General features: G+C 70.1%; 58 protein-coding genes (1 of these 58 cut by a window edge). 17 read left to right on the forward strand and 41 right to left on the reverse strand.

The genetic code is table 11. The features are described 5' to 3' along the window. Both ACFW0G_RS31855 and ACFW0G_RS31860 read right to left on the reverse strand, forming a co-directional pair. Positions 1-648, reverse strand: a 648-nt coding sequence (locus tag ACFW0G_RS31855; protein WP_378329144.1) for an Acg family FMN-binding oxidoreductase, incomplete at its 3' end; no start/stop codon positions are given. Positions 649-914: 266 nt separating this feature from the next. Continuing rightward, entirely contained in the window at positions 915-1,994 is a 1,080-nt protein-coding gene (locus tag ACFW0G_RS31860) for a PLP-dependent cysteine synthase family protein (RefSeq protein ID WP_378329145.1), read from the reverse strand. Between the two features lie 254 nt (positions 1,995-2,248). Here ACFW0G_RS31860 and ACFW0G_RS31865 point away from each other — a divergent pair, with 254 nt between their 5' ends. From ACFW0G_RS31865 to ACFW0G_RS31880, 4 genes are read left to right on the forward strand one after another with little or no spacing between them, the layout of a single operon-like run. Further along, positions 2,249-2,815, forward strand: a complete 567-nt coding sequence (locus ACFW0G_RS31865) for a GNAT family N-acetyltransferase (RefSeq protein ID WP_378329146.1) — start codon at positions 2,249-2,251, stop codon at positions 2,813-2,815. Beyond that, complete coding sequence (locus ACFW0G_RS31870) at positions 2,799-3,506, forward strand: TenA family transcriptional regulator (RefSeq protein WP_378329147.1); 708 nt, start codon at positions 2,799-2,801, stop codon at positions 3,504-3,506. The genes ACFW0G_RS31865 and ACFW0G_RS31870 overlap by 17 nt, the downstream gene beginning before the upstream one ends. Then, complete coding sequence (locus tag ACFW0G_RS31875; protein WP_378329148.1) at positions 3,503-4,729, forward strand: MFS transporter; 1,227 nt, start codon at positions 3,503-3,505, stop codon at positions 4,727-4,729. Before ACFW0G_RS31870 ends, ACFW0G_RS31875 begins: the two co-directional genes overlap by 4 nt. Positions 4,730-4,747: 18 nt before the next feature. Next, complete coding sequence (locus ACFW0G_RS31880; RefSeq protein ID WP_378329149.1) at positions 4,748-5,458, forward strand: aspartate/glutamate racemase family protein; 711 nt, start codon at positions 4,748-4,750, stop codon at positions 5,456-5,458. 186 nt (positions 5,459-5,644) lie between these two features. On the opposite strand, the gene ACFW0G_RS31885 is transcribed toward ACFW0G_RS31880, so the two are convergent. Beyond that, positions 5,645-6,847 carry an MFS transporter gene (locus ACFW0G_RS31885; protein ID WP_378329150.1) on the reverse strand — a complete coding sequence of 401 codons (1,203 nt, stop codon included), beginning with the start codon at positions 6,845-6,847 and terminating at the stop codon, positions 5,645-5,647. A 26-nt stretch (positions 6,848-6,873) separates the two neighbouring features. Then, positions 6,874-8,163, reverse strand: a complete 1,290-nt coding sequence (locus ACFW0G_RS31890) for an acetyl-CoA carboxylase biotin carboxylase subunit family protein (protein WP_378329151.1) — start codon at positions 8,161-8,163, stop codon at positions 6,874-6,876. 158 nt (positions 8,164-8,321) lie between these two features. Between ACFW0G_RS31890 and ahcY the strand changes: the two genes are divergently transcribed. Beyond that, positions 8,322-9,782, forward strand: a complete 1,461-nt coding sequence (gene ahcY, locus ACFW0G_RS31895) for an adenosylhomocysteinase (protein WP_378329152.1) — start codon at positions 8,322-8,324, stop codon at positions 9,780-9,782. A gap of 6 nt (positions 9,783-9,788) precedes the next feature. Here the strand turns inward: ahcY and ACFW0G_RS31900 are convergent, their stop codons facing one another. The 5 genes from ACFW0G_RS31900 to ACFW0G_RS31920 form a co-directional block, all read right to left on the reverse strand. Continuing rightward, a complete protein-coding gene (locus ACFW0G_RS31900) occupies positions 9,789-10,466 on the reverse strand; it encodes an RraA family protein (protein WP_378329153.1) in 678 nt (225 codons plus the stop codon). After that, on the reverse strand, positions 10,466-11,668 hold the full coding sequence (locus ACFW0G_RS31905) for a PLP-dependent aminotransferase family protein (protein WP_378329154.1): 1,203 nt from the start codon (positions 11,666-11,668) through the stop codon (positions 10,466-10,468). The genes ACFW0G_RS31900 and ACFW0G_RS31905 overlap by 1 nt, the downstream gene beginning before the upstream one ends. A gap of 2 nt (positions 11,669-11,670) precedes the next feature. Next, positions 11,671-13,233: a 4-hydroxyphenylacetate 3-hydroxylase N-terminal domain-containing protein gene (locus tag ACFW0G_RS31910; protein WP_378329155.1), complete on the reverse strand. Its 1,563-nt coding sequence runs from the start codon at positions 13,231-13,233 to the stop codon at positions 11,671-11,673. Then, on the reverse strand, positions 13,230-14,816 hold the full coding sequence (locus tag ACFW0G_RS31915) for an FAD/NAD(P)-binding protein (RefSeq protein WP_378329156.1): 1,587 nt from the start codon (positions 14,814-14,816) through the stop codon (positions 13,230-13,232). The genes ACFW0G_RS31910 and ACFW0G_RS31915 overlap by 4 nt, the downstream gene beginning before the upstream one ends. A gap of 98 nt (positions 14,817-14,914) precedes the next feature. Next, positions 14,915-15,343 carry a hypothetical protein gene (locus tag ACFW0G_RS31920; RefSeq protein WP_378329157.1) on the reverse strand — a complete coding sequence of 143 codons (429 nt, stop codon included), beginning with the start codon at positions 15,341-15,343 and terminating at the stop codon, positions 14,915-14,917. Here ACFW0G_RS31920 and ACFW0G_RS31925 point away from each other — a divergent pair. From ACFW0G_RS31925 to ACFW0G_RS31950, 6 genes are all read left to right on the forward strand, one after another. Further along, positions 15,308-16,720 (forward strand): aldehyde dehydrogenase, encoded by a 1,413-nt coding sequence (locus tag ACFW0G_RS31925; RefSeq protein ID WP_378329158.1) that lies wholly within the window; start codon positions 15,308-15,310, stop codon positions 16,718-16,720. The genes ACFW0G_RS31920 and ACFW0G_RS31925 overlap by 36 nt on opposite strands. Before the next feature lie 18 nt (positions 16,721-16,738). Beyond that, entirely contained in the window at positions 16,739-17,515 is a 777-nt protein-coding gene (locus ACFW0G_RS31930) for a 2-keto-4-pentenoate hydratase (protein WP_378329159.1), read from the forward strand. Positions 17,516-17,568: 53 nt separating this feature from the next. Beyond that, positions 17,569-18,318 (forward strand): 2-keto-4-pentenoate hydratase, encoded by a 750-nt coding sequence (locus ACFW0G_RS31935; protein ID WP_378329224.1) that lies wholly within the window; start codon positions 17,569-17,571, stop codon positions 18,316-18,318. Next, positions 18,318-18,530 (forward strand): 2-hydroxymuconate tautomerase, encoded by a 213-nt coding sequence (locus tag ACFW0G_RS31940; RefSeq protein ID WP_378329160.1) that lies wholly within the window; start codon positions 18,318-18,320, stop codon positions 18,528-18,530. The genes ACFW0G_RS31935 and ACFW0G_RS31940 overlap by 1 nt, the downstream gene beginning before the upstream one ends. Next, the gene (locus ACFW0G_RS31945; RefSeq protein ID WP_378329161.1) at positions 18,527-19,522 is read left to right on the forward strand and encodes a VOC family protein; all 996 of its coding nucleotides are present in this window, start codon (positions 18,527-18,529) and stop codon (positions 19,520-19,522) included. The genes ACFW0G_RS31940 and ACFW0G_RS31945 overlap by 4 nt, the downstream gene beginning before the upstream one ends. 128 nt (positions 19,523-19,650) lie before the next feature. Next, the gene (locus tag ACFW0G_RS31950) at positions 19,651-20,313 is read left to right on the forward strand and encodes a DUF4097 family beta strand repeat-containing protein (RefSeq protein WP_378329162.1); all 663 of its coding nucleotides are present in this window, start codon (positions 19,651-19,653) and stop codon (positions 20,311-20,313) included. Between the two features lie 412 nt (positions 20,314-20,725). Here ACFW0G_RS31950 and ACFW0G_RS31955 read toward each other — a convergent pair whose 3' ends face one another. Beyond that, positions 20,726-21,178: a hypothetical protein gene (locus ACFW0G_RS31955; protein WP_378329163.1), complete on the reverse strand. Its 453-nt coding sequence runs from the start codon at positions 21,176-21,178 to the stop codon at positions 20,726-20,728. A 534-nt stretch (positions 21,179-21,712) separates the two neighbouring features. On the opposite strand from ACFW0G_RS31955, the gene ACFW0G_RS31960 reads away from it, so the two are divergent. Then, positions 21,713-22,699 carry a helix-turn-helix transcriptional regulator gene (locus tag ACFW0G_RS31960; protein WP_378329164.1) on the forward strand — a complete coding sequence of 329 codons (987 nt, stop codon included), beginning with the start codon at positions 21,713-21,715 and terminating at the stop codon, positions 22,697-22,699. 35 nt (positions 22,700-22,734) lie between these two features. Here the strand turns inward: ACFW0G_RS31960 and ACFW0G_RS31965 are convergent, their stop codons facing one another. From ACFW0G_RS31965 to ACFW0G_RS31990, 6 genes are all read right to left on the reverse strand, one after another. Further along, a complete protein-coding gene (locus tag ACFW0G_RS31965; RefSeq protein WP_378329165.1) occupies positions 22,735-23,661 on the reverse strand; it encodes an alpha/beta hydrolase in 927 nt (308 codons plus the stop codon). A 124-nt stretch (positions 23,662-23,785) separates the two neighbouring features. Next, a complete protein-coding gene (locus tag ACFW0G_RS31970) occupies positions 23,786-25,360 on the reverse strand; it encodes an acetolactate synthase large subunit (RefSeq protein WP_378329166.1) in 1,575 nt (524 codons plus the stop codon). Positions 25,361-25,769: 409 nt separating this feature from the next. Next, positions 25,770-26,474, reverse strand: a complete 705-nt coding sequence (locus ACFW0G_RS31975; protein ID WP_378329167.1) for a DUF2306 domain-containing protein — start codon at positions 26,472-26,474, stop codon at positions 25,770-25,772. Between the two features lie 67 nt (positions 26,475-26,541). Beyond that, on the reverse strand, positions 26,542-27,138 hold the full coding sequence (locus ACFW0G_RS31980) for an ABC transporter permease (RefSeq protein WP_378329168.1): 597 nt from the start codon (positions 27,136-27,138) through the stop codon (positions 26,542-26,544). Beyond that, positions 27,135-27,782 carry a TetR/AcrR family transcriptional regulator gene (locus ACFW0G_RS31985; RefSeq protein ID WP_378329169.1) on the reverse strand — a complete coding sequence of 216 codons (648 nt, stop codon included), beginning with the start codon at positions 27,780-27,782 and terminating at the stop codon, positions 27,135-27,137. The genes ACFW0G_RS31980 and ACFW0G_RS31985 overlap by 4 nt, the downstream gene beginning before the upstream one ends. A gap of 11 nt (positions 27,783-27,793) precedes the next feature. After that, positions 27,794-28,831 carry a medium chain dehydrogenase/reductase family protein gene (locus ACFW0G_RS31990; protein ID WP_378329170.1) on the reverse strand — a complete coding sequence of 346 codons (1,038 nt, stop codon included), beginning with the start codon at positions 28,829-28,831 and terminating at the stop codon, positions 27,794-27,796. Between the two features lie 109 nt (positions 28,832-28,940). Between ACFW0G_RS31990 and ACFW0G_RS31995 the strand changes: the two genes are divergently transcribed. Then, positions 28,941-29,582 (forward strand): TetR/AcrR family transcriptional regulator, encoded by a 642-nt coding sequence (locus tag ACFW0G_RS31995; RefSeq protein WP_378329171.1) that lies wholly within the window; start codon positions 28,941-28,943, stop codon positions 29,580-29,582. Positions 29,583-29,637: 55 nt separating this feature from the next. Here ACFW0G_RS31995 and ACFW0G_RS32000 read toward each other — a convergent pair whose 3' ends face one another. Further along, positions 29,638-29,883 carry a hypothetical protein gene (locus ACFW0G_RS32000; protein ID WP_378329172.1) on the reverse strand — a complete coding sequence of 82 codons (246 nt, stop codon included), beginning with the start codon at positions 29,881-29,883 and terminating at the stop codon, positions 29,638-29,640. Positions 29,884-29,911: 28 nt separating this feature from the next. After that, on the reverse strand, positions 29,912-30,370 hold the full coding sequence (locus ACFW0G_RS32005; RefSeq protein WP_378329173.1) for a MarR family winged helix-turn-helix transcriptional regulator: 459 nt from the start codon (positions 30,368-30,370) through the stop codon (positions 29,912-29,914). 93 nt (positions 30,371-30,463) lie between these two features. Here ACFW0G_RS32005 and ACFW0G_RS32010 point away from each other — a divergent pair, with 93 nt between their 5' ends. Next, entirely contained in the window at positions 30,464-31,708 is a 1,245-nt protein-coding gene (locus tag ACFW0G_RS32010) for an alpha/beta hydrolase (RefSeq protein ID WP_378329174.1), read from the forward strand. A gap of 128 nt (positions 31,709-31,836) precedes the next feature. Here ACFW0G_RS32010 and ACFW0G_RS32015 read toward each other — a convergent pair whose 3' ends face one another. The 6 genes from ACFW0G_RS32015 to ACFW0G_RS32040 form a co-directional block, all read right to left on the reverse strand. Continuing rightward, positions 31,837-32,097: a Prokaryotic metallothionein gene (locus ACFW0G_RS32015; RefSeq protein ID WP_378329175.1), complete on the reverse strand. Its 261-nt coding sequence runs from the start codon at positions 32,095-32,097 to the stop codon at positions 31,837-31,839. Positions 32,098-32,186: 89 nt separating this feature from the next. Continuing rightward, on the reverse strand, positions 32,187-32,558 hold the full coding sequence (locus ACFW0G_RS32020) for a DUF488 domain-containing protein (RefSeq protein WP_378329176.1): 372 nt from the start codon (positions 32,556-32,558) through the stop codon (positions 32,187-32,189). A gap of 122 nt (positions 32,559-32,680) precedes the next feature. Next, positions 32,681-33,934 (reverse strand): beta-ketoacyl-[acyl-carrier-protein] synthase family protein, encoded by a 1,254-nt coding sequence (locus ACFW0G_RS32025; RefSeq protein WP_378329177.1) that lies wholly within the window; start codon positions 33,932-33,934, stop codon positions 32,681-32,683. Further along, positions 33,931-34,374 (reverse strand): cupin domain-containing protein, encoded by a 444-nt coding sequence (locus ACFW0G_RS32030; protein ID WP_378329178.1) that lies wholly within the window; start codon positions 34,372-34,374, stop codon positions 33,931-33,933. Before ACFW0G_RS32030 ends, ACFW0G_RS32025 begins: the two co-directional genes overlap by 4 nt. Beyond that, entirely contained in the window at positions 34,371-34,706 is a 336-nt protein-coding gene (locus tag ACFW0G_RS32035; protein WP_378329179.1) for a TcmI family type II polyketide cyclase, read from the reverse strand. Before ACFW0G_RS32035 ends, ACFW0G_RS32030 begins: the two co-directional genes overlap by 4 nt. 90 nt (positions 34,707-34,796) lie before the next feature. Then, entirely contained in the window at positions 34,797-35,480 is a 684-nt protein-coding gene (locus tag ACFW0G_RS32040; protein ID WP_378329180.1) for an SDR family NAD(P)-dependent oxidoreductase, read from the reverse strand. A 113-nt stretch (positions 35,481-35,593) separates the two neighbouring features. Between ACFW0G_RS32040 and ACFW0G_RS32045 the strand changes: the two genes are divergently transcribed. Next, positions 35,594-36,721, forward strand: coding sequence for a nucleotide disphospho-sugar-binding domain-containing protein (locus ACFW0G_RS32045; protein ID WP_378329181.1), 1,128 nt, complete (start codon positions 35,594-35,596; stop codon positions 36,719-36,721). 18 nt (positions 36,722-36,739) lie between these two features. On the opposite strand, the gene ACFW0G_RS32050 is transcribed toward ACFW0G_RS32045, so the two are convergent. Then, positions 36,740-39,820: a family 78 glycoside hydrolase catalytic domain gene (locus ACFW0G_RS32050; RefSeq protein WP_378329182.1), complete on the reverse strand. Its 3,081-nt coding sequence runs from the start codon at positions 39,818-39,820 to the stop codon at positions 36,740-36,742. 122 nt (positions 39,821-39,942) lie between these two features. On the opposite strand from ACFW0G_RS32050, the gene ACFW0G_RS32055 reads away from it, so the two are divergent. After that, positions 39,943-40,611, forward strand: a complete 669-nt coding sequence (locus ACFW0G_RS32055; protein ID WP_378329183.1) for a TetR/AcrR family transcriptional regulator — start codon at positions 39,943-39,945, stop codon at positions 40,609-40,611. Positions 40,612-40,720: 109 nt separating this feature from the next. Here the strand turns inward: ACFW0G_RS32055 and ACFW0G_RS32060 are convergent, their stop codons facing one another. The 3 genes from ACFW0G_RS32060 to ACFW0G_RS32070 form a co-directional block, all read right to left on the reverse strand. Then, entirely contained in the window at positions 40,721-41,206 is a 486-nt protein-coding gene (locus ACFW0G_RS32060) for an SRPBCC family protein (protein ID WP_378329184.1), read from the reverse strand. A gap of 147 nt (positions 41,207-41,353) precedes the next feature. Continuing rightward, the gene (locus ACFW0G_RS32065; protein ID WP_378329185.1) at positions 41,354-42,976 is read right to left on the reverse strand and encodes an FAD-dependent oxidoreductase; all 1,623 of its coding nucleotides are present in this window, start codon (positions 42,974-42,976) and stop codon (positions 41,354-41,356) included. Between the two features lie 387 nt (positions 42,977-43,363). Then, positions 43,364-44,548 carry a cytochrome P450 gene (locus tag ACFW0G_RS32070; protein ID WP_378329186.1) on the reverse strand — a complete coding sequence of 395 codons (1,185 nt, stop codon included), beginning with the start codon at positions 44,546-44,548 and terminating at the stop codon, positions 43,364-43,366. Between the two features lie 190 nt (positions 44,549-44,738). Here ACFW0G_RS32070 and asnB point away from each other — a divergent pair, with 190 nt between their 5' ends. Further along, positions 44,739-46,601 carry an asparagine synthase (glutamine-hydrolyzing) gene (gene asnB / locus ACFW0G_RS32075; protein WP_378329187.1) on the forward strand — a complete coding sequence of 621 codons (1,863 nt, stop codon included), beginning with the start codon at positions 44,739-44,741 and terminating at the stop codon, positions 46,599-46,601. 86 nt (positions 46,602-46,687) lie between these two features. Here asnB and ACFW0G_RS32080 read toward each other — a convergent pair whose 3' ends face one another. From ACFW0G_RS32080 to ACFW0G_RS32140, 13 genes are all read right to left on the reverse strand, one after another. Further along, a complete protein-coding gene (locus ACFW0G_RS32080) occupies positions 46,688-48,022 on the reverse strand; it encodes an acetyl/propionyl/methylcrotonyl-CoA carboxylase subunit alpha (RefSeq protein ID WP_378329225.1) in 1,335 nt (444 codons plus the stop codon). Positions 48,023-48,027: 5 nt separating this feature from the next. Further along, a complete protein-coding gene (locus ACFW0G_RS32085) occupies positions 48,028-48,333 on the reverse strand; it encodes an acetyl-CoA carboxylase biotin carboxyl carrier protein (protein ID WP_378329188.1) in 306 nt (101 codons plus the stop codon). 163 nt (positions 48,334-48,496) lie between these two features. Further along, complete coding sequence (accA, locus tag ACFW0G_RS32090) at positions 48,497-50,203, reverse strand: carboxyltransferase subunit alpha (RefSeq protein ID WP_378329189.1); 1,707 nt, start codon at positions 50,201-50,203, stop codon at positions 48,497-48,499. Further along, positions 50,172-50,393, reverse strand: a complete 222-nt coding sequence (locus tag ACFW0G_RS32095) for a hypothetical protein (protein WP_378329190.1) — start codon at positions 50,391-50,393, stop codon at positions 50,172-50,174. Before ACFW0G_RS32095 ends, accA begins: the two co-directional genes overlap by 32 nt. Beyond that, a complete protein-coding gene (locus ACFW0G_RS32100) occupies positions 50,390-50,704 on the reverse strand; it encodes an antibiotic biosynthesis monooxygenase family protein (protein WP_378329191.1) in 315 nt (104 codons plus the stop codon). The genes ACFW0G_RS32095 and ACFW0G_RS32100 overlap by 4 nt, the downstream gene beginning before the upstream one ends. After that, a complete protein-coding gene (locus ACFW0G_RS32105) occupies positions 50,701-51,048 on the reverse strand; it encodes an antibiotic biosynthesis monooxygenase family protein (protein ID WP_378329192.1) in 348 nt (115 codons plus the stop codon). Before ACFW0G_RS32105 ends, ACFW0G_RS32100 begins: the two co-directional genes overlap by 4 nt. Beyond that, the gene (locus ACFW0G_RS32110; RefSeq protein WP_378329193.1) at positions 51,048-51,800 is read right to left on the reverse strand and encodes an SDR family NAD(P)-dependent oxidoreductase; all 753 of its coding nucleotides are present in this window, start codon (positions 51,798-51,800) and stop codon (positions 51,048-51,050) included. Before ACFW0G_RS32110 ends, ACFW0G_RS32105 begins: the two co-directional genes overlap by 1 nt. 34 nt (positions 51,801-51,834) lie before the next feature. Next, positions 51,835-52,302 (reverse strand): anthrone oxygenase family protein, encoded by a 468-nt coding sequence (locus ACFW0G_RS32115; protein WP_378329194.1) that lies wholly within the window; start codon positions 52,300-52,302, stop codon positions 51,835-51,837. Between the two features lie 26 nt (positions 52,303-52,328). Next, complete coding sequence (locus tag ACFW0G_RS32120; protein ID WP_378329195.1) at positions 52,329-52,787, reverse strand: SRPBCC family protein; 459 nt, start codon at positions 52,785-52,787, stop codon at positions 52,329-52,331. Between the two features lies 1 nt (position 52,788). Continuing rightward, positions 52,789-53,049, reverse strand: a complete 261-nt coding sequence (locus ACFW0G_RS32125) for an acyl carrier protein (RefSeq protein ID WP_378329196.1) — start codon at positions 53,047-53,049, stop codon at positions 52,789-52,791. 42 nt (positions 53,050-53,091) lie between these two features. After that, the gene (locus ACFW0G_RS32130; RefSeq protein WP_378329197.1) at positions 53,092-54,333 is read right to left on the reverse strand and encodes a ketosynthase chain-length factor; all 1,242 of its coding nucleotides are present in this window, start codon (positions 54,331-54,333) and stop codon (positions 53,092-53,094) included. Between the two features lie 96 nt (positions 54,334-54,429). Further along, on the reverse strand, positions 54,430-54,882 hold the full coding sequence (locus ACFW0G_RS32135) for an anthrone oxygenase family protein (RefSeq protein WP_378329198.1): 453 nt from the start codon (positions 54,880-54,882) through the stop codon (positions 54,430-54,432). Continuing rightward, positions 54,879-55,273, reverse strand: the 3' portion of a protein-coding gene (locus tag ACFW0G_RS32140) for an NAD(P)-dependent oxidoreductase (protein WP_378329199.1). The gene runs 475 nt beyond the window's last position; 395 of the gene's 870 nt are visible here — the last part of the coding sequence; its start codon lies off the right edge, out of view — the gene reads right to left on this strand; it ends in the stop codon at positions 54,879-54,881. The genes ACFW0G_RS32135 and ACFW0G_RS32140 overlap by 4 nt, the downstream gene beginning before the upstream one ends.

The raw sequence follows: 55,273 nt of genomic DNA on the forward strand, positions 1-55,273 counted from the left end.
GAGGTGGGATTCCCGCAACGCGACCACGCCGTCGTGGTCGGGTGGCGGGCCCGCGGCCGAGAGCGGCACCCCGTCCGGGCTGGCGGCGTGACGACGCGTCCATCGGGCTGCTTCGGCCCGGAACGCGTCGTCGCCCGCCTGCAGGAACTCCGCGCGCCGCACGAGCGCGGTCAGACCCGCGTACTCGGCGTCCACGAAATGGAGGCCGGCGCCCTCACGGCTCGCCGCGCGGGCGAACGTGGCCCGTACACCTGCGGGTACCGTCCGGTCGAGGAACGGCCGACGATGGGTATGCCTGCGGAACACCGCGTCGGCGAGCGTCTGGTCCTCGACGGCGACGCGATGGTTTCCGTCGCGCGTCACCAACGCGAGCAGATCCGGTTCCGACTCGTCGGGCAGCACCTCGACCCGCGGTTCGACCCCCTGGCACCGCAGGGAAACAACGAGGTTCAGCAGCGCCGCACCGCAGGAAATCCTGGCTTCGTGCGCCTCCGGGTCGGCCACGGTCAGCACGCGGTCACGGTCCAGCCAGATCTCGATCCGGTCGCCATCGACCGCGAACCGCCACGGCTGGCTGTTGTGCGGCGAAGGTGCCCGGACCGCGGCCGCGAGCGCCTGATCGACCACAATGGACAGTGAGCGTGTCATCGCTGCTCCCCGGGCTCGTCGTCCCTCACCCGTTCAGCATCGCCTCCCACCGCGCCGTCCGATGCGGCCACCGGTCACCGGATCGCGGGACGTTGGTCCCTGCCCGCCCGGCACCAAGGGCACATCAGGAGGACCCGCGCTCGCGGCCGAGGCCGCGGTGGAAAGGATCCGCAGTTCCCATCCGCACTGGCCACTGTGGACGATCAGAGCGCCGGCAGGTCTCCCGGCTTCCCGCGGAGGTGGAAAGCCGTAGCTCGGCACGCCCGCTATGCGGCACGCTTCAGCTCGTCGCGGCCGTCCGGGCCACGCAGCGACGCCGCTGGGACGGCCGGATGCGCCGGGCGCCGCGCGAGTTCGATGAGGCGGTCGGGTTCGCGCAGTGTGACGTCGTCGAGCACCGCGGCGAGTCCGCGCTCGCGCAGCCAGTCGTCGTCGAAGGACTCGCCAAGATAGTTGGCGCCGTCGTCGGCCGCGACCGCGAGGATCCGGCTGCCCGGGTTGTGGTGGGCGTGGTGCAGCGCGGCGAACACCGCCGCTCCGGCTGACTCGCCGACGAGCACCCCTTCGCGACGCGCGAGTGCCCGGCTCGTGGCGATGCCCTCGTGGTCACCGACCAGATGGACCCGATCGACCACCGAAAGGTCGAGGTTGCCCGGTTTCCAGGCCAGCCCGAGCCCCCGCATCGCGTAGCCGCGGAAGGGGAACCCGAACGCCGCCGAGCCCGCGGCGTCCACCGCGATCGTCGTGAGACCCGGCAGTTTCCCTTTGAGCGTGCGGGAAAGCCCGCTGATGTGGCCGCCGGTGCTGACCGACGCCACCAGCGCGTCGAATTCGGGCAGATCATTCAGCACTTCGCCCGCGGTGTGCTCGGCATGAATACGCGGGTTGTCCGGATTGCGATATTGATCCGGCCAGAACACCTGGGGATCGCCGTCACGCAACTGCCGCACGCGCTGCAGCCGGCCACGCTGGTAACCGCCGCCTTCGTCGGGAGTGTCCACCAGCTCGATCTCGGCGCCGAGCGCTTTCGCGTAGCGGAGCACGGACACCGGCGTCTTGGGGTCGACCACCAGGATGACGCGGTATCCCTTCGCCGCACCGATGAGGGCGAGCGACTTGCCGAGATTGCCCGAAGTGGACTCGACGATCGTGTCACCGGGACGCAGCCTGCCGCTCGACTCGGCCTGCTCGATCATGAAATGCGCGGCCCTGTCCTTGATACTGCGGCCCGGATTGGCCGACTCGATCTTGACCAGTACCTGACCGCCGTTGTGCACGGTGAAGTTGCGCAACCGGATTATCGGCGTCCCGCCGATCAACCCCAGTACGTTATCGTGGATCGCCATTCAGCCATTCCTCCCCACCTCTTCCGTCCACGACGGCGGCTCGCGCGACCATGGTCGCACAGAACGACTTTTCCTCGCTTGCTCCGCTGAACCGGAGACCGCGACACCGCGGCCGTCGCCGGCTGGCCACGTGCGCACGACCGAAGTTGTCGATGCGCGGGGAACGCCGATAGCGTCGTTGCCCAGGACAAGATCCAGCGCGCCTGTCGCTCACCTCGATCAGGCCTTTCGGGCAGCGAACTGGGGGCTTCGCCGTGTATGAATGCGTATGGCTGAAAGCCGGATCCGACTCCGGTGTCGCCGAGGTCGTCCAGCTGATCGAAATCGTTTCGGCCGACGAGCCGTTCGTCGGCCTGCCCGCCGACCCGACGGCCGAGGCGTCCGCGGCCCTGCGGGCGAAACTGGCCGAGGGCATCACCTCCGGTCAGACACAGCTGCTGACCGTGCGCGCGGAGTCCGGTGAGGTCGTCGGCTGTGTGGCGATCAACCGCCCCGCCACGGCCAACCAGCGGCACATCGGCGAGCTGACGACCGGCGCCGTGCATCCCGGGCACCGGGGCGGCCAGGTGGTGACCATGGCTTTCCGCGAGGTGGTCCGCCGCTGCGAGGAGATCGGGATCGAGCTGCTCCGGCTCGACGTCCGCGCCGGTATCAGGGCGGAAGGAATCTGGCGTTCCTACGGATTCGGCGAGTACGGCAGGCTCGACGACTACGGCCGGATCGGCGCGGAGAGCTACTCCGGGGTCTACCTGGCGCAGCCGGTGAAACAGCTCGAGGCAAGGCTTTTCCACAAGGAGGTATCCCGTGCTCAGCAAGGATGAATTCAAGAAGCGGTGCTACGCCACGATCGAGGCACACACCTCGGTCGCGCACCCGCTCGTCGCCGAGCTGGTCAAGCCGGAGGCGAACTGGGAGCTGCTGCAGGCACTGACCCTGCAGGGCTACCAGCTCACCAAGCACTTCCTGACCTACATCGAACACCTCTTCTTCCACTGCCCGTTGCCCAAGCACAAGAAGGCGCTGATGGTCAACATGTACGAGGAGGAGACCGGGAGGCTTTCCGGCACGAAGAACCACGTCCGCCTGATGCAGGACTTCGTGCGCGCCATCCGGATCGACGACGCCACCAGGGACGCGGCCAAGCCGTATCCGCAGACCCAGGAGCTCATCGACTACCGCATGGACCTGGTGAAGAATCCGGAGACCTACCACCTGGGCGCGGCCGCCGTCGCGATCGCCAGTGAGGGCCAGAACCTCGAGGATACCGCCGGCCAGCACCGCCATTCGCTGCTGGGCAAGGTCTATGGCCTCACCGACGACGACACTCTCTTCTTTTCCGTGCACGCCAAGGAAGACGTCGGGCACGTCCGCGAGGGTATCGCGCTGGTGAACGACCTGTGCACCGACGCGAAGATGCAGCAGGACGCGCTCGAGGTGGTGGAGCACACCTGCAAGCTGTTCCAGGGGGTGTACGACGGCGTCGCCGAACGCCATCTGACCGGTGTGCGATGAGCGCCGCCACGGCCACCAAAGCGGCCAAGATCGGCGGGGGTGTCCTCGCCGCTTCCGTCGTACTGGGGTTCGTCATCTCGTTGCTCGGCTCCTCGCTCAAGAACACGGTGCAGGTCTACTTCCTGCCGATGGCGGAGTCGTTCGGCCAGCAACGCGGCACGTTCGCACTGGCCACAACGGCTTTCGCGATCACGTACGCCGTCGCGGCGCCGTTGACCGGTGCGCTGGCCGACCGGCTCGGGCCCGGCCGGGTGCTGCTGATCGGCACGGTGAGCGCCGGTTTCGCGTTCCTGCTGTGCGCGCTGGTCCCTTCGTTCGCCGTTTTCGTGGCGGCTTACGGGATTCTGGCCGCTTTCGCGTACACGATGCTTTCGTACGTGCCGCTCGGCGTGCTGGTCGACCGGCTGTTCTCGGAGAAACGCAAGGGGTTCTTCTACGCACTGCTGACGAACGGCACCGCCGCCGGGTTCATCCTGCTGGTTCCCCTGTGGACCTGGCTCGACGGCAAGACCAGCTGGAACAGCGTGCTCATCGGGCTCGGCGTGCTGCTGTTGTGCGTCATCACGCCACTCACCGCGCTGCGGTTCCGCGGCGAGGCGAAGCCGGCCGCTTCGCGCTCGGCCGCCGGCGAACGTCCCAGCATCGCCTCGGCACTCAAGACGTCCACCTTCGCGCGGCTGGCGGGCGCGTTCTTCGCCTGCGGCGCGACGATGGCGTTCATCGACGTGCACCTGATGCCGTTCATGGGCGACATGCACGTCCACACCGACCTCAGCGCGACGAGCGTCATCCTGCTCGGGCTGTTCGAGATCGGCGGCTCGCTGGTCGCGGGCAGGCTGTGCGACCGCGGCCTGGTCAAGCGCGTGCTGATCAGCGGCTACCTGATGCGCGCGGCCTCGATGTTCCTGATCTCGGTGTCCACGTCCGGGTTCGCCGTGATCCTGTTCGGGTGCGTGTTCGGCCTGAGTTACCTCGTCACGGTCGTGGCCACGTCCCTCTGGGTGCTCAAGGCGTTCCCGATCGAGGTGAAGGGCACGGTGATGGGCTTCATCTGGACCGCGCACCAGATCGGCGCCGCGCTCAGCAGCCAGTTCGGCGCGTACACCCGCGACTCGACCGGTTCGTACCTGCTGGAGATCGTGGTCACCGGCGGCCTCGCGGTACTCAGTGTCGGCCTGATCGCGGGCATGCCCGATCCCGACCGGAAACTCGTGACCCCCTGACCGTTCCGAGGAGACAGCATGCAGGAGACCAGGACCGTCGGCGTCATCGGCGGCATGGCTTGGGAAAGCTCGGCCACCTACTACCGGATGATCAACGAGCGGATCGCGGAACGCCTGGGCGCCAGGCATTCCGCGCGGCTGCTGCTCTCCAGCACCGACTTCGAAGAGATCATCCAATGGCACGGCGCGGACGACTGGGCCTCGGTCGGCCGCAAGGTCACCGAACTCGCGCAGGGGCTCGAAAAGGGCGGCGCGGGCTGCGTGCTGATCGCCTGCGTCACCCAGCACAACGTCGCCGACGAGGCCGCGGCCGAGATCGGCATCCCGCTCATCCACATCGCCGACGTCACCGGCGAGGCGATAGTCGCCGACAGCCGCCGCACGATCGGCCTGCTCGGCACCCGCTTCACCATGGAGAAGGAATTCTTCGCGGGCAGGCTGCGCGACCGCTTCGGACTCGACGTCCGCCTCCCCGACGAACCGGGCCGCGCCTACCTGCACGAGACCATCTTCGAGGAGTTCGCCAAGGGCATCTTCACGGACGCCGCCCGCGCCCGGTACGTCGAGATCATCCGCGGCCTCGTCGCCGAGGGCGCGGAAGGAATCATCCTGGGCTGCACCGAAATCGGGCTGCTGATCCGCCAGTCCGACGTCCCGGACGTCCCCCTCTACGACACCACCGAACTCCACGTGAACGCCGCGGTCGAGTTCAGCCTGGCCAAGGACTAGCCGAAGGTCGTCCTTTGTGGACGCGGATCCACCGAGGCACGCCTTCGGTGCGCTCACCGCACCGAGGGACGCCCTCGTCGCACTCAACGCACCCAGGGCGTCCCTCGGGCGTCCCGACCGGACAGCACCGGGTCTCGGTCGTCGCGAACGCTCCGTTCGCGACGCTCGAGGCCGTGGGGACGAGAACTACGAGTCCTGCTGCCAGGTGTAGGGCGAAAGGCGGGCGGCGGCCAGCGCCACGAACGCCGCGAGCACGGCGCCGCCGATCACCAGCCAAGGCGTGCTGGGGCCGTTCGAGGTCAGCGCCAGGCTCACCGGCGGCGCCGCGATGACCCCGACGTTCACCCCACCGGAGAACAGGCTCATGTTCCGGTCCGCGACCTCGCGCTTGGACACCTCACTGACATAGCTCAGCAGACTGGGGAAAACGATCATCTCACCCATCGTCCACAGCACCGTCGCGCCGAGGAGCACCGCGGGCGCGGGCGAAAATCCCATGGCGGCGAAGCCCAGACCCGCCAGCCCGTACCCGATGAGCAGCGACGAAGCATGCGGCAGCGAAGCCATCGCCTTGTTCAGCGGCACCTCGACGAGCACGACCATGGCCGCGTTCAGCCCGAACACCACGCTCACCCAGTAACTCGGCATTCCGAGCCCCTGGATCAGATACGCGCTGACCAGCACCGGCGGCAGGGCGTACGCCAGGTGGATCGGCAGTGAGAGCCCGAAAATGGTCCAGAAACGGGTTTCCTCGCGCAGTGACCCGGCGACCAGCCTCCGCTTCCTGGGCTTCTCCTCGTGCACCGGTGCGCCCGCGGCGGGCCGGGTGCCGAGCAGCAGGTAACAGCCGGCGCCGAGCACGCAGACCGCGTTGATCCAGAACAACGCGACCGGCTCGACGGCGAACACCAGCCCGCCCAGCACCGGGCCGACCCCCATCCCGACGTTGATGGCCAGCCTGTTGCAGGCGAAGGCGATCTTGCGGTCGCCGGGCGTGGTGCGGTCGATGATGAGCGAGTAGGACGCCGGGGTGTAGATCTCGAAGGTGAACCCCCACGCGAAGGTCGCGGCGGCGAGCACCGCGACGCCGCTCAGGCTCGGCACGCTCGCGAGGACCACCGCGTGCAGCACCAGCCCGCCCAGCATCACCGCCCGGGCCGGGACACGGCCGAGCAGCACGCTCGCGACCACATCGGCCGCGACCGCGCCGATACCGAAGGCACCGACGATCAGGCCGACGTCGACGGGGCCATAGCCGTCCCCGATCAGCAGATAGGCCGACAGGAAGGGAAAAGCCATCAGCCCGGCGCGGAAGAGCAACGTCACCGTGAACAGCGTGCGCAGATCGCGGTCGAGCCCGCCGACGGTGCGCAGTGTCGTGCCGATCACCGAGGATTCCCCCTCATCTCCCGAGTTCACCGGCCGTCTTCGGCAACGGTGAACACCTCCCCCGTCCTGGTCGCGGCGAGCGCGGCCACCGCGTCGGCGAACGCCACGGGATCGCTCGCCGCGTCACTCCCGGAACGGAAGAATTCCATCACCCCGTCGCGCGTCAGGTAGGAAGAGGCCGGGTGCGAGCGGTCGCCTTCCTTGGCTGTCACGTAAAGCGCCAGCTCCTCGTCGGTGAACTCCTCGACGGTGCCGACGCCGGTGATGGTGCCGACCGGCGCCTTGAGGAACCGGATGGCGCCGATCCCCGCCGGTTCGCGCGGGATCTCCGGCAGTTCGTCCATCGTGTCGAGGTACGACGCGTAGTGCAGGTCGTACGGGCTGAACCCGTACACCCGGTCGATCAGGTCCATGATGCCGTCGCCGCCCGGCCGCGCGGCCACCTCCACCACGCTCAGGTTGTCACCGTCGACCAGGATCTCGACGTGCGCGATGCCCCTGGTGATCCCCAGCGCCTCGCACGCCCTGACGCCGAGCTCGCGCACTGCCTGGTTGTCCGTCTCCCGGCCCGGCACGAGCTGGCCGATCTCGGTGAAGTGCGGCGCCGGCAGCTTCGCCTTGTCCGTCACGGCGAGCACGGCGCGCTGGTCGCGGTGGTTGAGCACCTCGACGGACACCTCGTGCGTCGAGGTCACGAACTCCTCGGCCTGGAAGCGGCCGTCGCTGAAGTCGTACAGCGGCGCGATCGCGAGCAGCTCGGCGCGGCAGTGGTCGTAGGCGGCGGGCAACTCGTCCGGCGAGCCGACCTTGATCGTGCCGGTGTTGCCCGCGAAGTCACGCGGCTTGAGCACCAGCGGGAAGTTCAGCTCGCGGGCGGCCTCCCGGAGTTCGGGCAGGGTGCCGAACGTCCGGTGCCGCGCGGTCGGCACTCCGGCGGCTTCGAAGGCGGCTTTCATCGTGTGCTTGTCGCGGGACCGGCTGACCGCCTCGTCGGTCAGGCAGGGCAGGCCGTAGTGCCGGGCGATCGCGACCGAGACGTGCACGGTCATCTCGATGATGGGCACCACCGCGGCCGGGCGCAGGCCGGTCTCCCGCTCGAACCGCTCCACCGCGGCGAGCGCCGCCTTGGCGTCGTAGTAGTCCGCGCGCAGCACCTCGTCGAAGAACCGGTTGAGCCCGTCCGGTGACGGTGCCATGCCGAAGACCTGACCGGGATAACTCCGCAAGGCGGAGACGATGGCTCGCTCCCGCAGGAGGATGTCGGCGCCGAGCACCAGCAGATAACGGTCACCGTTCGCCTTACGCAGATTGAACATTCCATTCCCTCATGTCGCACGCACGGAGAAGATCCGCCAACAGCACGGCGGTAAGTTCTGAACAAACGGTCTCCCCAGATTTTCGCACAATGGCGCGGATTTTCTTCTTCGCCATTGCTGTCTGGACCACGCGGCGGCAACGCACAAGGAGAGAAACAATGACAGTCGGGTTGCGGAAGGTCAATGGCGTCGAATTCGCGGTGGCGGATCTGGCGCTGGCCGAGCGGGGCCGTCACCAGATGCGGCTGGCCGAGCAGGAAATGCCGGGCCTGATGGCGACCCGCCGCGAGTTCGGCCCCGCGAAACCGCTCAAGGGCGCGCGCATCGCCGGTTCGCTGCACATGACCGTGCAGACCGCGGTGCTCATCGAGACACTGGCCGAACTCGGCGCCTCCGTGCGCTGGGTGTCGTGCAACATCTTCTCCACCCAGGACGACGCCGCCGCCGCGGTCGTCGTCGGCCCCACCGGCACTCCCGAGGCCCCGGCCGGAACGCCGGTCTTCGCTTGGAAGGGCGAGACGCTCGAAGAGTACTGGTGGTGCACCGACCAGCTGTTCCGGTTCGACGGCGGGCAGGGGCCGACCGCGATCCTGGACGACGGCGGTGACGCCACGCTGCTCGTGCACAAGGGCGTCGAGTTCGAGGCCACGGGCGCGGTGCCGCGGGCCGCCGAGGACGACCCCGAGGAATACCGCCTGATTCTCGACACCTTGCGCACGTCCCTGGCCGAGGACTCGCAGCGGTTCACCAAGATGTCCCAGGAGATCCTGGGCGTCACCGAGGAAACCACCAACGGCGTCAAGCGGCTCTACAAGCTGGCGCGCGACGGCGAACTGCTGTTCCCGGCGATCAACGTGAACGACTCGGTCACCAAGTCGAAGTTCGACAACAAATACGGCATCCGCCACTCGCTCATCGACGGGCTCAACCGCGGTACCGACGTGATGATCGCCGGCAAGCTCGCCGTGGTCTGCGGCTACGGCGACGTCGGCAAGGGCACCGCCGAGTCACTGCGGGGGCAGGGCGCGCGCGTCGTGGTCACCGAGATCGACCCCATCTGCGCGCTGCAGGCGGCGATGGAAGGCCTGCAGGTGGTGGAGCTCGACGACGTGCTGTCCGAGGGCGACATCTTCATCACCACCACCGGCAACTTCAACATCATCATGGCCGATCAGATGGCCAGGATGAAGCACAACGCGATCGTCGCCAACGTCGGCCACTTCGACAACGAGATCGACATGGCCGGGCTCGCCAGGATCCCGGGCATCCGGAAGGTCGAGATCAAGCCGCAGGTACACGAATGGAAGTTCCGAGACGGCAAGTCGCTCATCGTGCTGTCCGAGGGCCGCCTGATGAACCTCGGCAACGCGACCGGCCACCCGAGCTTCGTGATGTCGAACTCGTTCACCAACCAGACGATCGCCCAGCTGGAGCTGCACACCAAGCCCGGCGAGTACGGCAAGGATGTCTACCGGCTGCCCAAGCGCCTCGACGAGAAGGTCGCACGGCTCCACCTCGACGCGCTCGGCGTGAAGCTGACCAAGCTCACCAAGGAACAGGCCGACTACATCGGCGTCGACGTCGACGGCCCGTACAAGCTCGACCACTACCGCTACTGACGCCTCTCAGATGACGCCGAACTCGGCGAGCAGCTGGTGCAGGCCCGCCCCCGAGTTGATCTTGTCGCGGATCACCCGCTCCTTGTCCAGCAGCTCGCGGGTGTCCGCGAGGACGGCCTCGGCGACCGTCGGCGAGACGACGCCGAGACCGTTCTCGTCGGCGACGATGATGTCGCCCGGCTCGATGAGCTGGCCTTCCACCACCACCGGGACGTTGGTCTGCAAGGGTTCCGTACCGTCGTGCGTGATGCCGGGGCAGCGCCGCGGCAACGTCCCGGCGTACCACACGGGGAAGTCCAGATCGCGGATCTCGTCGACGTCGCGGACCAGTCCGTCGATCATCGCGCCGGCGATCCCGGCCATCTGCGAAAGGGTCGACATCAGCCCGCCCCACATCGCCATCCTCGGCGAGCGGTGGCAGGCGACCACGACGACGTCGCCGGGCTTCGCGGTGGCGAGCACCGGCAGGCAGTCCACCAGCTCGTCCGCGGCCAGGTGCACGGTCAGCGCGGGCCCGGCGATCTTGTGCTCGCGCTTGACCGGCTTGAGCCCGCCGATCACCCCGATCTTCGACCGCGAATCGGCGACAAGGCAGCTCGGGCTGTACTCCGCGCGCGCTATCTCGCGAAACGCCTCGACGAGTTCGGCGCCGGGCCTGACGAGTTCATTGTGGACGGTCCGCATCAGAGTCCCTTTCCGGTGATTTCGGCCAGGATTCGCGCCAGCCGCCCGACGCCCTCGTCGATCTGTTCGTCGGGCACCCTGCTGTAGGCCAGCCGTAGTTCGTGCCTGCCCCGGGCGTCGGGATAGAAGATCGAGCCGGGTACGAAGGTGATGTGCTCGGCCAGCGCACGCTCGGCCAGCGCGAGAGTGTCGACCTCGCCGGGCAGCGTCAGCCAGGTGAAGAACCCACCTTCGGGACGCGTGAACCGGACCCATCCGGGCAGGTGCACCTCCAGCGCCTTCATCATGATTTCGCAGCGGCCGCGGTAGAAAGCGCGCGAAGCGACGATACCCTCGTCGAAGCCACCGGAACGGCCGTAGTCCTCCAGCAGCAGCTGACCGAGCGGCGACGTGCACTGGTCGGTGAACTGCTTCGCCCGCGAAAGCGCGGCGACGAGCGGCGCGGGCGCGCTGATCCAGCCGGTGCGCAGACCGGGCGAGAACGTCTTCGAGAACGTGCCGAGCTGCGCGACGACATCGGGGGCCAGGGTCCGCAGGCTCGGCCGCCGGTCACCGTCGTACCCGAGCTCGCGGTAGGCCACGTCCTCGACGAGCAGCAAACCGTGCTTCCTCGCCAGCGCCACCAGCGCGTGCCGCCGTTCGACGGACAGGCTCACGCCCATCGGGTTCTGGTAATCCGGGATCGTGTAAAGGAACTTGGGCTTGCGCCCGTCGGCGAGCGTCCTCGCGAGCGCGTCGACGTCGAGGCCGTGCTCGTCCATCGGCACCGCTTCGATGACGCCCAGCGCGTTCCGGATCGCCATGATCGCGCCCATGAACGACGGGCCTTCGACGAGCACCCGGTCCCCGGCGTCGAGCAGGCAGCCGGTGAGCAGCTTGAGCCCTTCCATGCCACCGCTGGTGATGATGAGCTCGCCGTCCGAGGGGCGCAGGCCGTCGTGGTCGCCGAGCCAGCCGGAAAACCAGTCCCGCAGCCCCGGCAGTCCCCCGGTCGGCCCGTACTGCAACGCCGCCGGGTCCGCGAGAACGTTCGCGAAGCCGGCCTCCATCGCCGCACGCGGGAAGGTCTCCGGATGCGGGTAGCCGCCGGAGAACGCGATGATCCGGTCGTCGCCCGCCTGGCTCAGGATCGAGGTGATCTCGTCCCCTGCCCCGCTGCGGACACTGCGGGCGAACACCTGGTCCCACCTGAATTCGGACACGGTCAGCTCCGGATGATCTCGATGTCGTCCGGCGTGACCAGATCGGGGCTGGTCCAGCCGTCGAGGTCGTAGTCGGCCAGGCAGGTGTCGACGAACCGCTTGAGCGCGTCCGCCTGACCGGACCCCTCGTACATGCCGAGCGTCTGCAGGCGGACCGTCTCGTGGTCGCCGGAGTAGTTGCGCTCGTAGAGTTCGTGCCTGCCGCCGAACTCGGTGCCGACGCCGTCCCACAGCAGCTTGAGCAGCTTCACGCGGTCGAGGGCCTCGATCCCGTTCGAACCGCGGACGTACTTGTCCAGATACGGCCGCACTTCGGGGTTCTTCCAGTCGCCGGCGTGCGAGTTGAGGTAGATCAGGCCGCTGCCGAGCGTCTGCTGAAGGATCTCCTTGACCCGCGGATAGCCGATGCCCATGAAGGTCCGGTACGCCATGCCGTAGTTGACGTTCGGCTGCACCGCGTCGCCGACCCACGGGTTCGGCGACTTCGCCATCGACTCCGAGAGGCTCCAGAACAGGTCGCGCCAGTTGAGCAGCTCACCGATCTGCGCCTGCACGCCACGGAACCCGGAGCTGCCGGTCATCTCGATGGCCTTCATCGCGCAGCCCGCGATGAAATCGAGCTTCACCCCGAGCCGTGTGCAGCCGTGGAAGGTGAAGCGCTCGAGGAAACCGGAGCCCGCGGTGAACTCGTTCGCGGCCGCGGCGTCGTACATGAACACGTTCTCCCAAGGCACCAGGACCTCGTCGAACACCATGATCGCGTCGTTCTCGTCGAACCGGCTGGAGAGCGGGTAGTCGAACGGGCTGCCCAGCGCGGCGGCGGCCAGTTCGTAGGAGGCGCGGCAGAACAGTTTCAGACCGGGCGCGTCCATCGGGACGGTGAACACCAGGCCGAACTTCTTGTCCCTGACCGGCAGGCCGTAGTGCGCGACGAAGTTCGCGTTCGTCAGCGCCGAACCGGTGGCGACCACCTTCGCGCCGGAGACGACGAGCCCGGAATCGGTCTCCTTCTCGACGTGCACACACACGTCGGAAACCTCGTCGGCGGGTTTGGCGCGGTCGATCGGCGGATGCACGATCGCGTGGTTGAAGTAGAGGACGCGCTCCTGCGCCTCCTTGTACCAGCGCAGCGCGTTGGGCTCGTACTCGCCGTAGAACCCGGAGTTCGCGCCGAGCGTGCCCAGGAAACACGCCTTGTAGTCGGGAGTACGGCCCATCCAGCCGTACACCTGCCGCTGCCAGGCGATGATCGCCTCCCTCGCGGAGAGCAGGTCTTCCGACGAACGCGCGGTCTTGAAGAACGGATGGGTGAAGCCGCCGTTGCCGGTGTCGGTCGGTACCCGCAACGTGCCCTCGGCTTCCGGCGCGTGCAGCGCGTCGTAGAGCCGGGCGATCGAGCGGGCGCTGTTACGGAACGCGGGGTGATCCACGACGTCACCGACTCGCTCGCCGTAGATGTACACCTCGCGGTCGTCGCGCAGCGAGTCGAGGTACTCGGCGCCGGTCATCGGGCGGACGTCGTGGTGCCCGCCACTCGGCGCGACCGGCTGTTCGAGGGTGGTCATGCGGCTTCTCCCCAGGGGATCGGAGACTTCCAGGCGTCCCGCGACAGCACCACACCGTCCTTTGTGGTCAGTTCGGTGAGGTCGGCGGCGATGTCGCGGGCACGGTCCACCAGCGACGGGAGGCCGAAGGTGAAGAAAAGGGTGCCGGAGGCGAGGTCGCCGAGCGCGTGGATCCGCCCGTCGCCCGTCCCCTCGACGGTGAGCCTGCTGCTCGCGCGGTCGACGTGCAGGCCGCCGCGAGGGTGCCGTTCGCCGAGGCCGCTGTCGACGATCGAGGTGATCAACGGCTCCGCTTTGACCGGAATCTTGTCCGCGGGCACGTTGACCGCGTTGAACACGAAGTCCGCCCGGTACGTGGTGTCCGCTGTGGACAGGGTGAACCCGCCTTCGTCGGCGGGCTTCGCGTCCCGCATCCCGGAGACGATTTCGAGCCTGTCCGCGTCGACGAGTTCGAGCAGCTTGGCCGCGCTGGCGGGCGGCATCGGGCAGCAGACGCTCATGAGCGCGCGATAGTGCTCACGCAGCAACGCGTTCTTCTCGTGCTCGGGCAGCAGCGGCCACACGTCCGGCCCGGCGGCGGGCACCACGCGTTGCAGGATCCGCAGGCCGACATTCGCCGAATCGACCTCGGCGACGTGCCGCCGCAGCCGCGCGACCGGCTCCTCGCGCTCGCCGCGCAGGACGTCGTCGATCGTGGCTTCGAGATCTTCGCCCGCGTCGGCGAACTCGGCCCGCATGACCGCGATGACCTCGCTCAAAGTGATCCGTTCGCCCCGCGCGGCGATGGCGCGGAAGTGCTCCGGGGTGAAATGCTCGAGCCGGTAGCCGATCTGCCGCTGCCGGACCATGGGCAGCACGCCGCTGCGCGAGAGCATCCGGATCTTGCCGCGATGCCCGCGGCCCGCGAGCCCGAGCACCACGTCCACGCCGGTCAGCCCGCTGCCGATCACCGCGATCTCGCCGTCGGGATCGACCTCGGCGAGGGTGGTGGCGAGGGGGTAGGGCTCGGCGACGAACCCTGGCGCGCCACTCAGTCCGTACGTGTCGGTCGGTTTGCCGCGGCCGACGCACAGCACGACGTGGTCGGCGTGGAACCGGCGCCCCCGCCCGGTTTCGAGCCGCAGTCCCCCGCCGTCCGGGGTGGCGGACCGGACGGACTCCCTGATCACCTCGACCCGCCAGCCCTGCTCGATCAGCCTGGCCAGCACCGCGCGCGCGGACTGGACGAGGTAGTCGCCGAACATCCCGCGCGGCACGAACCTGATGCCACAGAAGGGATCCCGGTGGAGGGGCCCGCCGTCGCGGTCGCGCAGGGACAGCCAGTTCTGGAAAAGGCCGCTGTCGCCGAACCGCACCGACATGCCGTCCGGGGGAATGTTGACCCGGACGGTGTCCAGGTCCGGCCGGAACGGCCTGCCGCGCCACAGGTGGGACGAGGTCTCGAAGATCTTGATGCCGCCCGCGGGGCCCTCGGCCTCGGCCAGCGCGTCAAGCAGGCACACCGCCGACGCGCCACCGCCGACGACGGCCAGCTCCGGCCATCGATCGTCTGCCGGTCTGCCGAGCGAACGTGGGTAGCTCATTCCATCTCTCATCATCAGCGGACGTCATCGGCCATCCAGCGAACAACGCGCGGAAACAACGGCGCGTTCATGAACAGGGGGAACCGAGCGACGGAAGGTTACGAGCCCTGCCCCACCCTCTCCTCCATCGACGCGGATATGCGTTCGCCCGCGTTTAGCCATTCGAGAATACTTCTCACCACACCGCGCTTTTCTACTCCTTGCTTGCGGGTCGCCCCCGATTCGCTCTCCTGTGGACAGTCGTCGATCGAGGCTCGATCAAGGCTCGATGGGTGGCCATCCGGCACATCGTGAAACTGCTTGACGTGCGCCGGATGCGTGTGAATGATGGATTCGGGGTCCCCCTTGTTCGACGCGCGGCGAGCGCTGCCGGAAATACGCGATTGCTGATCGAATTCAGCGCTGGAGATGCGGGCATGACCACTGAAGTAACGGCCGGTCCGGCAATACGGCGGATTCGGCATCTGATCGGCGGGGACCGGTTCGAGTCGGTGACCGGCGAGACGTTCGAGACGCGGGATCCGCACGACAACTCCCTGCTGGGCACCGTCACACGCGGCACGGCCGAGGACGCCACGCGGGCCATCGAGGCCGCCCGCGCCGCCTTCGACGACGGCCCCTGGCCGCGGATGCCCCCGAAGGAACGCCGGAAGATCCTCCACGCGGTCGCGGCCAACGTCGAAAGTCACCTCGAAGAGCTGGCAATGCTCGAAACCCGGGACAGCGGCAAGATCATCACCCAGGCCCGGCACGCCGACGTTCCCCGCACCGCGTACAACCTGCGCTTCTTCGCCGACTACGCGGCGATGGCGGGCAACGAGGCCTACCCGGACGGCGATCTGCTGTCGTACACGCTGTACCCGCCGGCAGGCGTGGTCACCGCGATCAGCCCGTGGAACGCCCCGCTGATGCTCGCGAGCTGGAAGCTCGCGCCCGCGCTGGCCTTCGGCAACACCGCGATCCTCAAGCCCGCGCCGCAGACCCCGCTGACCGCGTCCCGCTTCGGTGAGCTCGCGCTGGAGGCGGGCCTGCCCGAAGGGGTGCTGAACGTCGTGCAGGGGTTCGGCGGCGACGAGGTCGCGGGCCCGCTCACCACCGATCCCCGCGTCGACCGGATCACCTTCACCGGCTCCACCGCGACCGGCGTGCGGATCCTGCGGGCGGCCGCGCCGAACCTCACCCCGGTTTCGGCCGAGCTGGGCGGGAAATCGGCCAACATCGTCTTCGACGACGCCGATCTCGACGTCGCCGTGCCCGAGTCGATCCGCGGCATCTTCGCGGGCAACGGCCAGATGTGTTTCGCCGGGTCGAGGCTTTTCGTGCAGCGCGGCATCCTGCCCGAGTTCCTGGCCCGGTTCACCGCCGCGGCCGAGCAGATCGTCGTCGGCGATCCGAAGGATCCGGCCACCACGCTGGGACCGCTGATCGAGCAGCGGCATCTGGACAAGGTCGGCGGCTACGTCGAGCTGGCACGCGACGAAGGCGGCACCGTCGTCTCCGGTGGCCACCGGATCAGCGAACCCGGCCTCGCCGAAGGGTTCTACTACGCGCCGACGGTGATTTCGGGGCTGGGCAACGAATCCCGTACCGCGCAGGAGGAGATCTTCGGTCCCGTCGAGACGGTCATCGGCTTCGACACCGAGGAAGAGGCGCTGCGGCTCGCCAACGCGAGCCCGTACGGGCTGGCCGGGCTGCTCTTCACCACCGACCTCGACCGCGCGCACCGGATGGTGAACCGCTGGAAGGCGGGCACGGTCTGGGTCAACTGCTACCTCGTCCGTGATCTGCGGCTGCCGTTCGGCGGCGAGGGCAGGAGCGGCCTCGGCAGGGAGGGCGGGCAGTACTCGCGGGAGTTCTTCACCGAGCCCCGCGCGGTCACCTTGCGCATCCGGCCAGGACGCTAGCGAACAGGAAGGAATCCCATGGAACCGAGCGCCGCACGGGCGGCCGCCACCCGCCTGCTCGACGCCGCCGGCACGGGGAAAGCCGTGCCGCCGCTGTCCCTGCCGATCGAGGACGCCTACGCCGTCCAAGCCGAGCAGGTGCGGCATCGGGTCGACGAAGGCGAAACCGTTCGTGGCCACCGGATCGCGGGCGCTTCCGTGGCGGCTCGCCGCCGCTGGAAGGTGACCGAACCGGTGCACGGCACCGTGTTCGCCGGCGCGTTCCAGCCGGAGCACCGGCCGATCGCGGCTTCGTTCATCCGGCCCGCGGCCGAGGCGAGTGTCGCGTTCGTGCTCGGCTCGTGCCTCGGCGGCCCGGCGGTGACCACCGCCGACGCGCTGCGTGCCGTCGAATTCGTGCTGCCCGCGCTGGAGATCACCGATTCCCGGATCGACGACGAGGAGCCGGGCGCCGCCGATGTCGCCGCCGACAACGCTTCCGCGGGCGTCGTGGTACTGGGCGCTTCCCCGGTAGCTCTCTCCACAGTGGACTTACGGCTGGCTGGCTGCGTCCTCTATCGCCGGGGCGAGGTCGCCGCGACCGGAGCGGGCGGCCTCTCGCTCGGTTCCCCGGTGAACGCGCTCGCCTGGCTGGCGAACTCCTTGTGCGCCAAGGGTTTGACCCTCGAACCCGGCCAGATCGTGCTCTCCGGCGCGCTCACCCCGCCGGTCGCCGTGTCACCGGGCGACAGCGTCCAGGCGAGCATCGCCGGGCTCGGCAGCGTCACCACCATCCTTGCGGAAGGCCGGTCATGACCGAGAACGTCCTCGAAGTCCGTCCCGGCGACGTCCAGCGCGCCGCCGAGGTCATGCTCGGCGCGGAAGCCGCGGTGACCGCACGGGGTCCGATCACCGCGCACTGGCCGGAGCTCGACCTCGACACCGCGTACGCCGTCCAGTACGAAGCCCTGCGGCAACGCCTGCGGCGCGGCGAAACCCTGATCGGCGTGAAACTCGGCCTCACCTCGCGCGCCAAGCAGATCCGGATGGGCATCGATTCGCCGTCGCTCGCCTGGCTCACCGACGCCATGGTGCTGCCCGCCGGCGAGCCGCTCCCCCGTGCCAAGCTCATCCACCCGCGAGCCGAACCGGAGATCGTGTTCGTGCTCGGCGAACGGCTCGCCGGTCCTGGTGTGACCGCCGCGACCGCCGCGAAGGCGGTGGACCGGGTTTACGGCGGCGTCGAGATCATCGACAGCCGCTTCCAGAACTTCAAGTTCACACTGGCGGACGCGGTGGCCGACAACAGCTCGTCCGGGTTGTTCGTGCAGGGCCCGGTCGGCAAGCGCCCCGAAGACCTCGACCTCGCGCACGAGGCCTGCCTGCTCGAAGTCGACGGCGAGATCGTCGACGCCGCGACCGGCGCCGCCGTGCAGGGACATCCGGCGGAGGCGCTCGCACTGGCCGCCAACAAGCTCGCCGAACGCGGTCTCGCCCTCGAAGCGGGCTGGATCGTGCTGACCGGCGGCATGACCGACGCGGTCCACGTCGAGCCCCGCTCGCGGGTGGCCGCCTGCTTCTCCCACCTCGGCACGATCACCATCCCCGGAGGCGAGTGATGCCGTTCATCGACGTGAGCCTGGGCACCGGGCGCAGCCCCGAGCAGATCCGGGCGCTGATCCACGAACTCACCGAAGCGGCCCACCGCGCCGTCGGCGCGCCGCTGGCGAACATCCGCGTCGTCATCCGGGAGGTCGAACCCGCGCACTGGGCGGCGGGCGACGTGACCGTCGCCGAGCGGCAGGCGTCCACCGAAGGAGCGAAGCCATGACCCAGCCCGACATCCGGCACGAGATCGCGCACCTGGCGCGGATCGAACTGCACACGCCGGACCCCGACGGCACGCTCTGGTTCTTCAAGTCCCTGCTCGGCATGTACGAGACCAAGCGCGAAGGCCAGTCCGTGTATCTGCGCGGGTACGAGGACCCGTACCAGTGGAGCCTCAAGATCACCGAGGGCCCGGAGCCGAAGATGGGGCACGCCGCCCTGCGCACGTCGTCCCCGGAGGCGCTGGAGCGGCGGGCGCGGTCGATCACGGACGGCAATCTCCCTGGCAAGTGGACCGAGGACGAGTACGGCTACGGCAAGACCTTCGCGTTCACCACCCCGGACGGGCACGACCTGCGCCTGCTCTGGGAGGCCGAAAAGTACCGCGCCCCGGCCGAGCTGAAGAGCAAGATCCTGACCAGGGCGTCGAGAAAGCCGTTGCAGGGCATCCCGGTCAAGCGGATCGACCACCTGAACCTGCTGGCCAGCGACGTCACCCCGGTCAAGCGGTCCTTCGAACGCCACCTCGGCATGCAGACCCGCGAACGGGTCGTCGACGGCGACGTCGAAATGGGAGCCTGGCTGAGCAGCAACATCCTCGGCCACGAGGTCGCGGTCATGCGTGACGCGCTCGGCGCGCAGGGCCGCTTCCACCACGTCGCGTTCTACTACGGCGTGCCGCAGCACAACGTCGACGCCGCGGAGATGTTCCGTGAGTACGACGTCACCATCGAAGCCGGCCCGGACCGCCACGGCCTGAGCCAGGGTTCGTTCCTCTACGTGTTCGAACCCGGCGGCAACCGCGTCGAGCTGTTCGGCGACTGCGGTTTCCTCGAACTCGAACCGGACTTCGAGACGAAGACCTGGACGATGGACGACATCGACGTGGTGACGGCCATCGGCGGGGCCAAGCTGCCGTGGGAAACGTACTTCACCTATGGCACCCCACCGGTCGCCCCCGCGCTGAGCCCGAACCCGGCAGCGGCCGCCGCCTGAGTGCAACGCGGTGTCAGGGGCGGCGTCAGCGCGGTGTCCGCCCGGTGTCAGGACGCCAGGCGATCGTGGTTTCCATGAGCAGCGGCCCCACCAGCGGGGACGCTCGAGTGGATCATCAGGAGCACACGATGCAGAAGTTCGCCACCCCCGCCCCGATCGCCGCCGTCGTGGACATCCCCGCCGGGCGCGTCAAGTTCGTCGCCGCCGACCGGGCCGACACCGCGGTCGAGATCCTGCCCGCGGACGCCGCGAAGAGCCGCGACGTCAAGGCCGCGGACCAGACCGCCGTCACCTACGCCGACGGCGTCCTGCGTATCGAGACCCCGGCGAAGAACCAGTACTTCGGTCCCTCGGGCTCCATCGACGTCACCGTCGAGCTGCCCGCCGGGTCCCAGGTCGAGGCGAAGGCCGCCAGCGCCGAGTTCCGGACCGTCGGACGTCTCGGCGACGTCGCCTTCGACGGCGCGTACAGCCAGATCAAGATCGACAACGCCGCGAGCCTCCGTCTCACCGCGGTCGACGGCGACGTCGAGGTCGGCCGGCTGGGCGGCCCCGCCCAGATCAGCACCGCCCGGGGCGACATCCGGGTCGCCGAGGCCACGCGCGGCACGGTCGTGCTGAGCACGCAGTCCGGTGGCATTTCGATCGGTGCCGCCGCCGGGGTCTCGGCTTCCCTGGACGCCGGCACCTCCCACGGCCGTGTCAGCAACGCCCTGAAAAACGACGGTAGCGCCGAACTCGAAATCCACGCCACCACCGCCTACGGCGACATCACCGCCCGCAGCGTGTGACCCACGGCCGCCCCGGAACATCGGCACGGCAGAAGGCTTTCGCGGCTTCGCTGTCCTCTGTGGACGGTCCCGCCCGTTGTGGTCCACGGGCGGGACCGTCGCCGGGAAAACGGCCTCCGCTGGCGGATCACGCGCGCAGACGTCCACGCCTGTTATCGTGCAAGCACACCGTGACCGTCCGGGCGGCTTCCTGGCGCTGAACCTCGCGATCCGCTCCCCGGACCCGGCGGTGCGGCACACCTTGTGCCCGCTGCTGTTCGGCGGCCTCGAGTACCAGACGCGGCTTCCTCCACAGCACCTGTTCACCGACGAGCTACGCGCGATCGAGGTGCCCGCCCGGAAACACCTCGCGATCATCCCCACCGGGAAGCGTGGACCTCGCCCCGCCGCCGGGATCGGGGCCGACGGTGCTTCAGCGTGCGACGGTGGTCGACCAGTCCGGGAGCTGCCCGTACGCGATCACGTCGGGAGGCGCCGTCGGCACCGTGACGGCGGCGGTCGTCATGGTGCCGGCCGCCGAGACCTTCAACTGCGGCAGCTGCTCCTCGCCGTGCTCGATGAACCTCGGCAGCCATTCGGGAATCGGCGCGCCATCGCTGCTCAGAAGCTCTCCGTCCGGGGCGCGGTGGTAGTTCAGCTCCACGTCACCGTAGCCGCTACGGCACGCGAGCCGCGCGTCACAGAAGTCCCAGCCCCGCGGGCACACTTCGTCGATCCACGCCCAGGCCAGCAGCACGTACGTGGGTGTGAGGCGCACACCGTTCGGCATCCTGATCGGCGGGACCTCCTGGACCTCGGCCGATACCTCGACGTTGACAGCGGTCGTGATCCTCGCGTCGGAGAACCGGACGTCGACCTCGCTCACGCGCGTGCCCCTCCTGGCAGTGGGTGATTGGCTTCGCTGTCACCGTACCGCCGCACCACTCCAGCCGCCGGACCTCCACACCGGAGAGTCGCCCTGTCCTGCCGCCGATCGTGCCGGAAAATCCGTACTCCCGTTCGAACAGCGGAAGAACGCCGTTCGCCATTGGTCGTGCCGAACTGATCCGCGAAGGCACCAGCACGAAGAGCGGGATTCCACGGCCGGGTCACGCGACCGGCGAAGCCGTCCTTTGCCGATTCCGCGTCTCGCCGCGCTGGTGTGTCCACATCGGACTTCAACAGGGTCACGAAGGGCGCAGTGGCAACGTTCGGCGTCGTCGATATCCGCTGTCCCGTCCGGGTCGTTCAGGACGCGGGCACCCGGCCGGGGGAAATTCGCCCGGTCGACTGCTCCGACCGCGTGACAGGGCTCCGGGAGGCCTCCCGAAACCCCTGCCGGGAGGAGGAAGCTACTCGTCGTCCCGGTGGCGGCGGCCGGACCCCACGCCGCCAGTTACCCGTCGCGAGGAGTCCGACTGTGGACGCCGCCTCCACACCAGCCCGGCATGTGCTGTTCGAGACCACCGACCACGACCAGGCGGGCGAGTACCTGACCAGCGCCTACGGCGGGAATTTCCGGCTGGGCGTGGGCAGGAAAGGCTCACCCGTCCACCTCAGCAGGCTGATCACCACCACCTTCGCCTTCGTCACGGCCACGCACAGCGCCGAGATCGGCTACGTCCTCGAATCGGTGCCGTCGCTGATGATCGCCCGTCCCCGCACCGCGCCGGTGCACTACCGATACGGTGCCGACGCGCACTGTTTCCGCCCCGGCGAGGTGCATTTGTCCAACACCACCGAGGATCATCCGCCCATCAAGGCGTGGTGGCACGACGGCGCGGTCCAGGCCGTCACCTTTCCCTTCCCGTTGCTCGACCAGGTGGCCGCCGCGGCGGAGACCCGGCATCGGAAGCCGGTCCGGTTCACCGACCTGCGCAGCACGAGCCCGGACGCGGCCCGGCACCTGATCGCCACCATGGACCATCTCGCCACCAGCGTGCGCGACCACCCCGGGTGCATGGCACAGCCGCTCGTGACCGGTCAGGCGGGCCGCCTCCTCGCCGCGGCGGCGTTGCTCACCTTCCCCAACACCGCCTTGACCGAGCCCACCATCGAGGACCGCCACGACGCCCACCCGACCACCCTGCGCCGTGCGGTCGCGTTCATCGACGACCACGCCCATCTGGACATCAGCGTCGCCGAAATCGCCGCCGCCTCCCACGTCACCATCCGCGCGCTGCAGTACGCCTTCCGCCGCCACCGCGGCACCACCCCGACGGGCTACCTCCGCCAAGCCCGCCTCCAGCAGGCACACCGGGATCTCCTCGCGGCCGATCCCACCGCCGGGGCCACGGTCACCGAGATCGCCGCCCGCTGGGGCTTCTTCCATCCCGGCCGCTTCGCCCACCACTACCGCACCACCTACGGCTGCCCGCCCTACCGGACCCTGCTCCGCGCCACCTGACCCGCGCTTCGAGGAGTGGAGCGGACGGGAACCGCTCAGGCTGTGGGCAGGTGCTCCTCGGCGAAGGCGACGGCATCGGCGACCGCCTTGTCCGCGGCGGGAAGGTGACCGGCGAGCAGATGCCACACGTGTCCCATCCGGGGCGCGACGTCCAAGCGGGTGGGCACGGCGTCCTCGGCCAGTTTGGCGGCCAGCCGGACGGCGTCGCTGAGCATGACCTCGTGGCCACCGATCTGGATCAGGACCGGCGGCAGTCCGCGGGTGTCCGCGAAGACCGGAGAGGCCAGCGGGCTGTTGCGCGGGGCGCCGCCCAGGACGAGGTCCGCGGCGCGGCGCAGCCCTTCCCGGCTGACGGACGGGTCGACGCCGTCGCGCGTGACCATCGTGGCCCCGGTGTGTTCGAGGTTCGCCCAGGGAGAGATGGCTATCGAGGCGGCGGGCATCGGGAGCCCTTGATCACGGGCCGCGACCAGGACGCTGACCGCCATCGCGCCGCCGGCGGAGTCTCCGGCGAACACCACGCTTTCCGGTGCGGCACCCTGCTTCAGCAGCCAGCGGTAAGCCGTGACGGCGTCATCGACGGCGGCGGGGAAAGCCGCCTCGGGCGCGAGCCGGTAGTCCGGGACCAGAGCGCGGGCCCGCAGGCGCTGGGCGAGCGTGCCGACCAGGCCGCGGTAGCCCTGCGGGTCGCCCACGAGGTAGGCGCCGCCGTGCAGGTAGACGAGGTGCCGGCCGGCGACGGCGTCCGCCGGGATCGCCCATTCGGCGTCCACCCCGTCCGTGTCCACCACGTCGAAGGTCATCCGGTCCGGCGGCGGGAAACAGTCCTGGAAGAACTTCCGGTAGGCGAGTCTGACCTCCGTCAAGCTGCCGGCCCCCGCCCCGGCGGCCGCGTCGATGACACCGCCGCTGTGGGCCGCCCATTCCCGGTAGAAGGTGGGGACATCGATCGAGACCGTCATGGATTCTCCTGTCGCGAGCCAACAGCGGCTGCGTCCCAGCCGCTCCGCGAGCCTCGGAGCCTCACATAAATGTGAAGGTCAACGGGACGTGACGCAGGCGACGCCGCGGGCTCGTGCGAAGCCGTCAGGACAGCACGGCTTCGATCAGGTGCGGGCCCGGTCGCCGGGTCGCCGCGGCGAACTGGTCGGCGAGTTCTTCGGCTGTCCTCGCGCGCGTCGCGGGGACGCCCATTCCGTGGCTGAGCGCGACGAAATCCAGCTCCGGCTGGGAAAGATCGAACATCCGCGCCGACGCGGCACCCGCGCCCCGCGCGCCGACCCGGTCGAGTTCCGCGCGCAGGATGGCGTAGGACCTGTTGTTGAGCACGACGGTGGTGACGTCGAGGTTCTCCCGCGCCTGGGTCCACAGCCCGGAAATGGTGTACATCGCGCTGCCGTCGGCCTCCAGGCACACCACCGGCCGGTCGGGGCAGGCCACCGCGGCCCCCACCGACAGCGGAATACCCTGCCCGATCGCCAACCCGACCAAACCCAGGACGTCATGCGCCGGCGCGCCCGCGGTGGCCTCCGCCAACGTCCCCAGGCCGGCGGTGATCGACTCGTCGCACACGATCGCGCCGCGCGGGAGCAGCCCGCCGATGACCCACGCCCAGTTCTCCCGGGTCAGCGCTCCCGTGGGCAAGGCGGTGAGGGTGCCGGGCACCGGACGAGGTTCGCGATCGGGTGCGACCCGGTCGGCGATGCCGGTCAGACCGGACAGGGCCGGGGCGAACTCCTCGGCGAGGACGTGCACCTCGATGCCGTCCGGAACAAGGTCTCCGTTCTTGCCCGGATAGCCGAACGACGCGACCGGCCGCCGGGCTCCGGCCAGTACGAGATGACGTACTCCCGCCATCTGCGCACGCACGTCTTCGCCGCGGTACGCGAGCGGAGTCACCTTCGGGATTCCCGCTCCCCGGCGCAGCACCGCGGGCCAGGTCGGGCAGAACAGGAGCGCTCCGGTGGCCTGGGCGACGCGGTCGGCCGCGTTGAGCCCCTCCTCGGTCAGCGCGTCGCCATCCAGCAACAGCGCGGTTTTTTCACCGGAGCACAGGATCTTCTCCGCGGCGTCGGCGGCGACTACGGCGTCGGAGGCAGGCTGGTTCAGCAGTGAGGGCGCCGCCACCCCACCGCCCGACCACGACAGGTCGGCGGGCACCACGACCGTCGCGATCGACCCGGACGTCCCGGTGCGATGCGCGGACGCATCGCCGATTCCCCGGGTGGCGGCGATCGCGGCGGCGACATCGCGGCCGAGCCCGGCGCCGTCGGCCGGGCGGTACAGCCACGCGGAGACCGACCCGGCGACCGCGTCGATATCCGAATCGAGCGGGGAATCCAGCGGTTTGTGCTCGCTCGAATGCTCCCCCACGACATTCAGCACCGGAGTACCGGCACGACGGGCATTGTGCAGATTGGCCAGGCCGTTCCCCAGCCCCGGGCCCAGATGCAGCAACGTCGCCGCCGGCCGCCGCGTCATCCGGCCGTAGCCGTCCGCCGCCCCGGTCGCCACCCCCTCGAACAGGCAGAGGATCCCACGCATCTCCGGAAACCGGTCAAGTGCCGCCACGAAATGCATCTCCGACGTACCCGGATTACCGAAACACACCCGGACATCGCTGTCGATCATCGTCTTGACGATCGCTTCAGCGCCCTTCATTTTTCTTGACTCCCTACCACCGATGACGACCGCGCCGCGGAAACTCGTCAAGCCGGTCCCTCGTTTTCGTATTCTGACACGAAAGGAAATGGCGGCGATCCGGCGAATACGAAGAACCAGGAATCGGTGCGCGAACGGGCAGGTCCGCGTCGGCGAGAATTCGTGCCGCCACACCGAGGCTTCTCGCCAAGGGTGCTGGGGCCGTAGGTGCTGTGGGACGCCTTGGGTGCGCTGGCCTGGGGTGTGACAAGGGCGTCCCTGGGTGCGGTGGATGCACCCAGGGCGTCCCTCGGACTTCCCTGTGCACGTCGACTCCGTTCGCCCGATGTCTCGAACGCTCCATTGAGGACGTTGAACGTCCCCCATGTCCCATTCGCGACACTGCGACAAGGTCCGGATCGCCGCCCGCTCAATGGCCGTGGACCACCGGCTGCGGCGGCTCGCTGCTTGCCGTCCCGGCGCGTTGTTTACGCCGGGCCAAGGGCGCGAGGGTGCGGTGGATGATGAAGTACTCGGCGACGAGCACGTTGCCCAGCAGGGCGGCCCATCCGCTGGCGGTGTAGACGTCCCTGAAGGGCACCGAGGGGAACAGCTGGACACCGAGCAGCAGGTAGAGGCGCAGGGTGACCGCGGCGAAGGTGAGGGTGTAGTTGCGGATCATCCAGACGCGGTGCAACTGGACCTGGCCGCGCCGGATGGTCCGATAGGCCTGCACACCGGTGTACAGCCACGCCACGATCAGCATGGCGAACGCGACCTGCAACGCGAAACCGTTCGGGGTGACCGCGGTGGAGTAGGCCGCCGCGGCGGCCGCGGCCACGACCGAAATCAGGTACACCCGGCCGAGTATCCGATGCAGCCGGGGGAACCGGGCCCGCAGCCGGGGCACGAACTGCCACGGCCCGATGATCAGGGTCAGCCCGGCGGGCACCGAGTGCACCACCAGGCTCAGGTAGTAGCCCACGATGCGCCGGTCGATCGGCACCGTCGAGCTCCCGGTCAGATACGGCGTCACGAAAAACACCGCGATACCGATCGCGAGCGCCGCGAGGACGCTCCACAGGAACCACCACCACCGGCGACGGACCGCACGCGACATAACTGCAGTGGACACGTAAAACTCCCCATCTCGAGCAAGGAAACGAAAAGGAATCGGAAAAGGACCGGGCCGCGGCAGCGGCTCACCGGGTGACGCGGAGACGACGGTGTTCGAGAACGGTCGCGACCGCGTATCCGCCACCGCCCGCGATGGTCATCAGCCAGAACAGGCCCGGGGTCTCCAGGAAAAGCGCGAGGCCGGAGACCAGGGCGAGCCAGGTGCCGAGGCAGTAGTGCAGGAGGTTGCGGCGCACCGCGCCCTCGCCGAGGTACAGGAGGCCGACGACAAGGCCGGAGCCGGCGGGCCAGAGCCGGGTCTGCAGGTCCGGCATGTCCACCATGGCGGCGAGGCCGGTGATGGCGAGGAACAGCGCGGTGAAGGCGCTGATCCAGGACAGGCCGAGGAGCTTGCCGGAGAGCGCGGTGGATTTGTCGGCGGCGCGCAGGGACGGAGCGGCGGCGCGTATCGAGAAAACGGTGCCGGCCGCGAATCCGGCACCGAGCAGGCCGAAGGACAGCCAGGTCGGCACGGCGATCAGCGGATCGGTGCCCCTGGCGAGCGCGGAGGTGCCGTGCCCGAGGACGTAGGCGAGTCCGAAACTGAGGTAGACGCCGCGATTGTCGATCTCCGCGGACCGACCGGCGACGCGGGCCGTGGCGGATGGTGCGATCGTGGTCATGGTTGCTTCCTCCTGACGGGGATTGACGTGCGTCCGTGCACCGGCGGGTGATGTCGGCCATCGACGGGCCGGGTCAGCGGGCCTGCCACCCGCTGGGCGATGTCGGCGGGCCACGCGTACCAGGTGAGGACGGCGCGCTGGTGGGCGAGACCGTGCAGTCCCAGCCACAGGGCGATCGCGTCATCGGCGGGGTCCGGGCTGGTGCGGGCACCCAGGCTGTCGGCGAGGATCCGAATCATGTCCGCGCCCGACGGGTAGAGGTCTTCGGGGGCGATCCCGTCGTGCCGGAAATCGCCGAACATGGCGCGGTAGCGCCGAGGATGCTCTCGGGCGTAGCTCAGATAGGTCCGGCAGACGGCGTACAGCTGTTGCCGGGGCTCGTCGGTACCCGCTGCGGCGGCGCGAAGCCGGCAGGCCAGCTCGGCGAAACTCTGCCGCACGATCGCGAGCATGATGGCCGCCTGGCCGGGAAAATGCGGATAGATGGACGGGGCCGCGATCCCGGCCCGGCGGGCCACCGCCCGCAACGTCAGCGTCCGCTCGTCACCGCCCGCGTCGAGCAGTTCCGTCGCGGCGGCGAGGATCTGCTGGCGAAGCAGGCTTCCTTCACCACGGCGGTTCCGCGTTCGGTGTGTCGTGTGCATGGCGGGCGCGCCTACGGGACCAGGACGACTTTGCCCGCGACGGTGCGCGATTCGGCCAGCGCGAGTGCCGCTCCAGCCTCGGCCAGCGGGAACCGGGCGGCGATCTGCGGGGTGAGCACGCCCTCGGCCAGCAGTGCCAGCACCTGGGTGAGGTCCTCGCGCAGCCGGTTCCGGAAGGTGTCCATGCGGCGTTTGCCCGCCCAGAAGTTGTAGAAGCGCGCCGATTTGCCGTTGGGCAGGAGATTCCACATTCCCAGCCGCGCGAACACCTTCAGCACCGGAAGCCGTGAATCGCCGTCCTCGTTCTTCGTGGCCGCGGTGCCGTAGGACACCAGCACCCCGCCCCGGCGCAGCAGCCGCCACGAGTCGGTCAGCCCGGCGCCGCCGACATGATCGAACACCGCGTCCACACCGTCCGGAGCCAGCTCGCGGATCCGCTCGTACATGCGCGCGTCGCGGTAGTCGACCGGGGTCGCGCCCAGATCCCGCACCAGATCGTGGTGCCGCGCGGACGCGGTGCCGATCACCGTGATCCCGGCGTGGCGGGCCAGCTGCACGAGCGTCGACCCGACCCCGCCGTTGGCTCCGAGCACCACGATCGTCGCGCCGGCGTGCACCGCCGCGGTCCGGTGCAGCATCTGCCAGGCCGTGATCCCGTTGACCACCAAGGTCTCCGCGTCGGCCGCGGGCACCCCGTCCGGAACGGCCACCAGATCCGCCGCGTCGAGCACCAGCGAACTGGCCCAGGCACCGATCTTGGTGACCGCGGCGAACCGGCGCCCGATCATCGCGGTGTCCACGTCCTGGCCGGCCGCGGTCACCGTGCCGACCACGTCGTAGCCCGGCACGAACGGGAACGGCGGCTGGTCGAAGTACTTGCCGCGGCGCATCTGCTGCTCGGCGAAGGACACCCCGGTCGCCTCCATTCTCAGCACCACCTGACCGGCGGCGGGTGGCGGGATTTCGCGGGCGTGGACCCGCAGGCCGTGCGTGTCGACCTTGCCCGGAAGGACGACCTCGGTGGCGTGGGTGACGACAGTGCTGTGCATGACGTATCTCCGTGTCCGGCGAGTTGCGGTTACGGCCGTAAGGTTACGCACGTAACTCAGATCCGCGCAAGAACTTACAGCAGTAAGTTTCCCGGTGTACGCTTACGTCATGGCAGACAACTCGACCGTGGCGCCCGCCCGCCCCCGCAACCGTCGCGGCGAAGGCGCCCGCCTGCGCGAGGAGATCGTGGACGCGGCGGTCGAGCTGCTCGACGAGACCGGCAACGAAAGCGCCATCACGCTGCGCTCCGTGGCCCGCCGCGTCGGCATCGCGGCCCCCTCGATCTACCGCCACTTCCCCGACCAACCGACCATCATGCTGGCCGTGGTCCAACGCGCGTTCGCCGAACTGGAGACACAACTGCGCACCGACGTCGACGCCGCCGGCGACGACCCCCGGCAGCGGCTTTTCGCCTGCTGTCACGGCTACCTGCGGTTCGCCCAGGACCATCCCGAGCGATACCGCACCATGTTCGGCGGCCTCTGGATGCCCGTCCTGCGCGACACGACCGTGACGATCAACGACGTCATGACCCTCGGCGACGCCTGCACGCAGCTACTCACCGACACGCTGAACGGCTGCGTCACCGCCGGCCTGGCCACCAGCACCGACGTGCGCGCCGACTCCGTCGCGCTCTGGCTGGGCCTGCACGGACTGGCCCACCAACGAGCCTCGACCATCGCCTACCCGTGGCCACCCGACATCGCCGATCGCATCATCACCGCACTGGCCCACCTCACCGGCGAATAGGCCACGTCTTCACAGCACCGAAGTCCACAAAGGACACTTGCCGAAAACCGCGAGGTCAGTCCTCTTCGGCGGTCAGATCGCCGGGCATGACCGTGGCGATGAGGCCCGCGACGAACTGCGGAACGTCCTCGGGCGCGAGGACCAGCCGTGGCTCATCGCGGTCCGGCCCCTGAAAGATCTCGACCGACCGCACACCCGGCTCCCCCGCCGAACCCGCGACACCGACGATCGTCCAGTTCCCGTGCCGTGGCCGCGTGTTGACGAAATGACCGAACACCGCATCGACGGGATCGCGCTCCATGATCCGCACTCTACGCCGAGCCGGTCACTCACAACCGGTCGTAGATCGTGGACAGGCGCCGCAACAGCTCCGCGGCGGAATCCAGGGCTGCCTCGTCGTAGTCGGCGAGGGTGGCGGCAAGAGCTTCGGTCAGCGCACGCTGACGCTGGTTGTGCCGGTTCCGGCCCGCTTTGGTGAGGGCGACCACGACGGACCGTTTGTCCTCGGGCCGCCGCGTGCGGGTGACGTAGCCCGCCGCGACCAGGCCGTTGACCAGCTGAGTGGTCGCCGGGCCGGTGGTCTCGGTGCCCTCGGCGAGCTGACTGATGCTCAGCGCGCCCTGTTCTGCGAGGACGCGCAGCGCGCGGGCATGCGTGAGGGACAGGGCTCCCGGAGTGCGGGTGGCGCGGCCGCGTAGCCGCGCGTCCGCGGCGCTGAGCCGGTAAGCGGCACGGGCGAGCCGGTCCAGCGCCGTCGCGCGGGCGGCATCCGATCCCCCACTGGCCATGAGCTGCCCTCCGGTTCGACGACGTCGGTTGACACCAGCATAACCTAAGTGCTTAATGAATAAGTACTTAGCAACCACGAGGAGGCTCTCACCATGACCGTCCGTTCGACCGGCCACAGCTGGGCGCTGGACGCCGCGCTCGCCCAGGGCGGCTTCGACGCCCTGCACCCCGAGGCCACGGGGACCATGGAACAGCTCGGCCACGACCACACCGACTTCGCCAAGGTGTTCGCCATGGTCAAGAGCGGCGCGATGCTGCCGAAGGCGTGGGCGACCGTGGCCGCGCAGGCCGAGCAGCGCGCCGCGCACCACGAGCGGAACGGCTTCTCCCGCACCGCGTCCGACCTCTACGAGCGGGCCGCGGTGATGTGGGGCCGGGCCCAGTACTCGATCTTCGACGCCGCCGACCCGCGCAAGTCGGCCTTCCGCGAGCGCACCAACCACTGCGTCCGGCGGTTGGGCGCCCTTCGCGAAGGCCGGGTCCGGCGGGTGGTGCTCGACTTCGAGGGCCACCACATCCACGGCCTGCTCCACCTGCCCGCCGGGCCGGTGAGCGGCGCTCCCGCCGTCATCCTCGGCCCCGGCATGGACATGATCAAAGAGGACTACATCCACGCCGCCGAGCGCTACTACACCTCCCGCGGCATCGTCGCGCTCTCCGTCGAGGGACCCGGCCAGGGCGAATCCCGGGCGGATGGCCTGACCGTGGACCTCGGCAACTACGAGCGCGCCCTCGGCCGCTACCTCGACTATCTGGCCGCCCTGCCCGAGGTCGACCCGGCCCGGATCGGCATGTTCGGCATCAGCATGAGCGGCTACTGGGGCTCCCGCGCGGCCGCCACCGAGCACCGCCTCGCCGCGCTCGCCGCCTTCGAAGCCGTCACCGGCGATTTCCACACCATCTTCGAGCGCGCCCAACCCACCTTCAAGAACAACTACATGTACATGGCGGGATACACCGACGAGGACGCGTTCGACCGCGAACTGGTCGCTCGCCTGCCACTGGGCGACCTTGTCGAGCGGATCACCTGCCCCGTCCTGTACGGCATCGGCGAGTTCGACGAGCTCACCCCGCTCGACCAGGCCCTCGCGAGCTTCGACCGCATCCGCGCCCCCAAGGAACTCCGGGTCTACGAAAACGAGTTTCACCCGCTCGGCGGCGTGGCGGCCGAAGTCTTCCGCTTCGCCGCCGAATGGCTCCACCGCGCGCTCGACGGCGAACTGGCCGAGCCCGGCCGCGATGTCCGCCATTACGTCCACCGCGACGGACGTACCACCGACGGCACCGCCCGACCCACCTGGTGGCTGGGCGCCGCCCCGGGCACCGGCGCCGCGTAGCCGCGCACGGACTCCGCGCGGACCGGAGTCCACAGTGGACGACCCGGGTCCCCGAGTGCTGTTTTCGACCGGCCGTGCTCGTTTCCGGCGTGCCCTCCGGCGCCGTCTGGCCGGACGTCGGGCCGGTGTCAGCCGGAATGGGCACCGACCGCGTCACGGACCTGGGAGCCCAGACCGGCGTCGGCGGTGCGCGCACAGTGGGCACAGCAGTAGAACCGGCCCGCCACCTCGGCCCCGTGACCGAGGATCCGGCACCCGCAGTGCTCGCACACCGGCGCCAGTTTCGTGATCGCGCACTCGAAGCTGTCGAATGTGTGGGTCGCACCACCGACCGTACGAACCTCGAAGGCCATCCGGTAGTCGTTCCCGCACACGTCGCAGACCGCCATGGACGCCGCACCTCCTTCGCCGTTTCCCGATCTTCGCTCTTCCGAGCCTGCGCCCCGCGCGCTCGCCCGGCAACTCGGGAGAACGGCGGTCACTCCTCGGAGCAGCGGGTGTCCAGCCACTGTGCGAGCACGGCCGCCTGGCTGTGCTCGACATCGCGGGTCGCGGTCAGCAGGGTCAGGTCGTGCTCCCCGGCGATCGAGCGCAGGTGCTGTGCGGCCTCCCGGTGCGGCGGCTTCCCCAGCTCGGCGAGGTACCGGCGGCGGAATTCGGGGAACCGGCCCGGGTCGTGCCCGTACCAGCGGCGCAACTCCGCCGACGGGGCGACATCGCGCAACCACTCGTCCAGCCGCGCGTCCTCCTCGCGAACCCCGCGCGGCCAAACCCGGTCCACCAGCACCCGGAGCCCGTCGGACCGCGACGGGCGGTCGTAGATCCTCCGAACGGTGATCTGCGTGCTCACGGCACACGCCTCCTTCCCACCCAGGCCGAGTGTCCTCGCCCGGGCGCGGGAGGTCCAGGCCGGCCGACGGCGTCCTTTGTGGAGGAATCCGTCCACTGTGGAAAGAATCCGTGGCCCGCCGGTCATGCCCTGGTGAAGAGCATGGCGCTCTGGAAGCCGCCGAACCCGCTGCCCACGCTCAGCACGAGGTCCATCCGGTGGTCACGCGCGGTGCGGGGCACGTAGTCCAGATCGCATTCGGGATCCCGGTGGTGCAGGTTGGCCGTGGGCGGGACCACCTGGCGGTCCAGCGCCAGCGCGCATGCGGCGGCCTCGAGGGAACCGATCGCGCCGAGCGAGTGCCCGATCATGGACTTGATCGAGCTGACCGGTACCTCGTAGGCACGGTTCCCGAGGCTGCGTTTGAACGCCGCGGTCTCGTGCCGGTCGTTCTGCTTGGTCCCCGAGCCGTGCGCGTTGATGTAGTCCACATCGGACGGAGCACGGCCGGCCCTGTCCAGCGCGACCCGGATCGCTTCGGCCATCTCCCGCCCGTCCGGTTTCAGCCCGGTCATGTGGAAGGCGTTGCTGCGGCTGGCGAATCCGACGATATGGGCGTAGATCCGCGCTCCGCGCCGACGAGCGGCCTCGGCGTCCTCGAGCACCAGGACCGCGGAGCCCTCGCCGAGCACGAACCCGTCGCGGCGCGCGTCGAACGGCCGGGAGGCGTGCTCGGGATCGCCGTTGTTCGGCGAGGTCGCCCGGATGGCGTCGAAGCAGGCGGAGGTGATCGGCGACAGCGGCGCGTCGGTCGCCCCTGCCAGCACCACGTCGGCCGATCCCTCCTCGATCAGCGCGACCCCGTGCCCGATCGCGTCCAGCCCGGACGTGCAGCCGGTGGAGATCAGGGTGGTCGGGCCCTCCGCCGCCACCTCCCAGGCGACCTCCGCCGCCAGCGTGCTGGGCACCATGTAGCCGTAGAGATGCGGGACCGAGCAGGTGTGGTCCACCAGCCATCGGCGCCCCTCGTCGGCGAGTACCGCGTATTCCTCTTCCAGGCCCATCGTGCAGCCCACGGCGCTGCCGACCGCCACGCCGATCCGGTCCGGCGCGACGGCGGACAGGTCGAGACCGCTGTCCGCGACGGCCTCCCTGGCACTGACCACGGCGAACTGCGCGGCCCGGTCCATCCGGCGGATCTGTTGCGCGGACAACCCGGCGGCCTTCGGGTCGAAGTCCACCTCGGCGGCGATCTGCGAACGGAACTCGGTGGGGTCGAACAGGGTGATCCGCCGCGTGGCGGTGCGTCCTTCGGTCAGCAGCTGCCAGAACGCCTCGCGCCCGACACCACCGGGTGCCACCACACCGATTCCGGTGACGGCAACGGTTCTGGTCATCGAGCGTCCGCCTGGTGCGGGCCGACCCGCGGGCCCGGCTGCTCGGGCCGCGGCGGCTGTTCGGTGTCGACATGGCCGAGTTCGGGACGGGGCGCGAGCGGCGACAGGTGGAAGACCGCCCGCGCGGCCGTCGTGCCGACGTTGACGAGCCGGTGCCGTACCCCGATCGGGACCAGCAGCGAATCACCGGGGCCGAGCCGCACCGGCCGGGAGTCGAGGCTCATCTCGAGCTCGCCGGCGATCACGTGCAGGAACTCCTCCGAGAAAGGGTGGTAGTGCTCGGAGACGAACTCTCCGGCCTCGAGGAACAAGGTGCCGCCGAAGCCGGAGGTGGAGCCGGCCGTCTTGGGGCTGAGCGTGACCCGGATGTCGCCGCCGCGGCGGCGGTTGGGCACCGCCTGCTCGACGTTGACCTTGTCCGGCACGGGAGCGTCGCTCACCGGATCCTCCCTTCGTCGGCCGTCCAGACGTAGAACGGCGCGGCCATCGCGTCCTTCGGTTCCCGCCAGTTCGGGTCGTAGGGGGCGACCAGGCCGGCCAGCCGGGTGTTGATGTCGGCGTAGAGCGGGTGGCTGCGCGCCTTGTACAGGTTCGGGGTGATGTCCTCGTCGGCCTCGACGAGGTGGAAGTACAGGTCGTGGAAGCTGAACAGGGTTCGCCGCGACACCCCCACCATGTGCGGGAGTTCGGACGCGTCGGATTCGGCGAACACCTCCGCGATAGGGCCGGTGTCGGGGTTCCTCAGCTTGGCGACGATCAGGGTCCGGTGCACGGTGGGACCTCCTGCGGACGGGACTTGTCAGTGCGTTGCGTTCATCCTCGGCGCACGCGGTGGAACGGCTCTCGAACCGGCCCAACCCGGCTACCATCCGGCGATTTCGCCGCCACGAAGGAAAACCCCGGTCGGGCCGTCGTCCGGGAGCGTCGCGGCGTCGGCGATCTCCACCGCCGCCTCCGCCGGTCCGCGCTGCGCGGTGGGCATCATCCGGGTCCGGGTCCGCCCGGGATTGACGGCGTTCACCAGCACCCCGGTGTCCTTGGTCCGCGCGGCCAGCATGGTGGTGAGGCCGTTGACGGCGACCTTGGACACCGAATACCCCGGTGCCTCGCTCCACAGCCCCACGCTGAACGACCCGGTGCCGCTGGAGACGAAGACGACCCGGCCCCAGCCCCGGCGCACCATGCCCGGCACGAACGCCTGCGCCGTGCGCCACCCGCCGAGCAGGTTCACCGCCAGGGTCCGCTCGACGAGTTCCAGCGGCACCGACAGCGGTTCCTGCCCGGCGTCGAGCAGTACGCCGGCGTTGCACACCAGCACGTCGACCGGCCCGAGCCGGTTCGCGGCCCGCCCGGCACTGCCGGCGTCAGTCACGTCCAGCGGATGGGAACGGACCCCGGGACCGATCCGCGCGGCCGCCTCCGCCGCCGCGTCCGCGTCCCGCGCGGTCACCACCACCCGCAGGCCGCGGCGGTGCAGTTCGGCGGCGACCGCGTGGCCCAGCCCTCGGTTGGCGCCGGTGATCAGGGCAGTACGTGGTTCTGACATGGGTCGCACGATCACCCACCGGTCTCGATCCGCGCTCGGGGCTAGCCGGTGGCTCCAGAGGGCTTCCAGGACGGCACGGCAGCGTGGCGGGTCGAGGAAGGCGGAGGTGCCCGATGCGTGTCCTGTTCACCTGCTGGTCCTGGCCCACGCACCTGTCCGCGCTGGTGCCGCTCGCCCGGGCCTGCCGTGCCGCCGGCCACGAGGTGCTGGTCGCCGGCCAGCCCGGTCTGCGGGAGGACATCCGGCGGGCCGGGCTGCCCGCCGCGGCCGTCGGCACCGAGGTCGACACGGTGGGCATGGTCGGTGAGTACCTGCTGCCCCTGCCGGGTGCCGGACGGCCGCCGGCGGGCGGGAAACCGCGGGCGACGCGGATGTTGCTGGCGCACGCGGAGTCGATGGCAGGGGACCTCGTCCGGCTGATCCGGGAGTGGCGAGCCGATCTGGTGGTGTACGACCAGACCGCGCTGGCCGGACCGCTCGCGGCCGCGGCCGCGGGCGTGCCCGCCGTGCGCCACCTCTACGGCGTCGACCTGATGTGGCGATTCCGGGACGCGCTGCCGTCGGCGCTGGCGCCGTTGGCCGATCGGCTCGGCGCGGACGCATTCGACCCGTTCGGCGTCGCCACCGTGGACCCCGTGCCCGCCAGCCTCCAGCCGCCGACGGACTACCGCCGTCTTCCGATGCGCTTCACGCCCGCGAACGGGTCCGTCTCCCTGACCGCGCGCGGGAAGCGGCCCCGGGTCTGCGTGAGCTGGGGACACACGATCGCCAAGGTGGCGGCTCCCCGGTTCCTCGCGGGCCGGATCGCCGAGGCACTCGCCGGGTCGGACGTCGAGGTGGTACTGGCGATTTCGGCCGCACAGCGGGATTTGCCCGGCCCATTGCCCACCGGTACGCGAATCCTGCTCGACGCTCCACTGTGGCCGGTTCTGTCCACATGCGACCTTCTGGTGGGACACGGGGGCGCGGCCAGCATCCTCACCGCGCTCGACCACGGCCTGCCGGCACTGCTCGTGCCGCAGCTGCCCGATCACGCCGGGCACGCCGGCGGGGTCGCGGCGCGCGGCGCGGGAGTGGTGCTCGGCCTGGACGAGCTGAGTCCGGCCACGATCCGGGAGCACGTCGAACGGCTGGTCGCGGCCTCGCCGGAACGCGAGGCCGCGCTAGAGGTGCGCGAGGAGATGCACGCGCAACCCTCCCCCGCCGATGTCGTCGCCGAACTCGTGGCCCTGTGCGGTTGACCACCGCCGGTACCGCGATCACCCCACCGGCGTGGTGAACCGGTACCGTCCGGACCCCAGCTCGTAGCGTGCCCGGGGCAGGATCACCTCGGCCGTGGCGTTCACCGGGATCCCGATGTCCACTGTGGCCGTTCCGGCCTCCTGCCGCCAGGCCACGTCGATCCGGCCGCGCACGGTGTCGAGGCCGATCGAGGCCCGCGCCATCGTGCCGAACGCGCGGGGCGCCACCCGGAACCGCTGCCAGCCAGGCCGCAGCACCTCCAGCCCGAGTACCCGTTCCACCAGCCACTGCACCGGGCCGGAGTGCATGAAGTGATCCCGTGAGCGGGCGGTCTCTTCCCAGCCCTCCCACAGCGTGGTCGCGCCGAGCGAACGCAGGTACCCGTAGGACGGGTGGTCGCGCTGTTCGAGCACGGCGTGGGCGAGATCGGCGCGGCCGTTGTCGGACAACGCGAACGGCAGGGCGAGCGCGCCGACGCACCCGGTGTCGAGATGCCTCCCCTTACCCTCCACATCGGACACGAGACCCGCCACCACCGGCTTGACGCGGTCCGCGGGTACCAGGCCGAAGGCGAGCGGCACCGCGTTGCTGGTCTGCCGGTACGCGGTCGTCGTGCTGGTGCGGTACACGCCCGCGGCGGCGTCGTAGAACTGCTCGTTGAACCGGCGGGTCACCTGTTCCGCCGTCTCCAGCCAGGTACGGGCGAGGTCCGGGTGGCCGACCAATTCGGCCAGCGCGGCCCCGTCGCGCAACGCCACGACCACGTACGCGGTACCGACCAGCTGCCCGCCCTCCGGCGGGAAGAGGAGCCCGGGCGGCAACCAGTCGCCGAGCGACTCGTCCGAGATTCCGTTGTGCAGCAAGCCGGTCAGCCAGCCGAGATAGCGGCGGACGGCGTCGAAGTGCCGTTCGGGCACGGTGCTGTCGCCGTAGATCAGCCAGTACTGGCGGACCAGTTGCGGGTAGACCCCGGTCCAGGTGGGCGACGGTGAGCCGCCGTTCGGGGTGGCGCCGAGCGGCGCGAGGATCGGGATCTCCCCGCTCGGCGCCTGGCCCAGCCGCAGATCCTCGAGCCATTTGCCGAACAGGCCCGCCATACCGAAGCGGTAGAGCATGGACTGGCTGGCGAACCGGGTGTCGCCGGTCCAGCCCAGCTTGCTGTAGGCGGGCGAATCGGTCGGCAGGCCGCGAAGGTTGTTGCGGGCGGTACGGGCGAAAGCGTCGGCCAGCCACTGCAACTCGGGGTGCTCCAGCCGGAGGTCCATGGTGTCCGGCAGATCGCTGCCCACGTTCATCGCGACCAGTTCAAGCGGTTCGGTGGTTCCGGTGACCTCGACGTACTGGAATCCCTTGAACGTGCCCGACGGCTGCCAGGTCTCCTCGGCGAGCCCCGCGGCGGTGTACTCGTCGACCTGGAAACGCCCCACCAGGGACGGGTTGTCGAAACCGCCTGGCACGCCAACGGGAATCCGGCCGTCCGGGCCGAGTTTCTCGCCGTAGCGCAGGCGCACCGTGGTGCCCGCGGGCAGCTTCGCCCGCAGCCGGGCCCAGCCCGCCAGCATCACGCCGAAGTCGAAGACCCGCACGCCCGGGACCGGGGTGTGCACCCCGGCCGCCTCGACGGGCGCACCCACGCGGATGTGTTCCCCGGCGAACGCGCGCAGCTTCCCGCCGGGACCGGCGACCACGGCCGGGGCACGCCAGCCCTCGGCCGGGAACCCGGGCGAGGACCAGCCGTCGAGCCGCCGCGCGCGCCGGGCGTCGTAGGACTCCCCCGCGTAAACGCCTTCGTAGGTGGCCGGCCCCTCGGTGAGGCGCCAATCCGCGCCGGAGCCGAAGGTGCGGCGGGTGCCGTCGGCCAGCGTCACGTCCAGCCGGGCACGCAGCCGCGGTTCGGCCGTCCACGGTGCCACGTCGCGGCCCTTGGCGTCCGGGATCCGGCTGGCGAAGAACCCGCGGCCGAGCGCGATCCCGAGCGCGTTGCGGCCCTTGGACAGCAGCGCCGTGACATCGTGGGTGGTGTAGAAGACGCGGCTGCCGTAGTCCGTCCACAAGGGAGAGAGCTCGAAGTCGGCCACCCGGCTGCCATTGGCCCAGGCCACCGCGTAGCCGAGGCCCGCGAGGTAGAGGCGGGCGGAGGCCACCGGGGCGGGGAGGTCGAACTCGGTGCGCAGCAACGGGTTCGCGGGCGGATCGGGCGGGATGCCGACCACCAGCCGGTCACCGGTGACCGCGACGCCGTCCGCGTAGGCCGAGCCGCCAGGGTAGGTGTCGGTGGCGTCGCACCGCCAGCTCACCTGGCCCCGCGGTTCGGCCAGCTCGAGGTAGAACCGCCCTGGTGCCAACGGTTCGGCGAATTCCAGCCGCTGCTGAGACTCGCCGGTGAGACCGGTCAGCGTCCGCTGGGCGAGCACCGGGCCGGACGGGTCGTGCCCTCGGAGCGTGAGGGTGCAGCCGGCAGGTGCCGCGCCGGTGGCGACCAGCGGGACGCCCAGCGCGGTCAGCGGGCCGGTGGAGTCGAAGTCCTGCCCGAGGGTGTGCCCGGGATTCAGCGCCACCAGGTCGAAGGCCGTGGGCTGCGAACCGACCCGCACCGCCGCGGTCAGTTCCACCCCGCTGCCGATCCAGGCCGTGCCGTCCCAGTCCCGTTCGGACAGCAGGGCGGTCTCGAACCAGGCGGGGTCGCTCCACGGCCCGGCCTGCCCGTGCTCGTCCCAGACCCGCACCGCCCAGTGGTATCGGGTGGCCGAGCGCAGGCCCGGCCCGGTGTAACGGATCGCGGACTGTCCGGCCGAGCCCACCTTGCCGGAATCCCACACATCCGGCGTGCCCGCGGCCAGCAGTTCCGGCGTGCCCGCCACCGCCAGCTGGTACGCGCTCTGGGCACGGCCGGTGCCGTCTCCGATGAGCTGCCAGCCGAAGCGCGGCGCGGTCTCGTCGATGCCGAGCGGGTTCACCAGATGCTCGGTGGTCAGCCGCTCCGCCCGCAGCGGGCCGGGCCCGTCCCGCGGATCCGCCCACGCCGGCCGTGTCGTGGCGGCCAGCACCACCGCGCCACCGACCCCGCCCAATGCCGTTCTGCGACGTACTTCGCCCATGTGTAACCCCCAGTCGAGCCGATCCACGACAGTGGTGCTCGACGATCCCGGCACATTTCCGGAAATCGCCTGATTGACGCAGTTAACTATTTGTCTGTGTCAGACGGAGATACAATATCCGCATGCCTCCGTCGAAGCCGCATCGCTCGCCCGCCCCGGAGCAGCGGCAGCGCGATTCGGAGCGCACCCGGCAACGTATCCTGGCGGCGGCGACCACCGAGTTCGCCGCGAACGGCTACGCGGGGGCGCGGGTCGCCGCCATCGCTTCCCGTGCCGGTGTCAACCAGCAGCTCATCTCGTACTACTTCGATGGCAAGCAAGGCCTCTACCAGGCAGTCGCGGAAAGCTGGTGGAGCTACGAACGGGAACTGGTGCCGCCGGGCACCCCGCCCAGTGAGGCGGCCCGCCGGTACGTCCTGCAGGCCCTGCACAACCCGGACGGCGTACGGCAGTTCGCCTGGAGCGGCCTGGAGTACCAGGGTTCCGGAGACGATCCCGACCGCGCCCAGCGTTCCGAGCGCCTGCGGCGGGAGGTCGACGCGATCCGCGCCCTCCAGGCCGAGGGCAAGGTTTCGTCCGAAGTGGACCCGGCCTGCCTTGTCGTGATGATGATGGCCGCCGCGATGGGCCCCACCATGCTGCCCCAGGTGATCGAGGGGCTCTACGACGTCGGCGCGCGCTCGGCCGAATTCCTGCACCATTACGCCGACCAGATCGCACTCGTCTCGCGGCTGCTCGGCCTCGACGAGGCTCCACCGGAAAAGCCCGCGGGCGACTCCGCGGACCGGTGACTTTCCGGCGGAACTCGTCCGATTACGCGGCCACCCGGAAAATCCGAACCAGCACCCGTCCCGCAATTCCCGGGACGGAACCGCGCGCCCTGCCGTGTTTTCCGCAGGGTCAGCGCAGCTCCGCGATGACCTTTTCGAGCACCTCCAGCTGTTCCCGCAGGCCGATCTCCAGCCCGGACGCGATGATCGCGTCGCGCTCTTCCCGGTTCCCCGCCGACACGTGGTAGGTCAGGGTGGTGCGGCCATCGGCCTCGGTGAACGTGATCGTGGTCAGCCGCGTGACGGCGTCGGCCGCTTCCGGGACCTCGGTGGTGACGATCCGTTCGCCGGGCACGATCTCGCGGTACTCGCCGTGGAAGCCGGCCTCTCCGCTCTCCGGAACGGCGATGACGTACCGCCACCGGCCACCGGCCACCGGGTCGATCTCGGCCACGGTCACGGTGCCGTAGTGACCGCACCACCAGCGCTTGACCAGTTCCGGCTCGGTCCACGCCCGGTACACCAGCTGCCGGGGAGCGTCGAACTCCCGGGTGACCAGGATCTGGTCGTCGGACGGCAATGTCACCTGTGTCGGGTCCGCGTTCGTTTCTGCCATGGGTTTTCTCCTTGTCGATGAGTTGGTCCAGTTCGGCGCCCAGCGGTTCGGACCGCTGGGCCGCCGCGCGCCGAGGCGCCCCGGATCCCGCTGGGGGTTCGCGGGGCGCGCTCGGCTTTCTTGTCTTCGACCGGTTCCGGCGCGCCGCTATCGGGCGAGCAGGCCGGTCAGTTTCTGCTGCAGCCGCGACTGGACGTCGGCGGGCTGGGTGGCGCTGCGCCAGGCGACGAACCCGTCCGGACGGACGAGGCTGGCGCCGGTGCCCTCGAGGCCGAAGGAGGTCAGCAGCTTGTTCTCCGGGTCCCGCAGTTCGGCGCCGAGACGGTAGATCCGCAGATCGACGCCGAGCTCGGTGCCGACGGCCTTGGCCGCGTCCTCCCAGCCGTCGCCGTCCGGCCCGACGAGCAGGGACCAGAACCCGGTGCAGAGATCGGTGGTGGAGAACCGCTCCCCGGCACGTTCCAGCCAGACGTGCGGGGCGCGCAGCCCGGGCTCGCCGGTGGGAACCCGGGGATCCTGCGTGAGCTTCTCCGGCGCGGGCTCTTCGGTGTGCACGGCCGGAGAGACGTAGCGGTAGCCGAAGATCATCGTGACATCGTCGATGCCCTCGTTGTCCTCGACGGTGCCGGTTCCGCGCACCTGCAGCAGGTTCACCGCGTGGTCGAGCGTGGTCCGCGCGACGGGCAGGCGTTCGAGCTCGTAGGTGTCGAGCAGCCCGGGCCCTGCCTGGCCGTTGAGGACGGCGGTGAGTTTCCAGGCGAGGTTGTGCGCGTCGGCGATGCCGGTGCTGGCACCGTAGGAACCCGACGGCGGCACCACGTGCGCGGCGTCGCCGAGGAGGAAGACCCTGCCCTCACGGAACCGGCGCGCCACCACGGCCCCGCTGCCCGCCGAGGTGTGCGCGACCTTCTCCGGCCGCCCGGGGATGGGCGGGAGCAGGGTGATCTCCACCTGCGGCTCGCCGATCGCCCGCCGGGCCAGCTCGATGCAGTGCTCCTCGGTGAAGTCCTCGGGGCTCTCCCCGATGCCGGGAGCGTAGGCGAAGCCGATCGTCCACCGGTTCTCCGCGACGGGCACCAGCGCGGTGCCTGGCGCGGGCTGGTTGAGGTAGGCCAGGATGAACCGGCGGCCCCGCATCGCCTCGGTCAGGTCCGCCTCGAAGATGATGTACGCGCCCCGCCCCGGCGGCAGGACCTGGTCGGCGTCGATGCCGAGCCTGGCGCGGATCCCCGCGCGGTGCCCGTCCGCGGCCACCAGGTACTCCGCGTCGATCCGGTACTCCGTGCCGCTGCCCAGCTCACGAGCCACCACCGAAACGCCGTCGGTGCGGGAATCGAGGGAGATCATCTCCGTGTTGAAGCGGACATCGGCGCCGGCCTCCACGGCGCGGGCGTGCAGCAGCCGCTCCATCTCGTCCTGGTCGATCGCCGCCCAGTCCGCCGGGCTGAGCCCGGGCGGGGGCCCGACGTGAGCGCCCAGGTCCATCCGGAATCGCTCGTCCCCGGCCAGGGTGTCCGCGCCGATCATCTCCGGGAAGTCCGCCAGATAGGACTTCCGGGCGAGGATGTCCTCGGTCAGGCCGTACCCGCGGTAGATCTCGCCGGTGCGCGGGTTGAACGCCCGCGCCTTGGGCATGATCGACTCGGTCGGGTGACGCTCGACCAAGATCGGCCGCATCCCTTGCCGCGCGAGGAACAACGCCGTGGACAGGCCCGTGACCCCACCCCCCACGATCAGCACGGGGGTCTTCTGGTCGTCCGTTCGAGTCATTGTGGTGCTCTGCCCTTTCCTCGCATGCCCGGAAAAACGTCGACAGGCCGGACCTCTGGCAGCGCCACGCGGCGAAGCTCCGTCGTCTTCACACGCCTGTCCCGACCCTTGGTCACCATAATCACCCATCCGAACGGCTGTGTCAACCATTTACTTGAGTAATTCACGCGGCGCTCACGCGAGGGCTCCTCGTTCCCTGCGGTCTTGGCTGTCTCGAACGCTCCGTTCGAGACGCTCATGGTCGGTAACGGAGCGTTCGCGACGTCGGGCGATGCGTCCACAGAGGACTCATATGCCGGTAAGGCCACCTTGAGGGCGTCGGACGCCTGCAAGGTGGCCTTACCGGCACCGCGGCACCCCGCGAAGGGCACCGTTCACGGGGAACCGTCACCCGCGGGCGCGCTCCGGCATCGAGCGAATCGGCAACCGCGTGACACCGCAGAGGAAGAACGCCGGAACGGGCGGGAGCGGCTCGTCCGCCACCGCCCACTCCCCCGGCAACCGGTCCAGCAGCGCGTTCACCGCGACCCCGGTGACCAGCCTGCCCAGTGGAGCGCCGAGGCAGAAGTGCACACCGTGGCCGAACCCGACGTGTGATTCCCGGCGTCCGAGGCGGAACTCGTCCGGTGCGGCGAACTGCTCCTCGTCCCGGTTGGCGGAGCCGAGGTAGGCGTAGACCCGCTCACCAGCCGGGATCGTGACACCGCTCAGCCGCACCGGCTCCTTGGTGATGCGGACCAGGATCTGCACCGGGGACAGGTAGCGGTTGACCTCGTTGACCACCGCGGGAAGCAGTGCTCGGTCGGCGCGCAGCTCGGCGAGCACCCCGGGGTGCTTCGCCAGGCAGATCACGGTGTTGCCGAGGAGGTTGGCCGTGGTCTCGTTCCCGGCGACGAGGAGCAGGTAGCAGAACGCGACCAGCTCCCGCTGGGTCAGCGCCTGACCGTCCACTTCGGCCCGGATCAGCGCGTCGATCAGCTCGTCCCCCGGCGATCGCCGCCTGCGTTCGATGGTGGCCATGACGTATTCGCGCATTTCCGCCAGCAGCCGGGCGGCTTCGGCCTCGTCCTCCCACCTGCCGCGCGACATGAAGGTTTCCGACCAGCGTTTGAAGTCGGCGTGCCGGTGCGGTTCGACACCGAGGATCCCGGCGATGACCATGATCGGCAACGGCGCGGCGAGGGTGCTGATCACGTCGAGCGCGCCGTCGCCGGCGACCCGCCGGAGCTGGGCGCCGGCAAAGGTCGCGATGGTCGATTCGAGCTCGGCGATGCGGCGCGTGGTGAACGCGTGGTTGGCCAGCACCCGCAGCCGACGATGCTCGGGCGGATCCTGCCGCATCATGGTCTCCCCCAGCATGTTGTCGCCGAAGGGAACCCGCGCGGAGAAGACCTCGTGGTCGCTGACGACGCGCCTGACATCGGCGTAGCGGTACACATGCCAGCAGCCGTCCTCGCCACGGGTCACCGGCCGGGCACGCCGGAACTCCCGATAGTCGCGGTACCGCTCGAAAAGCGCGTCGAGACGTGACGTCGCGTCCTGCTCGCTCCGGTGCCGGTCACCCAGATCCATGACTCTCGTCCTGTTCGTCGAGCGGACAGCGGACAACGCCCACGGTCGTCCGACAGTCTCGAACCCGCCTCGACACGACCGGAAGCGACGTGGCTGCGCGCGTCGTCGAGGTCGAATCGAGCACCGCCGCCCACGATTCGGCCATCGGCGACGTGAGCTCGCCCGGGGTTTTCGGGACAGGGAGGCGTGTGTGTGCGGCATCACCGGCTGGGTGGATTTCTCCCGCGATCTGACCACTGAGCGGCCGATCGTGGCGGCCATGACCCGGACGCTCGGGAACCGCGGCCCGGACGACAGCGGTACCTGGGTCCGCGAGCACGTCGCGTTCGGGCACACCAGGACCTCGGTCATCGACCTCGCCAACGGCAACCAGCCGATGGTGGTCGAGGACGGGACCGGGGTGCTCGCCTCGATCACCTACTCCGGCGAGGTGTACAACTTCGCCCAGCTGCGCGAAGAACTCCGGCGCGCCGGGCACGCCTTCCGCACGCACAGCGACACCGAGGTGATCCTGCACGCGTATCTCGAATGGGGCGAGAACTGCGCGCGGCACTTCGTCGGCATGTTCGCGTTCGCGATCTGGGACCAGCGACGGGAAACCCTGCTGCTCGCCCGCGATCGGATGGGCGTGAAGCCGCTGTTCTACGCCCCGGTTCCCGGGGGTGTCGTGTTCGGCTCCGAACCCAAGGCGCTGCTGGCGAACCCGCTCGTCCGCCCGGTGGTCGACCGCGACGGGCTCCGCGAGCTGCTGTCCACCGCGAAAGCGCCGGGGCGCGCGGTTTTCCGGGACATGCGGGAACTCCGCCCCGGCCACGTCGCGGTGCTGGACCGCCGCGGGCTCCGGGAAAGGGCGTACTGGACGCTGCGGGCCAGGCGGCACACCGACGACCTGCCGACGACGATCCAGACGGTGCGCGACATGCTGAACGACATCGTCCGCGGCGAACTCGTCTCCGACGTCCCGTTGTGCACCACGCTGTCCGGTGGCCTCGACTCGAGCACGATCACCGCGTTCGCGGCGGGCATGCTGAACGAACTGAACGGGCCGCCGCTGCGCACCGTCACCACCACCTTCGACGGCTACAGCGAGAACTTCCGGCCGGACGACACGCGCGGAGCGCCGGACGTCCCGTTCGCCGCGCAGGTGGCGCGCGCGTACGCGACCGACCACGCGGAGATCGTCCTGCGGACCGCCGACCTCGCCGACGGTGCCACCCGGGTGCGGACCGTGCGCGCACAGGACATGCCGACGCCTTACGGGGACATGGACGCCTCGCTCTACCACACCTTCCGCCAGGTGCGCCGGGATTCGACCGTCGCACTGGTCGGTGAGGGCGCGGACGAGATCTTCGGCGGCTACGTGTGGATGCATCAGCCGGAATTCGTGGAAAGCGGAACATTTCCCTGGGTCGCCAGGGAAGTCCTGCACGACGGCTCCCGGACGGCGGGGCTGGGGCGCGACCTGTTCGACCGCGGCATCCTGGAAAACATCGACATGACCGGCCACTACGCCGAAATCCACGAGGAGGCGCGCGCGCTGGCTCCGCACCAGGAAGGCGAGGACGCCAGGGAGTACCTGATGCGCGACGTGTGCTTCCAGCACATGACCTACTGGCTGCCCATGCTCCTGGACCGGAACGACCGGCTCGGCATGGCGTCGGGCCTGGAGGTCCGTGTCCCGTTCTGCGACCACCGCCTGGTGGAGTACCTGTACAACGTGCCGTGGTCGATGAAGTCGTTCGACGGCAGGGAAAAGAGCATCCTCCGGTCCGCGGTGGCCGAACGGCTCCCGCGGGACGTGTTGTGGCGGCCCAAGAGCCCGTGGCCGGTGACGCAGGACCCGACGTACACCCGCGCGTTGCAGAGCGCGCTGTCCGGGCTGCTGGCCGACGCCGATTCCCCCGTCCTGAAGCTCATCGACGCCGACAGTGCCCGGAACGCGGCGGGCGACACCTCGGCGGAGGCGTCCAGCTGGCACAGCCGGATGAACATCGAACTGGTGCTGCAGCTCGATCTCTGGCTGCGTGACTACGAGGTCGAACTCGTCCTCTGAGGACGGTCAGATGGTTCAGGCCCGCGCGATCCCGCGCGGGCCTGAACCATTTCCGAAGACCAACCGCTTCGTCGCCGGACGGCCCCTTACGCCCGCAGCAACGACGTGTCGTGCGTACCGGCCCGGAAGTCGGGATCGGACAACAGGTCCATGAGCAGCTTCCGGTTCGTCCGGACACCCGGCCCGGCGATCCGCAGCTCCTCCAGCGCGCGGCCCATCCTGGCGAGTGCCGCGGCACGGTCGGGCGCCCACACGATCACCTTGGCCAGCAAGGAATCGTAGTACGGCGAGATCCGCCAGCCGGGATGGGCGTGCGTGTCCACGCGGACGAACGGGCCACCCGGCGCGACGAACTCGGTGAGCTCACCGGGACACGGGCGGAAGTCGTGGTCCGGGTCCTCCGCGTTGATCCGGCATTCCACGGCCACCCCCTTCGGGCGCACGCTGTCCTGGCTCACCGTGAGCGGCAGCCCGGCCGCCACCCGCAGCTGTTCGGCGACGAGGTCGATGCCCGTCACCGCCTCGGTCACCGGGTGCTCCACCTGGATCCGGCAGTTCACCTCGATGAACGCGGCCTCGTCCCCGTTCACCAGGAACTCGAAGGTGCCCGCGCCGGTGTAGCCGACCGCGGCCGCCGCCTGGACCGTGGCGTCGAGCAGCCAGGCGCGCAGCGCGGGGGGCAGCCCCGGAGCGGGCGACTCCTCCACCAGTTTCTGGTGCCGCCGCTGGACGGAACAGTCCCGCTCGCCGAGGTGCACGACGTTGCCGTGCTCGTCGGCGAGCACCTGCACCTCGACATGCCGGGCGGACTCCCAGAACCGTTCCAGGTACACCCGGTCGTCGCCGAACGCCGAACGCGCGGTCGCCCGTGTGGTGCGGAAGACCGGCAGCAGGTCCTCCCAGCGCCGCACCACCGCCATTCCCTTGCCACCGCCGCCCATCGCGGCCTTGACGATCACCGGCAGGCCGATCCGTTTCGCGGTCGCCTGTACCTCGGCCGCCGTGCTCACCGCCCGCTCCGAGCCGGGGACCACCGGCAGGCCCGCCCGGCGCATGATCTCGCGGGCGCCGACCTTGTCGCCGAGCCGGGCCAGCACCTCGGGCCGGGGGCCGATGAAGACGAGTCCATTCTGGACACAGATCTCGGCGAAATCCGGGTCCTCGGAGAGAAACCCGTACCCGGGATGCACCGCCTGCGCCCCGGTGCGCAGCGCCGCCTCGATGATCGCCGGCGGGTAGAGGTAGCTCGACTTGGCCGGGCCGGGGCCGATCCGCACGGCCTCGTCGGCGGCCCGCACCGCCGCGGAGTCCTCATCCGCGGTCGAGTACACCGCCACCGTGCGGATGCCCAGTTCCCGGCAGGTCCGGATGATCCGGAGGGCGATCTCGCCGCGGTTGGCCACGAGCACCTTGCCGAACACGGCGTTCATCCTTCCGCCAGGGGCGTCAGCAGGATCAGCGGCTGGCCGTACTCCACCGGCTCGTTGTCAGCCGCCACCACGCGGGCCACCCGGCCCGGCGTCACCGCCACGACCGGGTTCATCAGCTTCATCGCCTCCACGATGCCCACCTGCTGCCCCGCCGCCACCTCGGCGCCGACGGCCACGAACGGCTCGGCGCCGGGTTCCGGGGCGTGGTAGAACGTGCCCACCAGCGGCGCCGTGACGGCCACCAGGCCCTCGTCCGGTTCCGGCTCGGCGGGGGCGGGCGCCACGGGCACGACACCGGCCATTCCACCTCGATACTCGCCGGGCCGTAGGCGACGCGGGCCCGTGCCGGCGGGCGCGAGGCTGCGCGCAGCGTGTCGGCGAGACTGCGGTTCAGCACCTCCATCGTGTGCCGCACCGCCACCGCGCCCGGATCGTCATCGTCCGCGGTGCTTTCCCGTGCCTCGTTCACTGAGCCTCCATCCGGCCGTTCGTACTGACGTCCACCGTCCCGAACCGGCGGAACCTGGCGCGGCGGGCGGCCACCAGCTCGGCGCCGGGCCTGCCGCGCAGCTCCCGCACCGCGCACACCAGTGCGTCCCGCACGCGGGCACCGGCGCCGGGCGGATCGCGGTGCGCGCCGCCGGGTGGCTCCGGGATCACCCCGTCGACGAGCCCGGCGGACAGCAGCGACCGCGCGTCGATCCGCAACGCCGTCGCCGCGGTCGTCGCCGCCTCGGGATCGCGCCACAGGATCGCGGCGCAGCCCTCCGGGCTGATCACCGAGTACGTCGCGTTTTCGCACAGCAGTACCCGGTCGGCCATCCCCAGCGCGAGCGCCCCGCCACTGCCGCCCTCGCCGATGATCACGGTGACCACGGGAACCGGCAGGCCACTGGCCACCCGCAGGCACTCGGCGATCGCGCCGGCCTGGCCGTTCCGCTCGGCCTCCACGCCGGGATGCGCGCCGGGGGTGTCGACCAGCGAGACCACCGGGATCCCCAGTTTGGCGGCCATGCGCATCAGCCGGGCCGCCTTCCGGTACCCCGCCGGGGACGGCATGCCGAACTCGGTGCGCACCAGTTCCTCGGTGGTGTGGCCTTTCTGGTGCCCGATCAGCATCATCGGCAGACCGTCCACAGTGGCCACACCGCCGACGATGGCCGGGCAGTCGGCCCGCATCCGATCGCCGCGCAACGGGACGAACCCGTCGAACCAGTTCGTGACGATGTCCATCGTGGTCGGCCGGTCCCGGTGCCGGGCCAGCCGGAGCACCTGGCTCACCGGTCGCCGGTCCAGCTCGGCCGGGTCGCGGAGCACGGGGTCGGTCACCCCGGCGCCCCAGCCGTCGCCCGGCGAGTGCGTCACCGCCAGCAGCTGGGCCAGCGTTCCCGGCAGCGCGGCCCTGCCGCAGACGTCGTCGACGAGTCCGTGCCGCAGCAGGAACTCCGCCGACTGGAACCCGTCCGGCAGACGCTGCCGCAGGGTCTGTTCGATCACGCGGGGACCGGCGAAACCCATTCGCGCCCCTGGTTCGGCGATGATCACGTCGGACAGGGTGGCGAACGACGCCGCCACCCCGCCGAACGTCGGATCCGTGACCAGCGTGACGGTCAGCAGCCCGGCTTCGTCCAGCGCGGCCATCGCCGCGGCGGTCTTGGCCATCTGCATCAGGGACAGCACACCCTCCTGCATCCGCGCCCCGCCGGACGCGGTGACCAGGAGCAACGGGAGCCGGTGCGCCAGCGCGGTTTCCGCCGCCGTCGTGATCGCCGCGCCCGCGGCGGCGCCGAGGCTGCCGCCCAGGAACCGGAAGTCCATCACGGCGACCACCACGTCCCTGCCGTGTACCGCGCCCCTGCCCACCACCACCGCGTCGGGCAGTCCGGTCGCCCGGCCGGCTTCCGCCAGCCGCTCCGCGTACGGCACCAGATCGGCGAACGCGAGCGGGTCGGTCACCGCCGGTTCCGGCTCGACGAGTTTCCCGGAACCGGGGTCCAGCAGCAGTTCGAGCCGCTCGAGCGCCGTCAGCCGGAAGTGCCGGCCGCACTCGTAGCACACCTTGCCGAGCCGCTCGAACCGCTTGCGGTACAACACGATCCGGCAGCCGTCGCAGATCAGCCAGTTCCGCTCCCCGGTCCGGTCAGTCGCGCGGCCGTTCGACGTCGGCGTCATTCCGGTCGCTCCCCTCCTTGGGACTCTTCGGATAGGTCGGGATCGGCCAGGTCATCGGCCCGCCGCCGACGTGCTGGCCGAAACCGAGCCCCGTCGCCGCCAGGACATCGCGGACCCACCGCAGTCCCGTGCGCAGCCGCTCGCCGCGGTCGTTCCCGCCCGTCCGCTCCGCCGGGGTCTCGTCGCTCATCGGGGCACCTGGTAGGACGCGAGCACCTGGTAGACCCCGAAGGGCCTGCCGCTTTCCACGTCGCGATACGGGCGCAGCGGGGCGGTCTGGTCCCGGTGCGCCTCGCCCCGCTCCCACTCCTGGAACGCGGCGAAATCGCGCCACGAGCTGACCACCACGAACTCGCCGGTGTCGGTGACCGACCGGAGCAGCTCGTTCCCGGTGAGGCCGGGCACCCCTGCCAGGCGCGCGCTCGCGGCGTGGTAAGCGCTTTCGATTCCCTCGGCGTCCTCGGCCCGGTGATACAGCAGCACCCGTACTTCCTCGCTCACCGGCGCTTCTCCCATTCCTCGTGCGTGGCACCGGTGGTCTCGGCGGTCAGATGCGCGACGATCCGCATCGTCGTCATCGAGCCGCCGGACCGGTAGGGGTGCAGCTTCCGCCGATGGGTCAGATGCCGCTCGCTGGTCTCGAACTCGCGGAACCGCGGCTCGTCCACCCAGTCGCTGACGATGTAGTAGACGCCTTCCTCCGCGCTGTGGGCCAGCCACTGGCCGCGGTTCGCCGGATGCGTGGTGACCGCGTCGCCGATCTCCGACCACACCCGCTCGAACTCCGCCTCCACGCCGGGCTTGATCTCCATGCGCAGCATCACCCGGAACGTCGCATCCGACATCAGGAGATCCCCCCGTCCACCGGGATGACGCCGCCGGTGACGTACCGGGAGTGCTCGCTGGCCAGCCACAGCACGGCGCCGGACACCTCGTCCGGCGTCCCGAACCGGCCCAGCGCGATCTTGCTGTTGTACTGCTCCAGCATCGTCGCCCGCCGCTCCTCGGGCATCGCGTCCAGCGCCTCGGTGTGGATCATGCCCAGCGACAGCACGTTGAACCGGATGCCCTTGCGGCCGTACTCCCTGGCCAGCGACCGGGTCAGCCCGTGCAGCGCCGACTTCGTCGCGGTGTAGTGGGCGCGCAGCGGAATGCCCACCTCGACCGACTTCGAGCTGATGCTGACCACCGAACCGCCCTCGCCGAGCAGCGGCAGCGCGTGCTGGATGACCAGGTGGACCGCGGTGAGGTTGGTGGCCAGCACCCGCTGCCACTCCTCCAGCGACAGTTCGCCGTAGGGGACGTGGCTGATCACCGCGGCGTTGTTGACCACGAGGTCCAGCCCGCCGAACCGGGACTCGCATTCGGCGAGCAGCGTCCGGATCTGGTCCGGCTCGGCCAGATCCGCGCGCAGCACGTGATGCCGTCCGCCGGTCTCCTTCAGCGCGCGCTCCAGGGACTGGACCGCCTCGCCGTCCTGCCGGTAGCAGGTGAGCACGTCGGCGCCGCTGCGCGCCAGCGCCAGCGCGATGCCGCGCCCGACACCGCGGGTGCCGCCGGTCACCAGCGCCTTCTTTCCGGTCAGGTCGATTGCCATGTGATCCTCCGTGTTCTCCGGCTTCCGGACGCGGTCACCGCGCCAGTACGAGCGGCAGCGCGGCGCAGTTGAGCAGAAAGGCCGATGTGGACAGTGCGGTGCGGACCCGGTTCCACGCCCCCCAGCGCGGGCGCGGGTCCAGTTCGGCGAAGTTCGCGGGCAGCCGGTCCGGGTCCAGCGAGCGGACCCACTTGTTCACCGGCACGTTCTTCGCCAGGGAAATCGCGATGGTGACCGCGCACAGCGCCGCCGCACCGAGGTAGGCCAGGCGAGCGGCCGCGGTGCCGGTGAGCACGCCGAGCACCACGTCGCCCGCGGTCGCGACGAGCAGGCACCCTGGCATGAACGGGTCGTAGCGGGTGGCGAAGAACGCGTGCGCGTGCACGTAGCGGTCCGGCGGCAGGTCCGCCAGCAGCGGCCAGCCACCGAGCCAGGTACCCACCAGCACGCCGGCCGCCAGCCCGTTGGCGAGCAGCACGAGGGGGACGACGATCGTGAACACGGCACACCTCCCGTCACCGGCGGTACTCAGGCGCGACCGCGGGCCGCGGCCTCCACCTTGGCTTTGATCAGGCGCATCTGGACCGGGGTGTTGCGGTCGAGCCGCTCCTGCATCGCCGCGTCGCCGACCGGTGCTTCCGGCTTCATCTCGAAGTCCTGCACCCAGCGCATCCGCACGCCCTCGTCGGTCTGCAGGTACTCCCAGAAGATCCACATGTACTTGAACGGGCCGGTTTCCACCCGCTGTGAGCGCACGGTGTGGGTGGCCTCGTCCGGGGTCCGCGCCGAAACCCAGCTCCACACCTTGCCGTTCTCGTCGGGGTGCAGCGCGAGCCGGAAGCGGATCGTCCCGTCCTTTTCGGACAGTACGGTCGCCTCGGAGTACTCGCTGAACAGCCGGGGCCACGACGGGATGTCGTTGGTCATGTCCCACACCAGCCGCATCGGCGCGTCGATCACGATCTCGTTGTCGGTGTGCCCCGCCATGTCAGATCCTCGCCTTCGCCAGAACGTCGTTGATGTACTCGACGGCCTCGGCAGGCGTCGGCATCTCGGCCACGGCGTCGCCCGACAGCTCGACGCCGTAGCGGGTCTCCACCTGCCGGCACACCTCCAGCAGTGCCAGCGAGTCGTACCCCAGCTCGTCGAACGACACCCCGCCGATGTCGCCGTCCAGATCCGCTTCCTCGGTGTCCCCCGCGCTGCTGCGCAGGATCTCCTTCAGATCGTCCACAGTGAACTGATTCATCACAGGTTCCCTTCGCCGGTCGTCGTGGTCGGGTCGGCCGGCTCAAGCCGGCTCGGGGCGGGCGAGAACGAGCGCACCGCAGAAACCGCCGTAGCCGCGGGCGAGCACCAGCGCGTGCCGCACCCGCGCCTCCCTCGGTTCCTGGAGCACCAGGTCGATCTCGTAGTCCGCGCGCGGGCGCGTGGTCCCCGCCGTGTGCGGGATGACGCCGTCGCGAATGGCCAGCAACGCGGTCGCCACGTCCAGCGCCGCGCCACCGCCGTAGAGCCGTCCGGTGAGCGCTTTCGGCGCGGTGACCGGAACCGCCCGTGGGCCGAAGACCTCGGCGATCGCCCGCGCCTCGGCCAGGTCGTCCTCCGGAACCCCTGCCGCGTCGGCGAACACGACGTCCACATCGGACGGCAGGATCCCGGCGTCGGCCAGTGCGCGCTCGATGGTGGCGCGCAACGCCGGTGGCCGCGCCGAACCCGGCGGTGGGTCGAACCCGGCGGCGTGGCCCGCGATCGTCCCGTAGCCCGGGCCCGCACCCCGGTCGGCCGCCCCGGCGGCGCTCTCCACGATCAGGATCGCGCCGCCCTCGCCCGGCAGGTAACCGGACGCGTCGGCGTCGAACGGGAGATAGGCGCGGTGCGGATTGGCCACTGTGGACAGTCTGCCGTTGGCCATCTGCGCGACGAGACCGTACGGGCACAGCGACCCGTCGGTACCGCCGCTGACCACCAGCCGCGAGCCGGAGCGCAGCAGCCTGCGGGCCTGGCCGAGCGCTTCCAGCCCGCCCGCCTGCTCGGCGCACACCACCCCGCACGATCCGCGCATCCCGTGCCGGATGGAGATCTGCCCGGTGCTGGCGGCGTAGAACCACGCGATCGACTGGTAGGCACCGACCCAGGCGGGTCCCTTCAGGTACAGCCGTTCCATCTCGTGCTGGCCGAACTCGGTGCCCCCGGAGGAACTCGCGGTGACCACGGCCATCTCGTACTCGTCGAGTTCGCCGGTGCGTACCCCGGCGTCCTCCAGTGCCGCGCCGGTCGCGGCCAGGCCGAGATGGGTCCAGTGGTCGGTCTGTTTCTGCAGTCGCTCCGGCAGGTGGTCACCCGCGGAGAAGCCCGGAACCTGGCCGGCCAGCCGCACCGGGTAGGACGCGGGATCGAACCGCGTGATCGTGCCGATACCGGATTTCCCGTCCAGCACGGCCTGCCAGTGCGCCTCCAAGCCGATTCCGGTGGGCGCCAGCACCCCCATCCCGGTCACCACCGGGCGGGAACTCGTATCGGACCGGCCCATCGCCGCACCTTCCCCAGCTATCGTTCGGACTTTCCCGGGACACGCTTCAATCCTGTCCCTGCTCACTGGAACACTTCTGAACGCGCGCTTGATCGCTCAGCCGGACACCACCGCGATGGCGTTCACGACGGCGGCGAGCAAGGCCAGCACGGTGCGCAGGAAATGCCATCGGCGCCACAACGGCCGCGGATCCCACCAGTCGTCCGGAACGTGTTCCGGGTCAAGGGATTTCACCACCCGGTTGATCGGCACATTGCAGAAATGCGAAACGACGGAAACGGCGAGCAGCAACGCCGCGGCCACCGCGAACAGCGCCGCCGCGCCGGAATCCGCGAGCACGGCCAGCGCGATGTCGACGGCGGTCGAGCACAGCACGATGACCGGCATCGCCGGATCCCAGCGCTTGCCGAGCAATTGGTGCGCGTAGACGTACCGCTCCACCGGCATGGCGAACAGCGCGGGCAGCACGCTGAGTGCCACCGCGAACAGCACCCCGGCCACCACGCCACTGCCCACCAGCGCCAGCACGGCCAGCACGTCCCTGGTCACCGGCGCGTGTCTCCCAGCTCGACCACCGCCGCGGCGTCCTCGTCGCCCAGTCCCGCGGCCAGCATCTCCGCGTACCGTTCGGCGGCACAGTGGACAACGGGCAGTTCGACGCCGTGCCCGGCCGACTCGCGGCGCGCCAGCCCGAGGTCCTTGTGCATCAACGCCGCCCGGAACGCGGCGGGCCGGTACTCCTTCCGCCGCATGAACTCGCCACGGAAGGAGAGCACCGCCGAGCGCCAGCCGCTGCCCTCGAACGCGTCCAGCAGCAGGCCGCGGTCGATGCCCATCGCCTCGGCGAACACGACCGCCTCGGCCAGTCCGAGCGTCTGCACCCCCAGCATCAGGTTGAACGCCAGTTTCAGCACGCTCGCGCTGCCGGCGGGCCCGAGGT

It is taken from the genome of Amycolatopsis sp. NPDC058986, assembly GCF_042741125.1.
GTDB lineage: Bacteria > Actinomycetota > Actinomycetes > Mycobacteriales > Pseudonocardiaceae > Amycolatopsis.

Coding starts and splice junctions, on each gene's coding strand:
- ACFW0G_RS31860 (WP_378329145.1), bottom strand. CDS start 1,994: ATGGCGATCCACGATAACGTACTGGGGTTGATCGGCGGGACGCCGATA.
- ACFW0G_RS31875 (WP_378329148.1), top strand. CDS start 3,503: ATGAGCGCCGCCACGGCCACCAAAGCGGCCAAGATCGGCGGGGGTGTC.
- ACFW0G_RS31880 (WP_378329149.1), top strand. CDS start 4,748: ATGCAGGAGACCAGGACCGTCGGCGTCATCGGCGGCATGGCTTGGGAA.
- ACFW0G_RS31890 (WP_378329151.1), bottom strand. CDS start 8,163: ATGTTCAATCTGCGTAAGGCGAACGGTGACCGTTATCTGCTGGTGCTC.
- ahcY (WP_378329152.1), top strand. CDS start 8,322: ATGACAGTCGGGTTGCGGAAGGTCAATGGCGTCGAATTCGCGGTGGCG.
- ACFW0G_RS31900 (WP_378329153.1), bottom strand. CDS start 10,466: ATGCGGACCGTCCACAATGAACTCGTCAGGCCCGGCGCCGAACTCGTC.
- ACFW0G_RS31910 (WP_378329155.1), bottom strand. CDS start 13,233: ATGACCACCCTCGAACAGCCGGTCGCGCCGAGTGGCGGGCACCACGAC.
- ACFW0G_RS31915 (WP_378329156.1), bottom strand. CDS start 14,816: ATGAGCTACCCACGTTCGCTCGGCAGACCGGCAGACGATCGATGGCCG.
- ACFW0G_RS31930 (WP_378329159.1), top strand. CDS start 16,739: ATGGAACCGAGCGCCGCACGGGCGGCCGCCACCCGCCTGCTCGACGCC.
- ACFW0G_RS31935 (WP_378329224.1), top strand. CDS start 17,569: ATGCTCGGCGCGGAAGCCGCGGTGACCGCACGGGGTCCGATCACCGCG.
- ACFW0G_RS31940 (WP_378329160.1), top strand. CDS start 18,318: ATGCCGTTCATCGACGTGAGCCTGGGCACCGGGCGCAGCCCCGAGCAG.
- ACFW0G_RS31945 (WP_378329161.1), top strand. CDS start 18,527: ATGACCCAGCCCGACATCCGGCACGAGATCGCGCACCTGGCGCGGATC.
- ACFW0G_RS31950 (WP_378329162.1), top strand. CDS start 19,651: ATGCAGAAGTTCGCCACCCCCGCCCCGATCGCCGCCGTCGTGGACATC.
- ACFW0G_RS31965 (WP_378329165.1), bottom strand. CDS start 23,661: ATGACGGTCTCGATCGATGTCCCCACCTTCTACCGGGAATGGGCGGCC.
- ACFW0G_RS31970 (WP_378329166.1), bottom strand. CDS start 25,360: ATGAAGGGCGCTGAAGCGATCGTCAAGACGATGATCGACAGCGATGTC.
- ACFW0G_RS31980 (WP_378329168.1), bottom strand. CDS start 27,138: ATGACCACGATCGCACCATCCGCCACGGCCCGCGTCGCCGGTCGGTCC.
- ACFW0G_RS31985 (WP_378329169.1), bottom strand. CDS start 27,782: ATGCACACGACACACCGAACGCGGAACCGCCGTGGTGAAGGAAGCCTG.
- ACFW0G_RS31990 (WP_378329170.1), bottom strand. CDS start 28,831: ATGCACAGCACTGTCGTCACCCACGCCACCGAGGTCGTCCTTCCGGGC.
- ACFW0G_RS31995 (WP_378329171.1), top strand. CDS start 28,941: ATGGCAGACAACTCGACCGTGGCGCCCGCCCGCCCCCGCAACCGTCGC.
- ACFW0G_RS32000 (WP_378329172.1), bottom strand. CDS start 29,883: ATGGAGCGCGATCCCGTCGATGCGGTGTTCGGTCATTTCGTCAACACG.
- ACFW0G_RS32005 (WP_378329173.1), bottom strand. CDS start 30,370: ATGGCCAGTGGGGGATCGGATGCCGCCCGCGCGACGGCGCTGGACCGG.
- ACFW0G_RS32010 (WP_378329174.1), top strand. CDS start 30,464: ATGACCGTCCGTTCGACCGGCCACAGCTGGGCGCTGGACGCCGCGCTC.
- ACFW0G_RS32015 (WP_378329175.1), bottom strand. CDS start 32,097: ATGGCGGTCTGCGACGTGTGCGGGAACGACTACCGGATGGCCTTCGAG.
- ACFW0G_RS32025 (WP_378329177.1), bottom strand. CDS start 33,934: ATGACCAGAACCGTTGCCGTCACCGGAATCGGTGTGGTGGCACCCGGT.
- ACFW0G_RS32040 (WP_378329180.1), bottom strand. CDS start 35,480: ATGTCAGAACCACGTACTGCCCTGATCACCGGCGCCAACCGAGGGCTG.
- ACFW0G_RS32045 (WP_378329181.1), top strand. CDS start 35,594: ATGCGTGTCCTGTTCACCTGCTGGTCCTGGCCCACGCACCTGTCCGCG.
- ACFW0G_RS32050 (WP_378329182.1), bottom strand. CDS start 39,820: ATGGGCGAAGTACGTCGCAGAACGGCATTGGGCGGGGTCGGTGGCGCG.
- ACFW0G_RS32055 (WP_378329183.1), top strand. CDS start 39,943: ATGCCTCCGTCGAAGCCGCATCGCTCGCCCGCCCCGGAGCAGCGGCAG.
- ACFW0G_RS32060 (WP_378329184.1), bottom strand. CDS start 41,206: ATGGCAGAAACGAACGCGGACCCGACACAGGTGACATTGCCGTCCGAC.
- ACFW0G_RS32065 (WP_378329185.1), bottom strand. CDS start 42,976: ATGACTCGAACGGACGACCAGAAGACCCCCGTGCTGATCGTGGGGGGT.
- ACFW0G_RS32070 (WP_378329186.1), bottom strand. CDS start 44,548: ATGGATCTGGGTGACCGGCACCGGAGCGAGCAGGACGCGACGTCACGT.
- ACFW0G_RS32085 (WP_378329188.1), bottom strand. CDS start 48,333: ATGGCCGGTGTCGTGCCCGTGGCGCCCGCCCCCGCCGAGCCGGAACCG.
- accA (WP_378329189.1), bottom strand. CDS start 50,203: ATGACGCCGACGTCGAACGGCCGCGCGACTGACCGGACCGGGGAGCGG.
- ACFW0G_RS32095 (WP_378329190.1), bottom strand. CDS start 50,393: ATGAGCGACGAGACCCCGGCGGAGCGGACGGGCGGGAACGACCGCGGC.
- ACFW0G_RS32105 (WP_378329192.1), bottom strand. CDS start 51,048: ATGTCGGATGCGACGTTCCGGGTGATGCTGCGCATGGAGATCAAGCCC.
- ACFW0G_RS32110 (WP_378329193.1), bottom strand. CDS start 51,800: ATGGCAATCGACCTGACCGGAAAGAAGGCGCTGGTGACCGGCGGCACC.
- ACFW0G_RS32120 (WP_378329195.1), bottom strand. CDS start 52,787: ATGGCGGGGCACACCGACAACGAGATCGTGATCGACGCGCCGATGCGG.
- ACFW0G_RS32125 (WP_378329196.1), bottom strand. CDS start 53,049: ATGAATCAGTTCACTGTGGACGATCTGAAGGAGATCCTGCGCAGCAGC.
- ACFW0G_RS32130 (WP_378329197.1), bottom strand. CDS start 54,333: ATGGGCCGGTCCGATACGAGTTCCCGCCCGGTGGTGACCGGGATGGGG.